Genomic DNA, 57,671 nt, shown 5'->3' with positions numbered 1-57,671 from the left:
GCATCATCATCCGTATAACCATCTGCCAGTGCATATTGGTATTTAGACCAGTTACCGTTGAAACGCAGTCCGGCGTTCATGTTCTTACGCAGTTTATTGTCGTAGTTGAAACGGGCATTATAACGTTTGTAATCATTATTGATCTGGAGCCCTCTTTCATCCATGACGCCGAGCGACATAAAGAAGTTGGAGTTTTCTGTTCCTCCGGAGGCGGACAGATTATAGTTCTGTATCACCCCTTCGCGGAGGATCACATCCCACCAGTCAGTATTCGGATAGCGTAAAGGATCGATCATCCCCATAGCCATCCACTGGTCGATGGTGCCATCTTTAAAGTTGTAGTTGGAGCGGAGCGTATTGACAGCTGCGGCACGCTGGTGCAGGGTCAATGCCCTTGCATAGTCCGCCATGAATTCATAGGAGCGCGTTGGTACTTCTACCCCATAACCACCTGAAAAATTGATTGTCGTCTTTTTTTGTCCTTTCCCCGATTTGGTGGTGATGAGAATAACGCCATTGGCCGCCCTGGAACCATATACGGAAGCCGAGGTAGCATCTTTCAGTACGGAGATGCTCTCGATATCGTTCATGTTGATACGGTTGATGTCTACGTCGGGCATACCGTCTACTACAACCAGCGGACTGCTATTATTCACGGTCCCGAGACCACGGATAATGAGGCTGGAGGAATTGTTGCCCGCCATACCGGAGTTCTGGGTAACAGATAGACCAGGCACCAGACCAGATAATGCGGAGGAGGTATTGGGCAGGGAGCGGCTGGTGATCTTTTCGTCTACTTTAATAGCAGATACGGCACCTACCATGTTTACTTTCTTTTGTGTACCGTAGCCGACTACCACGACTTCTCCCAGCGCTTTCTGATCTGATTCCAGTATGATAGTTAAACTGGCGGCGCCGGAGAAGGCTACTTCTTTTCCGACATAGCCCATGGAGGAAAATACGAGTGTTCCTTTTGTCGTATTCACCTTCAGGGTATAGTGTCCGCTGGCATTGGTGACGGTACCCGTGGAGGCCCCTTTCAGCGATACGCTGACACCTGGCAAAGGTTGACTGGTTGCGTCCGTAACCTGTCCGGTAATGGTTTGCTGCTGTTGTGTACCATTGTCCTGGAAGTACACATGAGCTGTTTCCGGCGCATTGTTCGCTGTGGCGCCTGTAATGGATCCTGCGGTGAGGATAAGGGCATGCAGGATACTTCTGGCATGCAGCCAGCGTACCCCCATTCCCTTTGGAGGAGGTAAATAATTAATCATCACATTGTGTGTTTAGGTGAAGGCAATAGAGGTCTGTGCCGGTTGTTTACCGGCATCCTGCAATGGCATTCCGTCCCGGGAATGCAGGTGTTTGCATATTAAGAGCTACTATTGATGTGTGTTGTGTTTGTCATGATGCGTGGAATAATTTAACCGGTGAAGACAATAAAAGGCCTGTGCCGGTGGTTTACCGGCATCGCGCAATGGCATTCCATTTCCGGAATGCAAACGTTTGCATATTATGAGCTGCTGTTAATGCCTGTTATGTTTGTTGAATTAGTCATGATGCGCGGAAATATTTAACGGATAAAGACAATAAAGGACCTGTGCCGGTAGTTTTACCGGCATCGTGCAACGGCATTCCATTTCGGAATGCAAACGTTTGCATATCAGGAGCTGCTATTGGTACTTGTTATGTTTACTGACTCTGTCATGATGCGTGGAATGATTTAATTGGATGTCGATTTTGGTCTCAGGGAATAGCTCTTCTACAGAATATATAATAGATCTTCAGTTACAAATGTAATAAAAAGGCAATCGATTGCAACTAAAATTATTAAATTGATTTCATAATTACATAATAGTTCCGGTTTATTTTTTTGATGGGTGGTAAATGGTTGTGGTATAGTGTGTTATTATTTATTCACTGTTCCTGTGTCCGCAGCTGCAAGAATCAGCGTTTGTCAGGAAAGCGGGTTACGGATATTACATTCACTGCCTGGCATAAACGATGTGCATACTCGACTTTATTTTACCTGAATTAATATAACTATTCATTGGACCTTCATTCAATGATATGTTTATTTGCCTTTGTGGTCATTTGCAGCTGATTCTCTTGTCTATCTGCTTACTGCCCCGGGGTTAATGTTAGTGTAGGTTTTAAATAGGTGTTTTTTTGAAGTGGGTTGGGCTTCGTGGCTGTGGATTCAGATGACCAGACGAACTGACGCCCGTTAAGTATATAGATAGAGCCTTGGGGGAAGGGCTATGCGATGGATCTACGATGGACTGTAGCTTTTTGCAGGGGACGGGCTAAGGTTCGTCTGGTCATCTGAATCCTCCGCCGGACGAATAATGGTCCATCCTCACTTTACTACCAATGCGTTTCTAGATTATTTATATTGTTATTTAAGGGTTAACTTATAACGTCTCATTCTGCAAGTGAATGGATGACTGAGGGTGCGGTTACCAGCAAATGAAAGAAACCGTTAATGAACTATTGAACAACAGTGTGTGAATAGTCCATCCTCACTTTACTACTAATGCGTTTCTAGACTATTTATATTGTTATTTAAGGGTTAACTTATAACGTCTCATTCTGCAAGTGAATGGATGACTGAGGATGCGGTTACCAGCAAATGAAAGAAACCATTAATGAACAATCGGATAACAGTCTTAAATGTTTAGCCCTATAACGAAGGAATAAACAGTCTTGGTCAGGCGAAGGATTCAGATAACCAGACGAACCTTAGCCCGTCCTCTGCAAAAAGCTACCGTTCACCAAAGTTCCCATCTCATAGCCCCTCCCCAAAGCCCAATCCATGTACTTAACGGGCGTCAGTTCGTCTGGCTATCTGAATCCGCAGCCAGGCCCTACACCCCGTCCTCTGCAAAAAGCTACCGTTCACCAAAGTTCCCATCCCATAGCCCCTCCCCAAAGCCCAATCCATGTACTTAACGGGCGTCAGTTCGTCTGGTTATCTGAATCCGCAGCCAGGCCCTTCACCCCGCCCCCTGCAAAAAGCTACTGTTCACCAAAGTTCCCATCCCATAGCCCCTCATCCAAAGCTCAATCATGTACTTAGCGGGTCAGTTCGTCTGGTTATCTGAATCCGCAGCCAGGCCTGCCAAACCAGTCAGGCCACTCAAAACCATCCCCCAAGATGTCTATCAACAAATTATAACAAAGCATATGACTCTAAAAGACATTCCCGGCCACACGCAATCGTCAATAATCATGTAATTGACAAAAAATATGACAATCCGGTTACGCAAGTATCATATACCGATCGTTATTTTTGCATCATGAAATTCACTCCGAGATCCGAAACAACCAGACAATTCATTATAGAATCGGTGGCGAACCTGATGAACAGACAGGGATATGCCGGCACTTCTATCACGGACCTGGAGAAGGCGACCGGACTGACGAAGGGTAGTATCTATGGTAACTTTGAAAATAAGGAGCAGATCGCTTATGCTGTGTTTGACTACAATCTGCTGAGGCTGAGACAGGCCATCAATAATGCGATGGAGAAGAGTGATACTTATAAAGATAAATTGCTGGCCAATATTGCTGTGTATTATGGCAGTATGGATAGCAGCGGTGGCGGCTGTCCCATGATGAATACAGCCGTAGAAGCAGATGACACGCATGAGGGACTGAGGAAGAGAGCAGCTGATGGTTTACTCAGATGGAAACAGGACCTCGTTACCGTCATTGAAAAAGGAATTGCTGCCAATGAATTTAAAAAAGATACTGACGCTCAGAAAACAGCACTCACCATTATCGCCCTGATAGAAGGCGCCATTCTGATAGGCAAAGCCACTCAGAATCCCGTCTTCCTCGATATAATACTCACCACTGCAAAAGAAACCGTCCAGGGCATTTCCCTACATTAAAATTTTTTGACCTTTCATATACCGATCGTTATATACAAATACTAGTAAACTCAAAAGATTAATTTATGAATTATAAGATCTTCGGAAAGAAGTCAGGCCTGCGTGTGTCAGAGCTTGTATTAGGAACAGGTAATTTCGGTACCCGCTGGGGACATGGCGCGACACCGGAAGAATCAAAGAAAGTATTCGACGCATACGTTGCCGCTGGCGGCAATTTTATTGATACGGCAGATGGTTATCAGGTAGGAGAATCAGAAGAACTCTTAGCTGGTTTTATTGCTGATAAAAGAGATGACCTTGTCCTGGCATCCAAATTCAGCATGGGTGGTTCTACCCTGCTGACAACCGGTAATAGCCGTAAGACCATGATCCGTGCGGTAGAAGCAAGTCTGAAACGACTGAAAACAGACAGACTGGATCTGTATTGGGCGCACCTGGACGACCAGCATACCCCGTTGGAAGAACTGGTCCGTGGATTTGATGATCTGGTAAGAGATGGAAAGATATTGTATGCCGGTCTCTCCAATTATCCCGCGTGGAAAATAGCGAATGCCTCTCTCCTTGCCGATCTGCGTGGCTGGTCTCCTATTGTGGGTATCCAGATTGAATATAACCTTATCGAACGTACGCCTGACAGAGAGCTGTTACCAATGGCGCAGTCACTGGGTCTGGGTGTCGCTTTCTGGTCACCATTGGCAGGTGGTACGCTCACCGGTAAATACCGTACCCCTTCCGCAGATAAAGATAATCGTCAGGTGGCCTGGGGCGGATTACTGGTAAAAGGCGAAAGCAGCAACCGCGAAACCCTGATCCTTGATACCCTGGCAGATATCGCCAGTACGCATCAGGCAAAGATGCTGCATGTTGCACTGGCATGGCTGCGTCAGCGTCATCAGCCTAAAGAACTGTCTACCGTAACCATCCTCGGTCCGCGTAATGTAGCGCAGTTACAGGACAATCTCGATTCCTTACAGGTAACGCTCAGTGATGAAGAAATCAGCAGATTGAACGAGGTGAGTGCTATCTCCCTGGGTTCACCGCATGAGATCATCAAAGAGTCACAAAAACTGATCTATGGCGATGGTTTTGGTCGTGTGTTAAGCTAGTATTCCCATATTGTCTCTTATACGCCGCTGTCAGCAATGATAGCGGTTTTTTTATTCCTATTTATTAAAACATGTCTTATTTTGAGCGATAATAACAGCCCGATATTATCATGAATTTTTCCCCGTTACGTACGCTCATTTCCTGTTTGTGCCTGCTACCGGCACTCACGCTTTCTGCTCAGTCCACTACTGTTGTCAAAACAAACCGCGGTTATGTACGCGGTGCTGCTGATAAAGACATCACCGTTTTTAAAGGCATTCCTTACGCCGCACCTCCTGTTGGCGCTCTTCGTTTTAAAGCGCCTGCTGAGATGCCTGTCTGGAAAGATACCCTGTCCTGTACCAGCTTTGGCGCCCCTGCGGCACAATACAACGGAGACAATAAGGGCGTAAGAGGCGATGAAAACTGTCTGACACTGAACCTCTACACCCCCACTGTTCAACCTGCCAAAAAGATGCCTGTAGTCGTATGGGTACATGGCGGCGGTATGACCGGTGGTAGTGGTATGGGCATGAATGGCCATGCATTCGCAGATAAAGACAGCATCATCTGTATTACCATCAATTATCGTTTAGGTGTATTCGGCTTCTTATATATGGGTGATATCCCCGGATATGAAACATCAGGCAATAACGGTTTACAGGATTGTATGATGGCTTTACAATGGATCAGAAAGAACATCCGGGCTTTTGGCGGCGATCCTTCGCGGGTAAGCGTGATGGGAGAATCAGCAGGTGCAAAACTGATCTCTGCGTTACTGGTGGCGCCTGCCGCGAAAGGCAGTTTCCGTCAGCTGATACTTGAAAGCGGGTCCGTAAACTGTATCCGTGATATTGCTACTGCAAAAGCGATCCGGCAGCGGCTGATGGATACCCTGGGTATCAGTGATCCGGCGGCGCTGCTGCAATTACCTGCCACTACCCTGATTCCGGCACAGGCGAAGATCTTAGGCGGACCGAAAGGCACTAATTATTTTGGTCCGGTGACAGACGGTCGTATCATCAAAGAAGATGCACTGGCTTATGTCAGGAAACATCCGAATAAAAAAGTACGGGTATTACTGGGTACCAATAAAGCCGAAGCGATCCTTTTTATGAATATGGACCGGCGCTTGTATACACCGGATTCCAGCTCACTGAGCGACTGGTTTGGCGATAATTACAGGTATAGTTATGCTGCCTGGAAACGCATCCAGGACCGTCCGGAAGATACGGCTGCGATTGTCACGTTAAGTCGTTATATGTACCAGTTGCATACATTCCGGCTGACTAAAGCACTGGCTGCCGGTAGTAAGAATGTCTGGCTGTATTCGTTTGAGCAGCCAAAGAATGGCGCACCCGCGACACATGCCGAGGAACTGGCCTATATCTGGTATATCCCTGGAGAAGGTCATCCACCGGCTAATCCGGCACTCGCCACGCTGATGCATCAGCGCTGGTGTGATTTCATCAAAGGACGTCAGCCATGGCCGCATTATGATGCTGCCAAAACAGGGATGATCTTTGATGAAAATAGCCGTGTCGCCACACCAGATGATTACGAAGATCCTGAACATCCTACTATGGGCTTTATCCTTCATGGTAAATAAGCTTATCAGAAGATGACCGGATCGACCAGTAATATTGGCTTATCCGGCCATCTTCTGCTATCATTTCAGGTGCTAAGTTTGCGTTATCTGAAAATCATGTTCACCATGTTGAGAACAATCATTCTCTTTACAATTCTCCTTACAATGACACCCTTAACGACGAACGCACAAACATCCCCCGCAGGTCATTATGCGGCTGTCAATGGCCTGAAACTGTATTATGAGATCCATGGTACCGGTATGCCGCTGGTCCTCCTTCATGGCGGAGGTTCTACCATCGAAACAACTTATGGCCGCGTCCTGCCCTCGCTGGCACAACATCATAAAGTGATCGCTATAGAGTTACAGGCGCACGGACACACCGCAGATATTGACCGCCCGATGACCTTCGAGCAGGATGCCGATGATGTGGCAGAACTGCTGCGACAATTAAAGATCAGCAAGACTGATATCATGGGTTTCAGTAATGGCGGCACAACCGCATTACAGATAGGTATCCGTCATCCTGAACTGGTCAATAAACTGGTGCTGGCCTCTCCCCTGTACAGAAGAGATGGAATGATGCCCGGATTCTTTGAAGGCATGGCACAGGCGACCTTAGCACAGATGCCGGCGCCACTCGCTGATGCCTACCGGAAGATCAATTCTGACCCGAAAGGCCTGGAAGCGATGTTCCTACGTGACTCCAGACGTATGATCGGATTTACAGACATTCCTGATACATTGATCAAAGGCATACAGGCGCCTGCATTGGTGATCAATGGTTATGGAGACGTGATCACCAGCGAACACGTACTACTGCTCACACGTACCCTCCCGCATGCACAACTCGCCATCCTGCCTGGTGGTCATGGTGATTATATCGGGGAGATCTGTGCGCCTGATAAAAACAGTAAAATTCCGCTTTTAGTGGTCAGCATGATCGACGAATTCCTGCTTAAGTAATACCAACCTCAAAACTGGCTTAAACGGCTTTTAAAAGGCCTGAAAAAGCCCTGATCAGCATCCTGTTTTTTAGACCGGGATTTGCTGATCAGGGCTTTTTTGTTCGATGTAAAGTTTCCGGTGAAATAATCTCCTATCGTAAAACCAATCCTGCATTCAATATGTCAACTATAAGGTTTTCTGTATCAAGACACCTGTAAAGCGCTCGCTGAAACAATCTCACACGTGTAAAACCAATCCTGCAATCAATATGTCAACTAGAAGGTTTTCTGTATCAAGACACCTGTAAAGCGCTCGCTGAAACAATCTCACACGTGTAAAACCAATCCTGCAATCAATATGTCAACTGTAAGGTTTTCTGTATCAGGACATGTCTTTATCAGGGCTGTATCAGGAATATTACCCGTAGATAAGCTGTAGATAACTCGTAGATAATCCATAGATAACCCGTATCTATAAGAACGGCTTGTATACGGGTTATCTATGGGTTATCTACGGCTTATCCAGGGAAAATCTTACTGATTCAGCCCTGATGAAACAGGTGCAGGGTATCATCCCGATATAGGTTTACACTATTGTTAAATAATCCTGTTTGAAGTTTACAAGTACTGCTTTTAATCCTAATGAAGGTTTACAGGAGTTTTTCTAATCCTGTGATTGGTTTACATACTTTTCTTTTCTGTGCTTCCATCTGGCAGGTATTTAACCTGGTATAGTCCTTTTATGGCTTTATATCAGCAGATTTTCCCCTGTAGAAAAACGGTCGGCAAATGCCCGGCTTATCCGTTTCCAGACCAGCGCAGGCAACACAAAAAAAGGCCGGAACAACTTGTTCCAGCCTGATATTAAGCAACTTATAATATTATTATTTTAGCTTTTAATTACCTGCTCTTCTATTTCCGCTTTCAACAGACCAACGAGTAAGTTCATCTGATCACTATTGCCTGATACCCTCGATACCAGGATGCCTCCTTCTATCATGGCGTAAGCTTTGGTTACGAAGACCTTTACGTCCCAGTCTTTCCTGAACGTGCCTGCTGCAATACCATGTTCTACGATATCCGTCATTGCCTGTTGCACTGTGCAGATCGTGTTGTATACCTTTTCCTTAATGACAGGATTGGTATCATCCGCTTCCATCCCGAAATTCATCATGGGACAACCTCCTTTTACCGGAGGATTCAGCGGGTCGCCGAGATAGTCCAGCAAAGCGAAAAACTGCTCCTTTGCACCGCTATATTTCTGAGCCTCCGCACCTGTCTTCTCCACGAATTGTTGCAGGTTATAGTCCACTGCACAGTAAGCCAGTTCTTCCTTGTTGGCAAAATGCACATAAAGACTCCCTTTAGCCAGATTCGTCACTTCCATGATATCCGTAATCGCAGTTGCCGCCACACCTTTTGTATTGAAAAGCGGTGCTGTCTGCTCTATAATAAACTGTCTTGTGTTTTTCCCCTTACTCATTGTCAAGAATTACTACGCAAATATACAATGAACGATCATTCATTTTTCAAGAAAATTTATTTCAACGCTATGACTTATAAAACATACAAATACATTTAATGATATTTTTAATATAATAGGTAACAGTGTAAAGAATTTGGATAATGAACAATCGTTCATTTACATTTGCATCATCAAAGGAGTCATAAAGATCAGACCCATTCACCGCTGCGCAGCGTCGTTTTTCTCATGGCAGAAAAGAGGGGGTCAGATGGTACATGATCCGGTAAAATATAAAATCAACAACAATGAGCACACACACGCATGTGACTGCACCGACACAATACATACAGGTCAAAGGAAATAAACTGGCTTATCGCCGTTATGGTAGTGGTAAAGGTCTGCCAATGGTATTTCTGCAACATTTCACCGGCACCATGGACAACTGGGATCCGGCAGTCATGGATGCACTGGCAAAAGACAGGGAGATTATCATTTTCAACACCACCGGCATTTCCAGTTCTGAAGGCGATCCTAGGAACAATACCGCTGATATTGCCAGCGATGCCGCTGCCTTTATCGATGCACTGGGTTTGCAACAGATAGACCTGCTGGGCTTTTCAATGGGAAGTTTTGCCGCGCAACAGCTGACACTAGACCGTCCGGACCTGATACGGAAACTGATACTGGTAGGTTCCGGACCAAGAGGTGGTGAAGGTTTGGATACATTTAGTCCGCTGGTATGGGACATTTTAAGCAGAACCTATGATCCGGCGGAGGAACTGTTACTGGATACTTTCTTTACGCCTTCAGCAACCAGTCAACAGGCAGGCCGTCGTTTCCTGGACAGGATCAGGGCCAGAGTAGAAGACCGGGATCCTGGGATCAGTGATAAAGTAGTACCGGCACAACTGGCGGCTATCACTGCCTGGGGAACTAAACATGAAGGGTCTTATGACTATCTGAAAGAAATCAAGGTGCCTGTACTGATCGTCAGTGGGCATGATGATATCATCTTCCCGACCGTGAACAATTATATCCTTCAGCAACACCTTCCGGATGCACAGCTGATTATCTATCCTGACTCAAATCATGGCTCCATTTATCAATATCCGGAGCTATTCGTGATACAGGTGAATCTCTTCCTGAAGGGTATCTGATAAAAACCATCACATAAAAATAAAGAACGCGTCCCCTGTTGGCGGACGCGTTCTATTATCATAGTTAGTCATGATAAACAGCTATCAGTGTTCAATTATTTCATTACTTCACATCATATCCCTCCTTTGATCGTTATATCCATCCGATTGATTCCACGCTGATACATAAGCGGCATAGGGAGCTATCGTACTTACAACGACACACTTACTACGATCCTTTCCATTGTTACTGTCTTCCACCTCATGGTATGTACGGAAACATACTTCAATATGCGAATAGTTTGATATATAATTCAGTACCCCACACAACTTAAATACAACTATTCTGCTCGCCAAACCCAAATAACCCTTGTATTATGGATAAACAATCCAGCTGTTGTATCCTTTCTATTATAATCAACCACATCAAAATCATTTTCCAAACTCCCTTCTCCCATCAGTGACTCTGCCAGCGAGTCTATGAACAGTGGGGCAGCGGAACACGACGGGGAGCACATGCGTGCAATACAATACAGCCTATAACAGCAATAAACCAATACTTATATTCTCACAACGTTGTAACACATTGATAGAGAATAATAGCGGACATCCCTCTACCGCGACATCGCACGTCCATGTCGCTCAACAAGGCAAATAATCTTCATATCCGTAAATTCAAATTCGACCTCCATATCTTCTCCATGACGGGCGACCACTTTCATGGATTCGGCCTCTTTTATGCGTTCAAGCGGCATACCATAATAACGGGTGTTGTGTATCGTTCCCAGATACGTTTCAAAGGGTCCGTTTGTTTTAAATATATGCGCCTGCGGTCCCTGTTCATAATCTGAGACCTGAACACTATACTTCTCTGTAAAATCCTTTTCACAGATAAAATTTAAGGAGAAGATATACCATAATAAAAGTGGTATCATAAAACTACCTAACAACATAAAGATTCCTGTCAGAAACATACAGATCCTGGCATATATTCTTACCCATTTCAGCTTTCTGAAACCAATAAATAATGCCAATGTTGCAAGAAACCATATATAAAAAATGATCACGTCCGGCCAATGTCCTCTTAATCCCACACCTGAGATCATACGTATTATTCTGCTAAGCAGGTACAATAACGTGATGCCAAGATATATCTTCGTAACCTTCTGCATATTATTCAGCATCTTCTCTATCCAGTGAATCCTTTGCACTCCCCCGCTTCAGCTTCACTACCGGATTTTTCTGTGTACCCGTCACATTGAACGGAATACCCAGGATACCGAACGGAGGTAATCCTACACGACCTTTCATATTCAAACGGCCATCAAAGCTGACCTGCCCTTCAAAACGTGGCCGGAAACCAGCAATACGCAATTTGGTACGTTCAATGGTGATAATATTATTCGCAATGGAAGAACGGATGTCAACCTCTGACAGACTCGGATCTTTGATGTCTTTGCGGTTGGTGGTATTACCTACAGCGTTTAGCATCTTAAACCCTTTGACCTTCACTTTCTTCAGCGACAGCACGCCCTCTCCCTTCAGCGAAGAATACACAATGTGCATATTCTCATCCAGCCGGCCGTTGACATGATAATCCAGTCCGACGATACCACTCGCAGAACCCGCGGAAGTCGCCATATCGTGGAACAGTCTTATCTCATTGTAAGCACGTTTAATATCAAACTGTCGTGCGTTGATCCGGTAATCAAAGGCAGCTGACTGTTCGCTGAGCGGCGTGTACACTGCGTCCATCGTAACCGGTGCGTCGATGATACTAAAACCGGTTCTGTTCAGTTGCAGCGTCCCATTATCCACCATTAACTGGCCATGGAATTTAGTGATATCTATACCGCTGAAACGCACCTTTTCGGCATTTGCGGTCAGTGATAGTGAAAGATTACCAGGTATCGTCACTACATGCGGTGGCTCAGGCATACCGTCTGATTCTTCCTGACCATATGATTTTAATTCATCTGCCTGCAGGTAATTACTCTTCAGACTAAATGCCCCCCTTAGCTGCTGGTTCTTCTGTGTGGCGTAACCGATCAGATTATACAAATGACCATTCAACCGGATATCCGACTGACCATAACGCAGGTCGAATTTATCGAACCACATCTTGTCTTCCTCAAAGCGGAATACACCATTTTCGATATGGAAAGGTAAAGGGAAACGGGCCGCGGTGATCGTAACATCTTTAACAGTCAGCGAACCCTTATTATTCAGATTAGCGTATTGTCCGCTCATCGCATCGGCCTGCGTACCCTGTAATGACAGGTCTGTTTTGATCATGCCCTCCACATCATATCCTTCCTTACCCAGTACTTTATAGATACGGCCCAGATCAATGATACCGCTGGCCAGGATATTATACCGTAAGTTGTCAAAATTATCCAGGGCAGCTTTCAGTGTAAATGTCTGTCCTTCAAAGAAAAAGGAAACCGGTTTGATATCCACTTTCAGGGACTGCAGACTACCGGAGGTATCTGTCAGTACCGCATTCACATTGATCTTTTCAATAGGATGTTTGTAGTATTTCGTTTGCAGGCTACCGTTACTCATACGCAGTGCGGCCGTGGTGACCGGGAACAGGCTTGCGGCAGGTTTATAAATACCTTTACTTAAGATATTGATATTCAGATCACCACCAAGATCAACCCCATCAAGCGGATAGAATTTTTCTACATCCGTCATGTGCAGTATCGCATTCAGGTTCGCATCTATCTCTGGTTGCTGACCATTCGCCAGCAAGACATATCCTTTAATATAGTTGTTAAGTACTTCCGCATTCAGCTTGCTGACATCGACCCGGATATTGGCATAATTGTTATCCGGACAGGCCGCTTTTACATCGAAGGCAATATTATGTACCGGTTCTTTGACTTTGTCAAACTTGATGTAGCCATTCGTCAGACTGGAACTGAAATCAAACGCAGGGATACTGCTGATCGCTACATCTGATTCATGACCGGGACCATTGTTGACTGCATATTGGATATAGCGGCCATCGGCTTTCAGGTGCGCGTGAAATTGTCCTTTCAGGTCAAACTTGTCCCAGCCCATTGCCTCACCCCACTGCTGCATATCAATATCTGCCTCCATACGGGCGTGGACGTCTGGTCTGTATAAACCCGTCATATTCATTGACGAACTGAAAAAGCCTTTATCCAAAGTAAAGTACAGAGAATCAAGGCTCACGTAGAACTTCTCCGTATTCATCTGTGGTAGTTTCGTCTGAAAATCAAGCCGTAAGTGCTGTACTTTGCTGGAAGCACCTGAATGTGCGATAACACCGTCCCTTACTTTGATATTAAAGCTGAAGTCAGGCATTTTGTTCGTCTTCGCGATATAGTTACCTGTCAATGAAGCACTTACTTCTGCAGCCCCTTTTATTTCAGTCTGCTCCATCCAGGATACATAATTTGCCGGCAGGGCGCTGAACAAAGCCTCCAGTGTGGAAGCACCTGAGCTCAGTCTGAAGTCCATTTTATACCCATTTCTGAGAAAGCTGAATGCACCATTCAATTTAACAGGCAACTGGTTAATTTTCAGATCATTTCTTTCAAAGCTGAAATTCAATGACTTCGTATTGATACGGGTGATCAGGTCACCATTCAGCTTTTTAGACTGTATATAAGGTACTTCTCCATAAGAAAGGTCGAGAGAGGCGATATTGATATGGGAGAACAGATCAAACTGCGAAGACTCCAGGTCTCCCTTGCCCAGGTAATTCACTTCACGGGCGCGGATATACAATCCGAGGGATTTATCATGATAAATAATACCGCAATGATCCAGCTGGATGCGTTCGATCTTTAAAGAAGCGCCGCTGCTGTCGGCAGACTCCTTAGTGGGAGCTGATGGTTGATAGACATTATAGTTAGGACGTCCATCCCCATCCACCAGGACGTGAATATTGCCTTTGGTCAGGTATATTTCATCGATCCTGACCGTTTTAGAGAAAACGCTGCCCAGATTTACCCCAAGGGAAACTGCGTCGGCGGTTACCAGGGTATCATGTTCAAAAGGTGCGGAGCCTTTCAGGCTGACATCATATAAAGTGAGCGTCAGAGAAGGGAAATGATTAAAGAAGGACAGTCTTGCCTTCGAAAAATTCAATTCAGTGCTGATGCTGTTATTGGCCCAGGTCTTTATTTTCTTTGAGACCGCTCCTGGAAATAATAATGGTAATAAAAAAAGCAGTATTAGTATTCCCAGAACTGACGCCGAAACAATTTTCGCCGTTTTCCACGCGATTCTCTTCATTCTTCCATTAAGCATAAGGTATAGGATAGCAGCATTTGTTGTCCACTGCACTTGCGGGCGCAAAGATAAAAAAAAATTTTGCTGGGTACCCAACCTTTGGGTAATTACTCACCGTTAACTATGATAGTAAAACGAACTCTATGAAAAAACTCGGCGTCTACACACTATTTGTAGGGGGATTGATTCTCGTACATACGGCGTGCACGAAAGAGGAAGTACTCAAATTCCAGGGTCGCAACTCCGTTGCTGACATCCGGGATTCGATTCCTACGGACAGCATTCCGCATGATACGATACCACATGACACGATCCCGTTCCCGCATGACACCATTCCGCACGATACGATACCGTTCCCACACGATACGGTACCATATCCTCCGGATACGATCGTTCACCCACCTTATCCGCCGTATCCGCCACAGGATACCCCGCGTCCGCACTATCCGCCTCACTACCCGGATACCCCGCGTCCGCACTATCCACCACATCATCCGGATACGCCGCGGCCAAATTATCCGCCACAGCATCCTGATACGCCACGTCCGCATTATCCACCAGTAGATTCTACCGGTTACAGGGTATACAAAAATGCGGGCAGCGATAATTCGCCTGTGAGCAGAGTGAGAGCCAGTGGTATCTCTCTGAGATAAACCGGTCAGCAAAAGGCATAATTATTTTGTAATTGTAACTAATAAGACAAAATATCGTTCCAGTATTACGTTTCCGTGCGTAGCAAGATACTATAGCCAGTTTGTTCTCACGCCTGGGCCACCTTTGGGGGGTCCAGGTATATTGCGTCAGAAACGGCGCTGTCATGAAATAAATTTTATAATACCTATTGGGAGTCCTTCAGTTGGAAGATATTAAGGAGCTGATAACATTATGTGCCGCTAATGACCGTCTTGGTCAGGAGAAACTTTACCGCAGGTTTTATCCTGCTTTGTTTCTATTGTGCCGGAAGTTTTTTCCGGTACAGGAGGACGCATTGGAAGCATTGAACGACGGTATGCTGAAGGTTTTTAAAAACATCGGTAGGTACAGTGACGATAAGGGAGAATTTTTCAACTGGGTCTATACCATTGTGCGCAATACGGCACTGGACAAACTCAAGATCAACGGCGGGCCCAGACATGTGGAAGTAGACGACATTGTCATTCCGGATAATGATAATCCGCTGACCGCATTAGAGGCATCGGACATTTACAAGCTACTGGACGTCCTGCCGCCTGCTACGAGAGCCATCTGCATTTTATTTTATCTGGAAGGCTGCCAGATACCGGAGATCGCAGAACAGCTGGAGCTGAGTGCGGGTACCGTCAAGTGGCATCTGAGCGAAGTAAGAAAGCGGTTGAAACCAGTTTTATTACAGTATTACAAAAAATAGGGTTAAAGTGTCTGAGCAAAATTTGAGCGATAAATTTTTTAACAGCGAGGAAAGCGGTGTTCCCGTTCCACCAGTGGAACAGGGATGGTCGGCTATGCAGCACATGCTGGATAAGGCAATGCCTGTCCATATGCCTTCCTCTCCCACTGCTCCGAAGCCAACACCAAAACCCGGTGTTTCTGCTGTAATAAAAGGACTCGTAAAAGGCGCGCTTATTTCCGGTACTGCCGTCACCGTGAGTGTCAGCAGCTGGTGGTTGTATAAGCAATATCAGCAGACAAAGGAGCCGCATCCGGCGCTCGTACAACCAGCTGTTGATCGTCCCGTGGCTGACTCCATCCAGTTAACACGTGACAGCAGCTATTCCGCGATACCGTCTTCCTTAGCGGATAGTAGTCATTTGACAGATGAGCTATTTACAGTAAATCCGGCGCAGGATAGTGAGCAACGCACGATGCCTGATCATAAAGCACAAAGTAGCAATATAACTGAAGGGCAATCCCAAATGGCAACAGGTGCAGGTAGACGCGCGCAGGTTGCCCAGGGAACACCTGACAGTAAAAACGATCAGGCGGCATCCACCCCTGGCAAACAGGACGCGCATATAGTTAAAGGACAATCCGGAACTGCAACAGGCGCAGGCAGACACGCGCAGCTTGCCCAGGGAACACCCGACAGTAAAGATGACCGGACGGCGTCTGATGGAACATTAAAGACAAACAAGACCACCGGTACAGAAGCAGCATTCGGAAGAAATGCTGCTTCACAACAGGCCAGTACTCATATAAAGAAACAATCGGCCGGCAATACCGGTCGTCTATCCAGACCAATTACACAGGTACCAGTAACTGCCAGCAATGGTAGCAGGCAGACACCTGCCGGTCTATCATCCCATCAACCACCAGCCAGCAATGATCCGGTTATTCCATCTACCGGTCAACGAACACCCCGGGCTGGTTCACCGCAACTGCCAGGAGCAGGCAAGCCTCCTGCAGCCAGCGGTGCAAATGGTGATGCTAAGCAGTCTGCCTTCGCTGGTAACGACTCCCGGAATAAACCAGCGAAGCCAAAAACCATGGGCTCTATCGATGATGGACAAACAACGGACATACCTGTACAAAAAGATACCAGGCAGTCTGCTTTTGCCGCTGATTATTCAAGGAAAAAAGCAGCGAAGCCGAAAGTAACAGCTACCAGCAATGATGCACTGACTACTGACAGACCTGCACAAAAAGACACCAGACAGCCTGCTTTTGCCGCTGAATATCCAAGGAAAAAAGCAGCGAAGCCGAAAGTAACAGCAAGCAGCGATGATGCGCCGGCTACTGATATTCCTGCACAAAAAGATCATCTTCTTCCGTCTGACAACAACAGGACAACCAGCGATCCGTCTGTACCGGCTACGGCCAACAGATGGCTCCTGGAGCCTGTAAAACAACCTGACCAAAGCCGGAATATCCGTCTGCTGCACAACAACAAAGACCGTAACACTATTCCTACGGCCGCTGTGACCCGTCATAAACGGGACATCCGCTCCGCCTGGAATATCTACGGACAATTACCGCTTGCAATTCCTTTAGAAGGAAGTACTTACTATTTCACCGGACCTGACGGAAAGAAACAATACTGGCGTCTGCTGATTCCTTCCCTTCGTATTGAAAGAGCCATCGGACAAGTCGCCTTATCGGTAGATGTCATGCCGTCAATCAACACGATATTGCCCTCCAACGAGCATCATTCCAGAAGAGCAGGCAGCAGCTTCCCACAGTATGACACGATCCGTTATGTCGTTAAACAATATGGGACCGGTCTCACCTTACAGGCGCATTATTTCCTCACATCGCACCTGAAAATAAGCGCCGGTGCACAACTATCCCTGCTGGGTAAGGCTACGGTATCGCAGACACTGGCAGATACCCTGAACAAAAGAGAGCCAATCCTGCTCCGCGCCGCTACTAAACCTGAAACGGACAGTCTGGTACGCAGCCGCATCAGCGGCCTCTTTGAAGTCTACTATGAGTTCGGTAAATGGCAGACAGGTGTGCGGACTATCATTCCGTTCACCAATACCGGCTTACAGAAAAACTGGCCGGTAAAAACACCGGTACAGGTAGAGCTGCTGTTCAGAAGAAGACTGTTCACCCGCTGACAGGTGATAAAAATGCTATCTTCATATCCAATCACGGTATACAATTTGAAGCAGTACCCATATGGATATTCAAAAGATCAGAAGAGAGACTACCGGCTGTGAACAGCTCATTCACCTGAACAATGCAGGCGCTGCACTGATGCCGGCTGTAGTAGCAGCTGCTATCAGAGATTACATTACCAAGGAAGAAACCGGCGGTGGTTATGAGACGGCTGATAAGTACAGTGCTGAACTGAGTGAATTCTATCCATGCATGGCACAACTACTGCATTGCCGGTCTGAAAACATTGCCTTTACCACCAATGCAACAGACAGTTTCAACCGTGCTTTATCCGCCATACCATTCAAACAGGGAGATGTTATCCTGACGACAGAAAATGACTATCCCTCCAATTTTATCGCCTTCATTTCTTTACAGAAAAGAATGGGTATAGAGATCGTCACGGTACGCAATACGTCCTCGGGTGAAACCGACCTGGATGACCTCGAACAAAAGATCAAAACGCATCAACCGCGTCTGGTAGCTGTCACACATGTACCCACCAGTTCCGGACTTGTACAACCGGCAGCAGCCATCGGCAATATCACTAAACGTTATGATACTTTATATCTGCTGGATGCGTGTCAGTCCGTCGGACAATTAGCCGTAGACGCTACCACAGGCGCTGATTTCATCAGCGGTACCTTCCGCAAATTCCTGCGTGGACCGAGAGGTGCCGGCTTTTTATATGTCTCTGACAAAGCGTTACAAAGCGGACTGGAACCATTGTTCCCTGATCTCAGGGGAGCAGAATGGACCGGTATCCATGCGTATAAACACCGGGAAGATGCAAAACGCTTTGAAGACTGGGAAACGGCTTATGCACTGATGGCAGGAAGTACTGCCGCCGTCAAATACCTGTTGGATATCGGTATACAGGAAGTGCAGTCCCGTAATGCACTCCTCGCCACTTACCTGCGTGACCAGCTACGCAATATGCCTGGCATACAGTTACAGGACAAAGGACAACACCCCTGTAGTATCATCACCTTCAGTATAGCCAACCAGGAACCGGAAAGTTTCAAACAGTATTTCAGCGCGCAGGAGGTGAATATTTACACCACTGCCAGATCCTCAGCTATTATCGATTTTACACAGAAAGGCATTGAATGGGTAGCAAGAGTATCACCGCATTATTACAACACGGAAGCAGAGATAGACCGGTTTATACAGCTACTGACTTCATCAGGCACCAATGTGTGAGCTGATATCTATGCATAAAGAAAAGCCGCAGCACATCAGTGCTGCGGCTTTCTGCTTTTCTATGTTCCTGTTCTGTACGATTAGTTCACGATCAGTTTCTGTGTTGCGTTAACTGCGGAATTCGCAATCTTCACGAGATAGATACCCGGATGTAATGACTTACCGTCTACGGTTAACTGTTCCGTAGTAGAGATCCTTTGTAAAACCACTTTACCGGATAAGGTATAGATCGTTACCAGGCTTCTCTCTCCTTTCGGATTTTTGAAACGTACCTGCACACTTTCGCTTGTTGCTGCCGGATTCGGGAACAACTGGAATTGTGGCTGTGTGGTGATCACTTTGTATTCCTCCTGTCTCGGCTGACCAGTGAATGGCTGGCTGCAATAGGTGGACCAGTCAATACCTGTCTGTATAGCGGCTGTATTAATTGCTTCGCTTGTTCTGGCTGTAGACAGCAATGCGGCGCTATACCATTTGGTATTTACGCTGGCAGCACCGGAAATGCCAGATACGAGTTGCAGTCTGTAGTCATATTTTGTCTTTCTGGTCGTTTCCCCCTGATAGAGGTAGTTCGTATTGGTGATAACGGCAATTACAACGTTATTAGCCGCCGGTGTGGTCAGGTTCAGTGTAACATTACCGGAAGATACATACTGGCTGTATACCGGCTGACCACTGGTTGTCCAGTATACCAGCTGACAGGTCATATTTGCGCCGATCGGCTGGAAGTTCACGGTAACAGTGCTACCGGTAACCGTCAGCGGAATCTGGTTCGCCCCGGACCATCCTGGTAAGGTAGTCGTGTCAGGCGTGAGAGTACCATTATTGTTAGTCGTCTTTGCATAAGGCGTTGCGATCCATGGTGCAGGATTCAGCCAGGAAGGCTGCCATTCAGCACCGATGGAGTTACCGAATACATTGTTAAGCAATGCCACGCAGGCACTCTTCCATTTACCAAAATCAACCAGTGCCTGTTTCGCCCTGTATTCAGTGATCAGGCGACGCGTCTGTGCCTCACCGATGCCACTGGCAATACCTTCCAGCACGCGGGAGGATGCATATCTCCAGATCCATGGCACTGCATTATCACCCAGGGTATTACCCAGGAAGGTGGGGAAAGAAGAGCTGTACTGGTGACCACCTAAATAGGTTTTCCAGGTACAGATCTGCTGACTGCCATTGAACATGTTTACGCCTTCTGCGGCAGGCCCACCAAAACTACCATCCTGTAACCAGCCGGAATAACATTCTATCGGCATAAAAGGCGCGATAAAATCTGTACCATTCAGGAAGCCCAGCGAACTGAAATTATTGGAACGTTTGGCGTCGGCGGTCTGCTGAAACCATACGTTACCACCCTCATGGAACCAGGCTGAATTCTTCACACCTGGCAGGTCAGCCAGCATTGCGTGAATACCTTCATGTGTCATGGCACTTTGCTGATAAGCCGCATCCGTACCGGTATATGCAGGATCAAATGCATATACAGGATAGTAAGAAGCCAGGATCATCGGCCAGTTCTGGCCATTGTAATATATAGCACTTTGCCAGCCACCTAAAGCAGTACTATCGGCATTATCTGTACAGAGACCGGAACCATAGAGGTAAACGGCACTCTTATAGCCATTTCTTGCCCTGATATCCGCAGGCCATCCCATCGTATCACGGAAATAACGGAAGTCTTTATTCAGACGTGCCAGCATAGGTGTGATGGCTGCAGCTGTAACGACAGATTTTTTCTTTGGTCCCCAGCGGAATGTCCACCAGTCGGAAGACTGTGTACCTACTACCTGCGGACAATCATTGAGGATCTGCGAAGGCGTAGGCAGGTTGGGATATTCGCTCCGGAAGTCGTAACTGATGGTCGGAGAATAGACAGGCCATGTGTAGGCACTGCCATTCCCGCCGGTAGAAACGGGCGTACCAGTTACACGCCATTCCAGCAGACCGGTGGACTGCGAAGTATTACGCATGGATACGCGTAATCTTGACGTGGTGGTAGCCGTAAAATTAAGCGTATTAAACGCGTCTTTCTGTAACGGGATATTACCGAGGTTCACCCAGGCAGTACCATTCCATGATTCAAGATAAGCGGTGGTAGGTGTGAGTACACCACCCGCGTCGTCAAACCAGTAGACCTGCACGGATGTCACAGAGAATGCCTGTGACCAGTCATACTGTACCCATTGAATGGAATTGGGATTGTTCCAGTTGCCATACGCGCCATGACTCTTGTCATTTGAGTTGGCCGGCGTATAGTTATCATTCAGCGCTGTAATCGTTTCCCAGGAGGAAACATAAGAGGTACCAGCGGTTGCCTGCGGCGCTATGTTCGTCTGCGCGAAAGCAGTAAACGCAGTGAACAGCGACAGGACGGATGTCCATGTAAACTTGAGCATACGGTTATGGGTTTGATTATCTGAGAGAATAAAAAAACTGATAGGGTAAAATTTAAACAGTATAGAAAAGCCGGTCTGAAAGTTCACAACATAGAATCAATACGGGTTTTATAGGTCTGATATGGGACAATAAATATATTTATAGTGTCAAATTAACACACAAAACTTTCGCTACGGTTGTAAATGTAGGATGTCCCTGCGGAAAGCACTGTCAGGATTTTAACCGTTTCGGATAGCATTTTATCTTAAACGCAATTTTGAAAAGCGGCGCGATATAATATTTTATTGTATGTTTTCGGATTCTTCTGCTGTTTGTATATTTTAGCAGCAGAAAGAGGGAAACTTTGAGAGGTAACAGCAATAATACTTATAGTGACCTGGAGCTGATAACGATGCTCAAGAGAGGTGATATGGATGCATTTAATATGCTATATACCCGGCACTGGTCAGCTATGTATCAGTCAGCTTATTACCTTTTACGCGATCAGAGTGCATGTATGGACATAGTACAGGACATTTTTGCCTGGTTATGGGAAAAGCGTGATCAACTGGATATACAGACGGTCCCTTCCTATCTGCGAACGGCAGTGAAGTTTAAGGTGGCCAATTATATCAAGTCAGGGAACATCAGGGAAGATTTTTACGAAGAATTATCCAAACTCACAATAGCCACGCTTCCTGGTCCTCAGGAATTGCTGGAACTAACTGATCTCAAAACGATCATCCAGCAGGCAGTCTACAGTTTACCTGAAAAGTGCCGGGAAATATTCCTGCTCAGCCGGGACGGCCAGTTAAGCAATCAGCAGATAGCTGAGGCATTAAATATTTCAGTTAAAACGGTCGAAGCACAGAAAACCATCGCGTTAAAGCGCATCCGCGCAGCGGTAGAGCCACATCTGCTGGCCCTGCTGATCATCCCCTTTGTGACCTGTTACCATTAAGAAACAGCTTTTTTTAAAAAATATTTTTCCCCGCTTTAGGGGTAAGGGCATTTTCAATTGCCTAGTTATGTGAATGCATTTGTCATGACCAGAGAGGAACTCTTATTACTGACGGAAAAGATCACATCAGGTACCGCTACTGACGAGGAACTGATGCAATACAACCGTCTGTTCAATGCCTTCCGGCCACCAGCGGAATGGGATGAGACCGTACTTGGTAACCGGCAGATGATCGGCGATACGATCCGGGAAAGAATTCAGGAGGTTATAGAAAAGCCTGCCGCCCGTGTTGTACCTGTCAGATGGCGCAGATGGATGATTGCTGCCAGCGTGGCTGTATTGTTAAGTGGCGGGTATTATTATTACCATACACAGCAGCATCCTGTACTGGCGCCTCAGGCGGAAAGATTTAAAAATGATATAGCGGCCCCTGCGGGCAATCATGCTGTACTGACGCTGAGCAATGGTACTAAAATACTGCTGGACAGCGCCGGCAAAGGTACCCTCGCGATGCAGGGGCATATCAATGTCAGCATGAATGCCAACGGACAGATCGTATATAATGGCGCAGACAATACAAATACCACCAATACCATCGAAGTACCAGCCGGCAGTCAGCCGGTAGCGATCGTCCTGGCAGATGACACGAAAGTATGGATAGATGCGGCATCCGCCCTGACTTATCCGACCGCATTCAGCGGCAACGATAGAACAGTGACCATTAGCGGTCAGGCTTATTTTGAAGTAGCAGCCAACAGCGGAAAACCGTTTAAAGTAAAGAATGGCATAGATCAATCGACCATAGAGGTACTGGGTACCAGTTTTAACATAAAAGCCTTCGGGCCGGATAAACAAACAGAAACAACCCTGTTCAGCGGAGCAGTTGCCATCTCCACCACCAATGCAAGGCAACTGCTTCATCCGGGTGAACGGGCAGTCGTGAACAATGAGCGCACTATACAAATTACGACTGGAGCAGACATGAAAGAAGTACTGGCATGGAAGGAAGGCCTTTTCTATTTCAATGGGAAAGATATTCCGACAATCATGGCTGAACTGCAACGCTATTATAACATAGAAGTTGAGTATCAGACAAACGTAAACGATGAATTCATTGCCAGTATTCCGAGAGACGTCCCGGTGTCTCAACTACTGAACCTGCTTGAGATGACTAATCTCGTGCACTTCAGGATCGAAGGCCGAAAGGTTATCGTGATCAGATAGGATCATGCACCACTGCGATATTTATCCTTATAAGATCTATGAGATCTTATGAGCAGGGAAAGATTTGTCTATTATCAACCACCCGGACGGTGGCTTTATTCATCAACAATCAACCAGAGTCTATGCCTGAAAAGAAGTCATGGAAACAGCTTTGTCTGCGCTCGTCAGCCGTCAGACGTGTTCGTAAAAAATGTTTACACCTTAGCATCCTCGTGGGATGCCTGTTACTCGTGGGACAATCCTATGCACAGAAAGTCAGTATGACTATTAAGTCCGGTACACTGGAACAAGCTTTCCGGCAGATCGAAAAACAGACCGGTCAAAGCTTTATCTACACGAAAAGTCAGCTGAAACAAGCGGCTCCCGTGAACATCAGTACACAAAACCAGGACCTCGACCAGGTTTTAAAACAACTATTCAATAACCAACCATTCACTTATTCCCGCTCGGGCAATTTCATTGCCGTGCGGGCCAAAGAAACACAGACGGAAGCCAATACCGTTAGCAGCGACATCACGGTAAATGGTGTTGTAAAAGACGCCGGCGGCAGACCGCTTCCTTCTGTGTCTGTCGTAGTGCCGGGTACGCCTTTTGGCGCTATGACCAATGAGAAAGGTGAATATACTATTCCCCGTGTACCGCAGAATGCTTATCTCGTCTTTTCTTACGTTTCCTATCAGCCACAGGAAATCGCTGTGAAAGGCAGAAACACCATCAATGCAGTGTTACTGGAGCAGGTAAGAGCACTGGATGAAGCAGTCATTATCGGTTATGGTACCACTACCAAAAGACTGAACACGGGTGCAGTAAGCAGTATTACGGCGAAAGAGATCGGTATCCAGCCGGTAGCTAACCCACTGGCCGCCCTGCCTGGCCGTGTGCCGGGTGTACAGATCACGCAACAGAACGGTTTACCGGGTAGCGCAGCGGTTGTACAGATCCGTGGCCAGGGTTCCCTGAGTTACGGTAACCTCCCTCTTTATGTGATAGATGGTGTACCCTTCACCAACTTCAGTGGTGGTCAGCCGGTAAATGACAACCTGAATGCCTGGGGTACCAGCGGCGCCAATGGTGGTATCAGTCCGTTCAGTATGATCAACCCGGATGATATCGAACGTATGGACATCCTGAAAGATGCAGATGCTACTGCTATCTATGGTGCACGTGGTGCGAATGGCGTTATCCTGATCACCACCAAAAAAGGAAAATCAGGAAAGACAAGATTCAATGCCAATGTCTACACAGGTACAGGAAAAGTAGGCCGTTTCATCCCGATGATGAATACGCAGGAATACCTTGATCTGCGTAAAGAAGCTTTCAAAAATGATGGTCTTACGCCTAATACAGCCAATGCGCCCGAGCTGACCGTATGGGACCAGCATGCCTATACCGACTGGCAGAAATTCCTGCTGGGTGGTACTGCACACAACACCAATGCAGAGGCTTCTGTTTCCGGTGGAGATGCGAAAACACATTTCCTGTTCAGCGGTGGTTACCACAGAGAGACCACTGTATATGACGGTGATTTCAACAACACACGTCTGACCGGCAGACTCTCTGCTGACCATACCTCTGCGGATAATAAATTCTATGCAGCGATCAAAGGTAACTACTCTTATGATAAGACGTTCTTACCGGGTTCAGACCTGACGTCCCTGTATAACCTGCCACCCAATATGCCCTTGTACGACAACCAGGGTAAACTGGCCTGGTCACAGGGTTTTAACAATCCGCTGGCATTGCTCAAAAGGGAATACAACGGTAATACCACCAATTTCATTGCCAATGCCAATCTGCGCTATACCGTTATCAAAGACCTGAATGTGAAAGTGAACCTCGGTTACACGACCACACAGCTCGAGCAGAATACCACGCTTCCAGCATCCAGTCAGAACCCAGCGAACAACCCGACCAGCTCTGCCAACTTTACGACCAATAAAACGCAGAACTATATCGTAGAACCGACTATAGATTATACCCGCGACCTGGGTCAGGGTAAGCTGAATGTAATGGTCGGCGGAACGATACAGCGAAGCCTGGCCAACGGTAACTACATAGCAGGTAGCAACTACAGCAGTGAGGCTCTCCTGCATACGTTGATCGGGGCAGGTCTTACGACTGTCAGCTATAACAATTACTTCGACTATAAATACGCTTCTCTCTTTGGCCGCATCAATTACGATTATCAGCAAAAATACCTGCTGAATGCCACTTTCCGCCGGGACGCTTCTTCCAGGTTCGGTCCTGAAAATGCGATCGCTAACTTCGGCGCTATTGGCGCAGGATGGTTGTTTACACAGGAAAACTTTGTAGCTGATAATATCGACTGGCTGAGTTTTGGTAAACTGAGAGTCAGCTATGGTACCACCGGTAACGACCAGATCGTTAACTATATCTATCTGCCGCTGCTTTCTTCCGCAGGCACCTACCAGGGACAAACAGCACTGGCCCGTGCTACCCTGCCGAATCCGGGCGTAAAATGGGAGACTACCCGCAAACTCGACCTCGCTTTGGAATTAGGTTTCCTGAAAGACAGGATCATGCTGGTAGCTGATTATTACCGTAACCGTTCCAGCGACCAGCTGTTGTCAGCCGCATTGCCCACACAGGCGGGTTATAACAGCTATACCGTAAACTTACCGGCTGTAGTACAGAACAGTGGTCTCGAACTTGAACTGAACACCACCAACTTCAAACGCAGACATTTCAGCTGGACGACCTCCTTCAATGTAACTTTCCCGAAGAATAAACTCATCTCATTCCCGGGTATTGAGAAATCATTCTATGCGACCAGCTATCTTATTGGTGAACCAATTGATCTGATCAGAAGATATGTTTATACCGGTTATGATCCGGCAACGGGTATCCCGCAGTATGCGGACCTGAATAAAGACGGTGCGATCGACTTTAACAACGACAGACAGGTCATCCATCCGGGTACACCGTTCTTTGGAGGATTGAACAACTCCTTTACCATTCACCAGTTTGATTTCTCGTTCTTCTTCCAGTTCAACCACCGGAACGGATCGACTAACAGTTTCAGCACACCGGTCGGCAGCAGCAGAAGTAATCAGAATTCGTCCCTGCTGGACAGATGGAGAAACCCTGGCGATGCAGCGACCTACCCTGCCGCTACATCCACTTCCGGTACGCCTATCTACATGGCATACACACAGTACAGCAGTTCTACCGCTATGTGGGGAGATGCCAGTTACCTGAAACTGCGTTCTGCCAGCCTGGCTTACAACCTGCCATCTGAGTGGCTGCGGAAGATAAAGGCCAGCAACTTCAAAGTGTATGCAGAAGCACAGAACCTGTTTACCTGGTCGAAGAACAAATACATCTTCGATCCGGAGACAAGTGTATCCGGCGGTGCTCCCGGTCTGGGAACCGGCGCTATTGCCCTGCCTCCGCTGAGAACGATCGTACTGGGTGTTAACTGTTCATTTTAAACCGAATTTTCATGCTACAGCTTTCTATACATAAGAAGATCATTGCCGGTCTATTACTGACCGGATGTACATTCACAGGTTGTCGTAAACTGGTGGAGATTGGTCCGCCGGTAAACCAGGTAGGTCTTGACCAGAGCTTTGAATCTGATGCTACCGCCAGCAGTGCCGTACTGGGTATCTACAATGCCAGTAATACACGTTCCTTTATTTTCCCGGCAACTATATTGCCCGGACTCTCCTCCAACGAGGTCCAGAATAACGTGTCTTCTCCCGGTTATGACGAGTTTAAACAAAATGCCATTACCATCACCAACAGCAATATTGCCAATGTGCTCTGGTATTATCCCTACTATACCCTCGCGCAGATCAACGCTATGATGGCGGGTATAGAAAGAAGCGGCTCCCTCTCCCCGGCTGTAAAAAACCAGCTGCTGGGAGAAACAAAGACCTGGAGAGCTTTTGTCCTGTTTCACCTGGTGAACTATTACGGGGCAGTTCCATTGCCACTGACTGATGATCCTATCGGGAACGCTACCCTGGCAAGAACACCTGCCACACAGGTATGGCAACGGATCATCACAGACCTGAAAGACGCAGTTGCGCTGCTCAGCGATACGTATCCAAGTGTACTGAGAGCCCGTATAAACCGTCAGACGGCCAACGCTTTGCTGGCCAGAGCCTACCTGTATACGAAAGACTGGCAGAATGCCGAAGCAACTGCCAGTACGGTGATAGGTTCAGGTATCTACAGTCTGAGCCCTGATGTGAACACCGCCTTTGTCAATACCAGCAATGAGATCATCTGGCAGATGGCAACACTTACCGGTGTTTCTATTTATACAAGCAATACGGATGCTGCCGGCGGAAGTTTTGCAGCTGCCAGTGGTACCGTACCGGCCTTCAGTCTGACAGACACCCTGTATAACAGTCTGGAGGAAGGCGACCTGCGTAAAGCCAATTGGGTAGCACCTACCGTGATCGGCGGTACCAGCTACAAAGTGATGACCAAGTATAAGCTACGTGTACTGCCTTCCGGCACGACCACCGGCAACGAATTCAATGTCGTACTCCGTCTTGCGGAACAATACCTGATCAGAGCAGAAGCCCGTGCACAGCTTAGTAACCTGAGCGGCGCTATTGCAGACGCAGATACGATCCGCAGAAGAGCGGGGCTGCCGATGCTGGATAATGCCCTCTCTCAGCAGCAGGTGCTGCTGGCCATCGAAAAGGAAAGAAAAGCGGAACTCTTCGGAGAATGGGGACACAGATGGTTTGACCTGAAACGTACGCCAAGTATTGTCAGTCCGGCGGATAAAACCCGTGCTGACGATGTGATCGGTGGTATGCGTCCGGCTACCTGGAACGTAACCGATATCCTCTACCCGATTCCGGATGCACAGCGTACGGCCAATCCTGCATTAACGCAAAATTTAGGATACTAAACCTGACCCTTAAAACAGATGTATATGAGAAAGACACTTCCCGTATTACTCAGTGCTGTACTGGCCACAGGCATACAAAGCGCCTATGCCCAGAAAAAACCCGCAGCAGACACACTCACAAAGCATTACCAGACCTTGCTGAAAGGCAGCGACGCTGACCGCTCCAGACTGGAAAGCGAAATGTATGCCCTCCTGAAGACTAAAAAGGAAGAAAACTGGATTACAGCCTCAAATTTCATCTATCAGCTGAAAAAGGCCAATGTATCCGACTCTATCCGTAAAGCGGCTGAAAAACGCTTCCCAGGGGGCATTATTGAGCGTAATAATGCCGTACAGACGATCTATGATGAAAAAGACCCGGTGAAAAAAGAACAGCTCCTATTTTCCTGGATCAAAAAATACCCGCCTAAGAAGTTCGGCCCGGAGAGAATTGTGTACGATTACGCCCGCAATGCGGTCGGTACAGCCTATACAGAAGCCGGCAATATTCCCAAAGCACTGGAATACGCCAACAGTATCGAATCTCCTTTCTGGAAAGGACAGGGATGGGCAGGTACCGCCGAAAGACTGATCAAACAGGGTCACTATGCAGAAGCAAAACCCCTGCTGAGAAAAGCGGTAGATGATGCCTGGGAATTTAAAACCAACCGTAAAGATGAAAACGGGGCCGGATTTGCCGCTATGGGATATCCGGGTTACCTGAGCTCTTATGTCGCCTGCCTGTATGAAGAGAAGCAATTCGATTCTGCCCTGATCTATATCAAACGTGCCGAAACAGCTGAAGATCCGGTAAGACCTTCCGTAACGGAAATGTACGCAAAGATCCTGCTGAGCAAAGGTGACTATGACACGGCCTATACCAAGCTGAGTAAGCTGGCAGGTCGTGGTTTACTCAACCCGACTACCAGGAAGCAACTGGAAGAAGCCTTTACCAAAGTAAGAGGCGGCAATGGTTTCCAGACCTACCTCGACTCCCTGAAAGGGCATCTGAACAGCAACGTGGAAGAAGAAATGGCGAAACAGATCATCAAACTGCCAGCCCCTGCTTTCACGCTGAAAGATGTAGATGGTAATACTGTTTCCCTGGCCGACCTGAAAGGCAAAACAATTGTCCTGGATTTCTGGGCCACCTGGTGTGGCCCGTGTAAAGCCTCCTTCCCTTCCATGAAAAAAGCCATGGAAAAATACAAGGATGATCCGAATGTGAAATTCCTCTTTGTACATACCTGGGAGAAGGAAGAAAATGCGGCTGCCAGCGCGAAGAAATTCATCACACAGAATAACTATCCGTTTCAGGTACTGATGGACCTGAAAGATCCGAATACCGGTGAGAATAAAGTGGTGAGCAGTTACGAGGTGAAGGGGATTCCTACCAAATTTGTGATTGACAAGAATGGAGATATCCGTTTCCGCTTTACTGGGTTTACTGCCGGAGAAGATGCGGCGGTGAGTGAAGTATCAGCGATGATCAATCTGGCGAATAAGTAGTGGCCGGAACTTGTGCAGCATAAAGAAGGCGTCCGCTGGTAGCGGACGCCTTCTTTATGCGTATACATTTGTTACGATGCTCTCGGTGTACCCTGTTCTTTCAGCGCATTCAATGTCGTATCCTTCAGGTCTCTGATCTCTATCAGTACCCAGGGACGGCCATCTATTACCTGGATATCTCTTAGTGTATCCTGCCGGAGATCGATGTACTCTTCATTCTCATCCAGGAAATGAACAGGCGCATGTTCGACGTATCCAGCTCCGGATAGCGCAGTCTTTATTTTTGAGAAGATTTCGTCACCGATGCCTTCAAATTTTCCGGTAACTGCGCCAACGGCTTTCTTAAATGCACTTTTATTATCTTCATTCAGGTTCTTTCCAATCGCAACGACGAGATCATCCAGGTGAATTCTTGTCCAGATAGACAGCCGGTCTTTAATGCTGCTATGCGCACTATGGAAATTATTCGGGATCTCTGAAAGTTTGCCGGCTGCTTTCTTTTCATTATACGCCAGCTCCTCTTCGTCATACTTTTCAAGAAGATCGGCATCTGTAATTTTGCCAGGTTCCGGAGCAGCTTCTTCGACGTCACCGCCTTCAGGAGCCGGTGCTGCAACTTCATCCTCTACTTCGGCCGGAGGATTAAACTTAGTAGCCTGATAGTGCGCCTGGAATTTAACCGCATTAGATGCCTCCAGTACCAGCGACAAGCGCTGGCCAAACAAGTATATAAGATCGATTACGCCCTCTTTGCCTGCGATGCCATGGAGCTCTGCCATAAGCCCTCTTATCAAATCTCCGGCAGCGCCTTTAATATCGGTACCAGGCGCCTGTACTTTCGGTGCGGCAGCTTTACCACCTTTCTTTCCCGGAGCCACGGGAGCTGCGGCCTGCTGTTCTTTATCACGGGTACTATCCATCGATACTCTTATCATTTTTGCCACCACGTCAAGCGGCAACAATACGGTTGTCTGCATGGCAGATCCCGGCACCGTCTCATTATTCAGCTCTTTGTGTTTAGGATTCTTGGCGAGCATATCAAAGCCGAGTTGAATCCCTTTTATGTCTGCCAATGTATTTCCGAAACCTTTCAGTCTCTCCACATTGGTATTTTCGTCGATTTCCCGGAAAGAAATATCCAGCTTTTGCATTATCTGCCAGGCGGTGAATTGCATCGGGGCCGAACCAAGTAGTGCTTCGAAGTTGCTAAAGCCTCCTTTGTGTACGTCTTTTTTGAAGTCTGCGAGCTTCTTCTTAACCTGTGCAATGTAATCTACAGCCTGTGTGGTGGTATTTTTGTTTGCTTTCTCCAGTGGCAACATAAATACAGGACTTACATATTCTATCACATTATCAGAGTCGGTCACCAATACCTCTTTTACCCCTGCTTTAACCGGCATTCCAACGCCCTCTGCTAATTTAATATGGGCGGTATTGGCGATCGCATTAGTTCCTTTATAAGGAATCATCTCATATTCAGTTCCAAAGGTGGTAAAGTCATATGGATCTGCAGCAGTATGCGCCAGGTTAGCGGCAACCCCCTGAAAAGCCAGCTGCCCTCTATGAAAATCAGGCCATTTTACCTGGGGCTTGAATAAATTATTCAGCGTATCATACGCAGGCTTTTTCATGCGCTGTACGGGACCTGCCTGACTGGCAGGCAAGGTCCTGCTCATGAGCTGTACACCATTGCCTCCCTGATGTTGGGCACCAAATGCCGGTACCGCTGCATGGTAACCTTTTTCCATGGCTACACGTTGCAACAAAGGTTCTTCATCAGGTAAGCTTTCTGATGACATTTTCTGTAGCGGAGAAACGGCTGGTCTTGCAATACCTCCCGCATTTGACTGGCCTGCAGCCGATCTGAGGGGCGTATTGGTATGTTGAGGATGTTTGGATTGCAGTGACATGCTTAAGGGTTTTCTGGCGGATCCTAAGATAGCACTTATCCTACACTGAAGGGGCTAAAATTTCATTGGTTAAGTAACAACTCACAGAAAACCATATTGCCCAGCCAACTTAATAGCCGCTGCCACACTATTCACCTCAAACTTATCCATCAGGTTCTTCCGGTGACTTTCCACCGTATACGGACTAATAAACAGCTGCTCCGCTATCTGCGCAATGGTCAGCCCTTCTGCTGCCAGTTTCAGGATCTCCTTTTCCCTGCGTGTCATTTTAGGGAGTTGTGTGAGTCCGCCTTTACCACTCTGTCTGCGTAAGATCTCTCTGGACTGTTCACAAACATAACTCCCTCCTTTCAGCACATCCCGGATCGCGGCTACAATGATATCGCTGAGCGCGTTTTTCTGGATATACCCGCTGGCGCCCTGTCTGAGCATACTATTGATGATAGGCGCTTCATTATGCACGCTCAACGCGATCACATACACGTCGGGGTGCTTCTTCTTTACTTCTGCGCATAACTCCACACCATTGATATCTGGCAGATTAATATCCAGCAGTAAAATATCAGGTTCTTTTTCCTGAAAGGCTTCCAGGGTCTCTTTTCCGGTGGAGCAGGTGCCTGTTACCGCAAATCCCTCTGTAGCATTCAATACGTTCTTCAGTCCTTCCAGCACGATCGGATGATCGTCAGTAATAAATATCCTTACCATATGTTTAGTTAATCGGAAAATTAATCTCTACAGCCGTTCCCTCACCCGGCGCAGCATGAAACTGTATATCTCCCTTCAGGTAAGCCACCCGGGAGCGTATATTGAGCAATCCGGCGGAACGTGCGTTTCCCACCTTTTTCATATCGAATCCTTTTCCATCATCTTCCACGGTCAGGAACAGCCGATTCCTGTTCTGCTGCAACTGTACCAGTACGGCAGATGCAGCGGCATGTTTAATGACGTTATTGACCAGTTCCTGTACGATGCGGTATACCACAATCTCTTTTACAGGGTCCATTTTAGCGTGTACCCCTACGATCTGGGTGGTGATCTCCAGTTTGTCGTTACTAAGGTTTTCACAATAGTTACGCAATGCATCCGCCAGGCCCTGTCTGGCCAGCAGTTCCGGGGTCAGATTATGTGCTACCAGACGGAGTTCAGCAACGGCAGCATCTATCCTGCCCAGGGTCTTTCGGAGCAGACCTTTCTGACTGTCCTGTGCGAGCATCGGCAGCATACCAGACAGCTCTATTTTAGTACCTGATAACAATCCGCCGAGACCATCATGTAGATCCCTCGCCAGCCTGGCCCGTTCATTTTCCTGTCCGTCCAGCATGGCGGATAAGGTAGTGATCTCATTATCTTTATTGATCCGCTGGATCTCCAGGTGATGCATCCTGTTTTGCTGCCGCATGCTTTTAGCGCGTTCGCGGTAGGCGTAGATCATCAGTCCGAGTGCTGCCAGACTGGCTAAGATCAGCAAAGCATATACCGTATTAAGACGACGGTTGTACAGCATCTTCTGCCGGATGGCTTTAAGCTCCTGGTCACGTTGCCGGGCCCTCAGATGTGCCATTGACAGTTCCTGTTCTTTCTGCTGTGTACGTAGCTGTGCCAGTGATAACTGCTGACGGTCCTTCTCTCCTTCCAGTTCCATAAAGGCGAGTTGCTGTGCCCTTTGTTCATCCTGGAAATGCAGTCTGTCTATTTCACCTGCTTTCCGTGCTGCATCCAGTTGCATAAAAGCGAGTACCTTTTCCTTCTTTTCAGCTTCGTACTGTGCTTCCAGGCGTTTACCGGTTGACATCTTCTCTGCATCGTACACCTCCTGGTAGACCTTCAGGTATTCCCTGTAATAATGCAGGGCGTCTATGTAGTTATTATCCCGTTCCGCCAGACCGGATAGCCGCCGGAATATGGTGAATAGTGTCCGGTTATCATACAGGGTTTCCTGCTGAATATAAGAGAGTGCCTGTACCATGAATTGCTGCGCACTTTTATAATCTTTATCCAGTTCTGCGAACTGTGATAAAATTGTGTAAGCATCTGCCGCAAAAGTGTATTGCTTATTCTTCAGCGCATCTTCCAACCCTTTCCGCGTATACAGCAATGCACTATCCCGCTGCTGATAGTCGACGAACTGTGTGAAGATATTCGCCAGATTCATGGCGATAAAGGCATAGTCAGAAGCAGACTCCATATTGGGTCTGTTCTTCTCATAAACGTGCAGGGCCTTCGTATAATAGTGATAAGCAGAATCCAGTGGTCCTGTAGAAGTGGTATCCAGCCGGTACTGGGATTCAAAGGTCGTTCCCATCATCCGGTAGGCGTTAAAGATCGTATTGGGGTTACGGGTCTTAGCCGCCAGTATCAGGTTCAAACGTGCATATTTCTCCTGTGTCTGATAATCATTCCATTCCGCATAGATGCTATACAGTTCATTATAAATAGCCCCTTTATAGTCATCTGTCTCCGCAGCTTCCAGCAGTCTGAGTCCGCTGATAAAACTCTTCACCGCCTCTGCCGCCTGGTTATCGCGGTTCTGCATCCATCCCCTGCAATACTCCACATACCCTTTCATCCGCAGATCTTTTGTATGTGCGACATACATGGTAGCGCTATCCAGGTCTTTGTGGGCGGCATTGATCTGATCATCTATACGACGGCTCATCGCACGGATGCCATAGGTATAGGCCGCATATCGGCCATCCGGCATACCACGCGCCTGTAACAGCTGCTCCTGAAAAACGCGGAAGGCGGCTGCTTTCTCGTCTCTGAAGAACAGGACAGAACCATATTTTGTCATTAAAAAGATACGTTCGCCTTTTTCCAGTCCGGGACGTTTCAGGGCTGCTTCCAGTGTATCAGCACCCCGTTGTGCGAATGTGGGACCAAAGAGAAAGATATGGCATAACGTCAGGATGATATATATACGAATCAATGCTGCGCTTTTATTCTCCAATAGATGGCGTAAATATAGTACAAAACGTTTTTACGAAAATTAGTTGAATTTAGGGAGAAAAGGCATCCACGTCCGCCCCTACCTTTGACCTATCAACGAAAACAAAACCCTTTAGTATGTTTGGATTCTTTAAGACGAAACCTGTACGTGACGAGTTCTATCAGCAGCATAAGCTGTCTGCCGAATGGGAACCCTTCCTGAATATAGGTGCTTTACTGACAGAAGGTAACCTTCGCCGTGATTCGCTGACACTGCAGTCAAGACTGGCATCCAAACAACTGATCCCGTTGTTGCAGAGCGCCTGGGGTATCCATAACAGTGCTGATACCAACACCCTGATCGCCGACCTGCTTACCTTACCGGTTATGCAGAAACAGGCCTTTATTTCAGCAGAACAACTGACGGATGACGCGATTTATCAGCGTATTAAGGACAACTGTGCGCAATCATTTGCCCAACACAATCTTTATTTCAGTAAGGACTACTTTGATGGCGTCCGTGATCTGGCAGCCTGGGATATTGAACGTGCAGGCCTGATCACCCGTTATGCCTTCAATGCAGGCTGGTTAACCCGGGAAGAAGCCCTGGGCTATCTGAAAACGCTGCATAAACTGGCAAAACAGCATTATACCAACTGGCTGGATTATTACCTGGGCTATCTCAAAGGCAGGACGATCATCTTTGATCCTTCCATAGACCATGCGCTGGATTACATCTTTGCGCTGGGGTCCTTCTATAAAGACGATTTCTTTGTGATCTCTCATCCGTTGTAACATTATTCCTTTGATCCTTTGTTTTGCCCCGATACACCGGTATAGAGCCCTTCCGGCTTTATACCGGATTTTCACCTGATTAACCTGTTCCTGGCAGCGCGTCGAAAATACCGGTATCCCGGTATTCTTATTTCCTCCCGTCTGTCTTAATTTTGCCAGATGTTTAGTAAACAACCCTTGATTGTATGTCTTTTTTTATTGGCTGTCTTCTTTAGCTCCTGTTTTGAAGTGATTGAAGATGTGACGGTGAAGAAGGACGGCTCCGGAAACATGAAACTAACCCTGAATTTCAGCCAGAGTAAGACAAAGATCGCCACCCTCCTGATGATGGACAGTATCCGCGGACATAAAGTACCCGGACGTCCGGAGATCGAAGAGAAGATGCAGGAAGCTGCCGCGAAGCTGAAAACCATGAAAGGAATCAGTAATGTGACCCAGCAGACGGATTTTAATAACTATATTGCCACCATCAGCTTTTCTTTCAGAAATACTTCCGATATTAACAACCTGACGAAAAAGCTGCTGGACGAATATGAAGTTAACACCAATATAGCCGCCACCTATTCCTACAATCAGGAAAAGGCGCAATTTACCAGGGACTATAAATACTCCAGCGAAGTCAGAGAGCAATTCAGTAAAATGAAGGAGAAGGACAAAGAAGTGCTCAAAGCAGCCTCCTATATCAGCATCTTCCGGTTCGAGAACGTCATCAGCAGTTACAGTAACCAGGCCGCCAGACTGGCTAAAAACCAGCAGGCAGTGATGCAGCGCCTTCCGCTGTATGACCTGGTGAGTGGTAAGGCGGACATTTCCAATCAAATACAATTATCAAAATAGCATGAAACGAGTTTTGCAATTGATAGCGCTTGCTACCTGCACCGGATTAACAGCTTCCGCACAGGACTTAGCCTATAAAATCCCCGAAAAAGCATTTACAGTCGCTTCTATAAAAAGCGAACAACTATTCCGTCTCACTACCGTGAAGGACGTCAACAACTCCCTGCTCGGGAAAAAACTACTGGAATCCATCTCCCAAAGCACCAAAAAGGATTATAAAAGCATCGATGACCTGGGTTTCAGTCTTTCTGCGAATAGTTACTACTATTACCAACTGACGGACAGTATCGATTACACCTGTGTACTGATCCCGATCGCGGATCTCAGTAAAGTGGATGCCCTGCTCCGTAGCAGCCAGCAACCTGTGTTTGAACAGAATGGCATTAATGTGTCCGTGCGTCCGGACGCTAAAAGCGTGGTAGCCTGGAATAAGCAGTTCCTGTTCCTCACCTATGGCCGTGCGAAAGACAATTTCTTCGCCGACTCCACCAGAGCTGCCAGATATGGCATCGAACTGGCTGGTGATCCTTACGTAGATACTGTCGAACCTATCGAGATCACAGACTCTGCGGCAACAGCGACTTACGATGAACCAGTTATCGTAGAAGCCCCATCACCCATGCCGGATACCATCCCAACAACAGTACCCGATGACGCTCCGCCGCCACCGGTAGCTGACTTCAATTACAACGACACTTATAACGAAGGTCAAAGCTATGAAGAGCGTCAACGTATCAAAGACAGCGTGAGTCTGTTATGGCTGACTAACAACGCCTTACAGGTATTTGATAAAAAGGAAAATACGCCTTCTATCCTCAACAGTCCGGGGTACAGACGTACCGCAGATCCGGAAGCCGTAGCTACTTTCTGGATGACTGACATGCAGAGCATCTACTCTTCTTTTCTGCCTTATACCCTGATGAAATATGGCTATCTGATGCGCGGCTATGGCTCTTACAATGCCAGACTGTACCTGGGTAAAGACCAGATGCGCCTGACCAGTGAAATCGGTCTGGACCCGCAGAAAGCAGCCAGCTATAGAAAGATCTGCGACCAGCAACTGAACAAAAAGTTCCTGAAATATGTTAATAGCGATAGTCTGATAGGTTTTATGAGCATCGCTTTTAATACCGAAGCCTACGTGAATGAAATACCTTCACTGTTTCAGGGTATCTATGGAAAGTATGATGAGGAAATGAATATTTTCGGCGAATTCTTATCCATTGCGCTTGACGAAAAGGCCATTGCTAAAGTAGTAAAAGGGGATGCCCTGTTCCTGTTATCCGGACTCAGTCAGAAACAGGTCAGCTACAGTTCTTATAACTATGACCCGGAAACCTTCGAATACAGGGATACCGTTAAAACCAGAACGGAAACCCTGCCTGATTTCCTGTACATGTTCTCTTCCGATGATCCACGTATCATAGAGCGCCTGTTACAATATGGCATCAAAAAAGAAAAAATATTGCAGGATAACGGTGTTTATTCCCTTGGACAATCAGGGAAAATGCCTTTCAACCTGCACTTCCTGATCAAAGACGGTATCGTATTTATCGGTACTTCCATAAAGGATATCCGTCAGATCCAGAGCGGTTCTTTCAAAGGCAATATCAGCAAAGAACAAAAAGCCCTGCTGAGCAAAAACAATTTCTCGCTGTTCTTCAACCCGAAAACATTGAGCGCCGGTCTTCCTGCGAGCGAACTGGGTGATGGTGCCGAAAAAATGCGTAAACTCCTCGGCGGCGCAGGTAACCTCTATATGACCTCTACAGGTATCAAAGATGGTTATGTGGGTGTTGATATGGTGGCTGATGTGCCAAAAGAGAAAGAAAACGCACTACAATATTTCCTTGATCTGATTGAAGAGATGGGAAACCTTAAATAGTTGTGTCTTTTAATGGTTTTATAGTATCCCCCCGCGGCCATTCCTGGTGCGGGGGTTTTCTATTAACAAAAAAGACACCCTCTCAGGTGTCTTTTCATTGTTCAATGTTCGCTTTGTGCTTTATTTGATATTTACTATCCTTCGTTCATCCTTCGTTGTGTGAATGAAGGATGAATGAAGGATGGTAAATACATAAGCCTTATCAAATCGATAACAGACCGCCAACTATCCTTACAGTGCCTCAGGATGTAAGACATCCAGTATCGGATGATCGATACCTGACAGCGTCTCCATTTCAGGTTTAATCAGTTCCATAACAGCGATCTCATTCGTACCTTTTTTCAGCCATTCTGCTGGCACATAAATAGTCTGTTGCGGACCCACCTGCCAGTATCTGCCCAGGTGATGACCATTGATCCAGACAGCCCCCTTACCCCAGCTACTCATATCCAGCCAGGTATCGCCGGTTTTATTCAGCATAAAAGTACCCTGTCTGTAGGCAGGTACATTTGTCCCCGCTTTGATCCCTTTGGTTATTACTGCAGGTAGTTGATCGAATGGCAAGCCATATTGCTGCCAGCCTTTCAGCTCCTGTTTATCAAACAGAACTTTCTCTGTGATACCTTTGCGGTTGGATAACAGATAGGGACCAAAATTGATACGGCCAAGATTCTCTACCAGCAAATCGAGTTTTACTTTTCCGGCAGGCAATTCCAGCACAATACTATCTCTCTTTGATCTTCTGTCCAATACACCTGCTCTTTTTCCATTCACCATCACCACACAATAATCACGGAGTTCTTTTAACTGTAAAAGCCCCTTTCGTCCCCCTTTCAGGGTTGTACTGTACATCACCCAGCCATACGCCTGACCCAGATCCTCAAACGTACGCGGAGTCGTACTGCTGACAGGTTTTGGTAAGAGATCAAAAATACGGGTTGCCTTTGGAAGATGGATCTCAGGGATACTGATAACAGGTCTTTTAGCAGGCACCTCCGGTAAGGTAGTGCCCGCAGGCAGGTGTTTGGCGATCACCTGACGGAACTGCATAAACTTCTCTGTGGCATTCCCTGCTTCGTCCAGCGGTGCATCATAGTCATAACTGCTGATCTGTGGTTCATATGGATCGGCGTCATTGGCATTGGCGCCGTTCATAAAACCACGCGTCGTACCGCCATGGAACATGTACATATTAATGGATATTCCTGCAGCCAGTACGCTATCCAGTTTACCCAGGTATTGCTGATACGGAATGGTATGATGTTTCGTACCCCACCAGTCGAACCAGGCAGGATACCACTCAGCGATGTAATAAGGTCCTTTTCCGCCGTGATTTTCGTTGATCAGCTGTTTTACCTGTATAGGATCATCCACTCCGTTAATAGCCGGTAATAAGCCCGGTAAATGGCCATTTTTGATAGCCGGCTTCGGGTCACAGGTATATAGGAGTCCGTTGAAGCCTGCCTCGATAAACATCTTACGATTGATATCGAGATAGTCTTTGTCGTCGGAATAGGAACCGTATTCATTTTCTATCTGTACCATCAGGATATTGCCGCCGTGGGTCACCAGTAAAGGAGCTAACTGTTTGCCCACCGCCATGATATAATTCCTGTAGGCTTCGAGGTATTGCGGCTCTTTACTGCGTACTTTCAGGCCTTTGATCTCCTGCAGCCAGTAAGGATAACCACCGAACTCCCATTCTGCGCAAACGTAGGGACTGGGCCTTAATACGACCCATAAACCCTCTTCTTTCGCCATTTTCACAAACGCCGCGATGTCATTATTACCGGAGAAATCATATTGTCCCTTTTCAGGCTCGTGTACATTCCAGAATACGTAAGTGCCGATGGTATTCAATCCCATGGCTTTTGCCATCTTCATCCTGTCCCGCCAGCATTCTCTGGGTACACGGGGATAATGAATCTCACCGGATATCATCTGTAACGGTTTTCCATCCAGCAGAAAAGCCGTATCCCCCAGTGTAAAGGAATGCTCTTGTTGTGCGATGGAAAACAGGTAGGAAAAAACAATGAGTAATGTAATAAAGCCAGTCTTTTTCATGCCGGTTCTTTTATAGTTTGATACTGCCTGTCACTGTTACTACAGCACGTGCAGGAATGATGATCTTGTTCTGTACCGGTACGGGTTGCAGATTACCGGCATCGGAAGTGACATAGGTACGCAGACGGCTGATCTTTCCTTTTTTAGCAACTGCGTCCAGCGTTATTTCCTGTTGTGAAGGGTTGACTATAACGAGACAAACGCTTTTATCCGTATTCTTATAAGCAGACACCAGCAGGGTACTATCTCCCTCCAGACCAGCTTTAATACGCTGTGCCCCCGGACGGATAAAACGGCTGAAATTGCCCATTGCCCACAACATTTTACTGTCGTGATAATCTCCGTCTGTTTTGCTCTTATCGATGTATATCAGACCATCTTTGTAATCATAGGGCGAGATGGCCAGCCAATATTGCCATGCTTTTGCATTCGCAATAGCCAGATCGCGGTGAATGACGGTAGCCAGGTATAACGCAGCATCCATCCCGTAGTCTCTTTTGCTTCCATTGATCTCACCGGCATTGTCACCCAGGATGCAATACTCCGATTGCCAGAAACCTAATCCGGGTACTGCGCCTACTACCTTCGCCAATGCTTCTCTTGTACTCACTGCTACCTGCGCGGGAGAAGTTGTGAAATAACTGTGTCCTGCAATGTTGCGGCTGATGTTGGAAAGGTTACCTACATAATGTGGCGAAGTGGGATCAAAGAATGCTGAGACCTGTTTACCTTTGGCGGGTTTATCCGCAGCGCTGAACAGATAGTCCAGTTTACCGGCTTCCCCGATTAATATTTTTGCATTGATCTTTCTCGCCGTCAGTGTTCTGCTGAGGCTTTTTGCCACACCACTGATCTGCTCATTATCGTAAGGACAACCTTCCTGGTTACCATCACTCCAGTCCCATTGCGGCTCATTGATCGGACTGATAAAATCGAAACGTATACCTGTGGTTTTATAAATACCGTTGATCGCGTCCGCGACATAGGTTGCCATTGCATCATATTTGTCAGCAGTGATATTGCTGACGCCTTTATAAGCAAATGCCTTCCCATTGGCGGTCAGCTGTACCGGCGGACTATTCAGGAAGCCCAGAAACTGCGGTACCTTTCTTTTGCGGGCTGCTTCCAGAAACCATAACTGGCCGGACTGGTTGTGCCATTCACCGGCACGTCTCCATTCATCTCTGATACCACTGCTGTCTCCCTGTTCGGCACTGCCTGCGCCAATATTATAACGCCACATGGACAGTCCGATACCGCGCGGAGTGCCGGATGAAGTGGTGTCTGTACTGAAAAGCCAGTCCGCCATGGCGTTTTTCTTTTGCTCAGGCCAGTGGCCGACAAACTGTACCGCCCATGCATCAGATGCGCTGAAATTGTCGATCGTCTGGTATGTCGTACCCGGGTCGATGCTGACATGAACTGCGGTGGTCTGAGCCACCGCAGTTTTCATGAAAGTAATGACCATCAACACCGGCATAAAAATTCTGCTCATGCTAATATCCGGTAGTTTGTTCCAGCTTGTTGTTGGTAGCCAGGATCTCTGTTCTTGGAATAGGTAACCAGTAATTCTTCTCGGCGAACAAACGTCCGCTCAGGGCTTCTTTTCTCGTATATACTGTCTTACCGTTTGCAATAGTAACATCTACACCATACGCTGGTACGTTCTCTGTCTGCATAGCGATCTTCCAGCGGCGTACGTCATAGAAACGATGTTCTTCAAAAGCCAGTTCTACCTGACGTTCCCTTCTGATCACATCACGCATCTGTGATTGGGAAAGACCTGCTGCAAGTGCTGGTTGTTTTACGCTTTCACGCTGTCTGATCTGATTGATAGCATCATAAACAGTTGCATCCGGGCCCGCTGCTTCGTTCTGTGCTTCTGCATAGTTCAGCAGCACTTCCGCATAGCGGAGATAGATCCAGGGTTGCAGACCAGCCACTTCCCATGGGTTGTCGATCGGGTTGTTATCATCCATGAATTTACGCAGATAGTAACCTGTTTTGGTAGAATTCCAGTTGGAAGGACCATCTTTACTATCCTTTCCGCCAGGTGTGTACCCCTGAATAGTAGAGCCTCTGTAACTGGCGCCATTGTAAAGAATACTGGCGTAGAAACGGGCATCCCTGTTCGCATACGGATTAGCTGCATCGTATCCGGAAGTCGCATCAGTGATCGGTTTACCACTTTTCATTTCATAGGCATCCACCAGGTTTTGCAGCGGTGAATTACCTGCCCAGCCATTATAGCCATTAGGACCGTTTGCTATTTCCATACATACGTGACGCGCACCGATCGCATACTGGCGACAGAAAATGATCTCATTGTTATTAACATTGAGGAACAATTTAGTGTAATCCGGTGCGATAGAATATTGTGTCAGGTCCATCACTGCTTTGGCAGCAGCTGCTGCCGCTTCCCAGGTGCCGGTATTATATAACGGACTTGCCGCATACAATAACAAACGTGCTTTCAAAGCCAGTGCAGCGCCTCTTGTAGCACGACCCAGCTGCCATTTATCATCGTTGGCAGCAGGCAGGTATTGTACCGCAGAATCCAGTTCGGCTACAGCGTAGTCAATTCCTTCTTTTATGGAGGATCTGGTATAATTGGCTTCCGCCATATTATCGCTCAGATTATATACCTTATCGCCCATCAGCACCACCTTACCATAGTTCCTGATCAGATCATGATAACGGAAAGCGCGTATAAAATGCAGTTCGCCTCTCAGTTTGTTTCTCAGTCCATCACTCATCTGCACCTGCATGATGTTATTCAGTCCGTAGTTACATTCCCTGATACTGCGGTAACTTCTTCCCCAGATGGTACCGGCAATACCTGTATTCTCCGGCGCTAATAAACCACGCTGCATCAGCCAGGTATTATCATCATTGTTATAGATCGCCTCATCACTGGCAGAACACCACATGGCGTATTCAAAACCTCTGCCGAATCCCGGGTTCGTACCCTCTCCTTCCTTGTCCTGGAGCTTGATACTCATATACCGGTTGATCACATAATCATTAAAAAGCGAGGAGTCAGATAAGATAGTTACATCAGCCACCCTGTCCGTCGGAACCACATCCAGATAGTCTTTCTTACAGGAGGCGAAGGTTGCGCCCGCAAGCGCTATAATGGAATAAAAAATGTGTTTAGTTTTCATCGATGGAATTTTTACGGATTAAAATTTAACGTTCACGCCTGCATTCACGATACGCTGCTGCGGATAGAATTGTCCGCTGCCGCTGCTACCTTCCGGATCATAGTCTTTCACTTTGGTAATGGTGAACAGGTTAAATGCATTCGCATAGATCCGCACGCCAGCCAGTTTCAGTCTGGAGAGCAAATTAGCATTCAGTGTATAGCCCAGTTCCACGTTTTTCAAACGGAGGAAAGAAGCATTATTCAGCCAGAAATTATTCTGGTATAAACCACCATTCACAGAAGAAGAAGCTCTTTCATCTACTCTCGGATAAGAACCGTTTGGATTGGAAGGGCTCCAGCGATTGTCAGCCCAGCTGCTATAGAAGTTACCGATGGTACCGGATTCCGGTAATACATACTGACTTACATGTGTTTGTCCGGAGAATACGATAGACAGGTCAATGCCTTTATAATCAGCCCCCATTACGATACCATAAGTGATCTCAGGGATGTTGCCATATTTTGTCCTGGTTGCATCATCTGCATTGATCTTACCATCCTGGTTGTAATCTTCATAGATCAGGTCACCCAGTTTAGCACCGGTCAGATGAGGATGTTTATTCAGGTCATCTTCTGTTCTGAAAATACCGGTAGCATTGTACAGCAGATAGGTATTCAGTGGTCTGCCGGTAATACGCTGATAATCCAGGGTACCAGGTGCTTCATCCAGGAAGATGATCTCACTCTTTGCGTACGTAATGTTACCACCGATATTATAATGGATGCCATTATTGGTTTTGTTGCTGTAACCCAGGGTGGCTTCGATACCCTTGCTGTTTACTTTACCAATATTCTCGGAAGGTACCAGCGGCTGACCGCCATTCGGGTTCACAATACCAGACAGCTGCGGGATAGAAGCATTTCTCAGGGCGAGGATATCAGAACGTTTCTGCTGGAAGTAGATAAACTCCAGGTTAAAATGGTTCAGGACCTGCGCATTGAAACCAACATCCAGCTTTTTCGCTGTTTCCCAGGTAATATTCGGGTTGCCCAGTTTTATCAGGTCAATACCCGGCTGAATAGCGTTACCGATCACATACTGGTTATTGAAGGAGTAGTTATCATAGTACTGGAAGAGACCTACATTATCATTACCCAGGGTACCATAGGAACCTCTCAGTTTCAGGTCATTGATAAAACTTACTGACTTAAACCATTCCTCCTGTGATACGCGCCATCCCGCAGAAACAGATGGGAAGAAGCCATACTGATTGCCTTTAGGGAAAGTGGAAGAGCCATCGATACGGGCCTGTGCTTCCAGCAGGTATTTCTCTTCGTAGTTATAAGCGATACGACCGAAGTAACTTTTCCTGGTAAAGTTATAGCTGTTACCGGAGTTGTTTTTATCACTAGCAGCTGCACCACCCTGCGAAAGCTCTGGTGTTGCGGAAGTCGGGAAGTTCATTCTGTATGCGCCCATACTATCCTGCGCAGTTTTGCTCTGCTCATAAGCGATGAAAGCATTCACATCATGTTTACCGAATTTCCTGGCGTAGTTCAGTTTGATATTGGATACGATCAGGGAGCGGTTCAGCTGTCCCTGTGACAAAGTAGCTGCACCGGCGGCGCCGCCAACGATCGTTTTATTATAGGTATTGGCGGTTTTATCATACAGGTATACGGAGTAAGGTTTGCTGAATGATTTGGCAAAGCTCCAGGATTTATCCACGGAGAAGAATCCATCCAGGGAAAGACCATCCACACCTGGTATGGTGTAACTACCTTTCAGGATACCATTGAATACCTGTGTCGGATTACGATTGGTACCCCCGATGTCTGTTACCTGTAATACCGGGTTATTATTTTCGATACCGGAAGTAGGCAGACCGTTTGGATAACGGGCAGCTACGGTCGGGTAAGCACGGTAGATAGAGCGGAAAATGTCTCCGGCGCCGGTTTGCGGATAGAGACGGTCTTCCTGACGACCGGAGAGATAGATACCTACTTTCAGTCGTTGGGTCACATCCGCATCGATATTGGAGCGGAAGTTATACTGATGGTAATCGGTCACTCCTTCTCTGTAGATACCATCCTGTTTGATCATACCGAGCGAAGCGTAATATCTTACATTGTCGGTACCACCGCTTACGGACAGGTTATGCTGGTTCTGGAGCGCTACGCTTTTCAGCGCCTCTTTCTGCCAGTCTGTATTGGGATAATTCAGGGGATCGGAACCATCTCTGAATTTCTGGATCTCTGCTTCTGAATAAAGCTGGTTCATACCACCCGCCGGACTACCATAATAACGGATCTCATTGGTGATCTGTGCGTAGGTGGCTGCATCTGCCATTTTAGGCAGTCTGGTCGGAGAAGAGAAACCCTGGTTAAAGCTGTAGCTGATAGCAGGTTTGCCTGTTTTACCCCGTTTGGTGGTCACGAGGATCACCCCGTTTGCCGCACGGCTACCATATACTGCTGCGGAAGCGTCTTTCAGTACGCTGATGCTTTCGATATCATTCGGATCCAGACGATCGAGTCCGCCGATCTGTCCCGGTACACCATCTACCACGATCAGTACGTCGTTGCTACCCGGAGTAGCCAGACCACGTATGGTGATATTGGAACCGTCATAACCCGGTTCACCGGAACGGTTGTTGGTGATCACACCGGAGAAACGACCGGCCAGTGCGTTGGATACGTTTGGCTGCGGACTTTTAATAATGTCGGAACCCTTTACCACAGAAATGGAACCGGTCAGGGTTGCTTTCTTCTGGGTACCGTAACCGACTACCACCACCTCATTTACATTCTGAGAACTGGTAACGAGGGAGACATTAATAGCTGTTCCGCCGCTTTTTACAATAATTTCCTGTGGAGAATAGCCCATGTGATTGAAGACCAGGGTATCGCCTGGTGCTGCCGACAGGGTAAAACGGCCCTGTTCATTGGTCAGCGCCCCCTGGTTGGTACCCTTCACCCGCACACTTACGCCGGGTAAAGCATCCTTCCCTTCGGTCACCCGTCCTGCCACACTGGTTTTCTGTGCCTGCAATACAGGGATCTGGGACAGGGAAAAAAGGAGGATAAGGAGCCATTGCCGTAGTGACACAGACGTCACTACCCTAGATAAGCATTTTTTCATAACGTACTTTCCTTTAAAATTGACAGATAGTTGGTTATACTATGTTTACGTGGTATTTGTAAGCCTAAATTAGGGGGATAAAAGTGACTCATCGAGGGGGTAAATCACTTAAAAAAGGGGGTATATTCATATTTTACCCCCTATTAACTGTCCGTTCTGACAATGTTCAGGTCCTCATTAAAAGAGTGCCTGTATTTCTTTACATATTCGGACGGATTCATGCCGAAAAGTTTAAAAAACTGCTCCCGGAAATACTTGATATCGCCAATTCCGACCTGAAAAGCGGCCTGATTGACGGTATAATTCTCCCGGAGCATCAAAACGGCGGCTTTCCGGAGGCGAATAGAACGGATAAAGGCGTTAATGGTTTGTCCGGAGATGGATTTTACCTTCTTATACAGGCTGGAATGACTCATACCGATGGCCTGTGTGAAGGTTTTGATGGTGAAATCTTCATTTCCAAGGTTGGCTTCTACGATCTCAATGCATTTTTTCAGAAAATCCTGGTATTCGGCAGGTACTTTCAGATCGGTCCGCTTCAGGGTGATACGGTCCAGGAAATATTCCCTGAGCAGATTCCGGTTTTTGATGATGGTCTGCACTTTCACCAGTAACAGCTCATTATCAAATGGTTTGGTAATATAATCGTCCGCCCCGCCTTCAATACCTTCCAGTCTGGCCGTCGGAGAAGACGCCGCCGTCAGGAGAATGACGGGGATATGGCAGAATGCTTCGGTTTCCTTTATTTTCCGGCAGAGGGTCAGTCCGTCCATGCCTTCCATCTGTACATCACTGATGACCAGGTCAGGCATATATTTTTCAATAGCCGCAAATCCGTCGGTCCCGTTTTCGGCTTCATACACGATGTACTTATCTGCGAAAAGCTGGCGGAGGTAGCTCCTTATTTCCTCATTATCGTCTATCAGCAACATCGTTCTCTTCTCTGTGATCAGTTCTTCAGAAACCCCGGGTTTAGCCGGCTTGCTATATACTTCTTCGATCAGTTCATCCAGGATCGCCGATTTCTTAGCCGGTTCTTCTATTAGCTGGGAAGGCTCAAAATGAGCGGCGCCTTTTTGCAGGTAGATAGAAAAGGTGGTTCCCTGGTTAAGGGTGCTTTTAAAAGTGACGCTCCCCCGGTGGTTTTCGATGAACTGTCTGACAAGGTACAGACCAATACCAAATCCAGACTGCTTACTATCTCCCTGTTGGAATTTATCAAAGATCCTGTGCTGCATATGTTCGGGTATACCGGTTCCGGAATCGGTCACCGTGATGGTCACTTCCAGATCGGTACAGGTTACGGCACAGCTTATTTTTCCGTTATCCGGCGTGAACTTGAAGGCATTGGACAGCAGGTTGAACAAAGCGATCTCTATTTGTTCATAGTTGGCGTAAACGTCAGCGGTCTCATTCGCAGTAATAAATTCATAAGTAATATGGCGCGTTTCTGCCTGCTGGGTGAAACAGAGGAAGACCTCATTACAGAGTGCGATGATATCCAGACGGGCGACTTTCAGTTCGTCGTCATTACCTGCTTTACGGAACAGCAGCAGCTGATCGACAAGGCTCAGTAAACGTCTGGCATTTCTATATACTACCCCCAGTTTTTCATTGTCTTTCAGTTCTTTGAGCGGATTGATGATCAGCGTCAGCGGCGTTCTGAATTCATGGGAGACATTGGTAAAGAAAGAGAGTTTCTTTTCATTGATCTCTTTTTCCTTTTCGCTCTCCAGGTGTGCCAGTTTGATCTCATATTTGAGTCTTTCCTGGCGGGATTTATATTGAATATAGCCATAGATCAGCATGGAGATCAATATCAGGTAAGCCATATAGGCCCAGGGCGTTCTATACCAGGGGGGTAATACGGTCACTTTCAGCAACTGCAGTTCCTGGCCCCATTTACCATCTGCATTAGTCACCCGTACCTTGAAGATATAACGCCCTTCCTGCAAACGGGTATAATTCGCTGTCCTGGCTTCTCCACCATCATTCCAGTTTTTATCCCAGCCTTCCAGCAGGTAGGCGTAACTGATCTTATCAGGAGAAGTATATTCCAGGGAAACGAAATCCAGGGAGATAGCAGCTTTATTATAAGGGATCGTGACTTCTTCAATATTATCCTGTGAACGGCCGGAGATGAGGTCCGTTTGTTGTTCCACAGGATTGTTATTAATACGGATACCAGTCAGGAACACCGGGGCAAAACTGCTGCGTTCATAGATACTGTCCGGATGGAAGATATTGAAGCCTTTGATGCCACCGAAGAGGAATTCACCTGATTGTAACTTCAGGGCTGCATTGTAGGCAAACTGGTTGCTTTGTAATCCGTCGGAACGGGAAAAGTTACGCGAGGTGTGTTGTACCGGGTCAAATTTCGCCAGTCCGTTGAAGGTACTTAACCAGAGGAAGCCTTTATCATCTTCCAGGAGGCGCAGGATAGTGTTACTGGGCAATCCATTGGTTTCTGTAAAGCGGGTGAATTTGCCGGTAGTTCCGTCTACGAGCAGCAATCCGCCACCTTCTGTACCTACCCATAGCTGGCCTCTTTTATCTTCATGAATGGCGCGTACTGTATTACCGATGGGGAATACCTGATGCTGCCGGTGATCACGGTCAATTTTTATCAGGGAAGAATAGTTCCCGCCCCACATATTGCCATGATGATCTTCTGCAAGACATTGGATATTAACGAGTGTTTTATCAAAGAGTTCGAAGTTATTTTTCTCCCGGTTGAAGAGATACAGCGTACCATTGTTGGTGGTGCTGGCCCAAAGTTGTTTGCTGGCATCCTGGTAGATCCCCCAGACATTATTTTCTTCGGATTTTGTGAAGGGATTGAAGCAGGAGAAATGTTCAAAGGCATCCTTCCGGCGATTGTATCTGTTGAGTCCTCCGAACCAGGTAGCGATCCAGAGATCGCCCTGTGCATCCTGCACCATGCTGGTGATAAAATTACTGCTGATGGCGCCCGGAGTGGAAGGATTGTATTTATAGATCTTAAAGGTATTGTTTTCGCGGTCCCAGTGTTTCAGTCCGCCGCCATCTGTACCTACCCATACGCCTTTCTGTCCATCTTCGCAGAAAGACAGGATGAAATTTTCTACGGTACCTGTAAATGCGTATTGCTCAAACAGGCGTTTGCGTCCATCGATGATATTAATCCCCCCTCTTAGAGTTCCGATCCATTTACGTCCTTCTCTGTCTTCACAGATGGAGTAGACGGCATTACTGGTCAGGGCCTGGCTGCTGTGCTCCGCTTTACCATCTCTGGCAATAAAGATACCATGGCCATCAGAACCGGCCCATATAGCGCCCTGCTGATCCGCACAGAGATTGACTATTTTACTGTTCTCTTCAAGATAATTAGCAGATAATGTACCATTATTATAGCTGAATAGACCCTGATCTGTACCCAGCCAGAGCATCCCTTTCTTATCAAATTTAAGGCAGTTCGCCTGTGTCATGATACGACTGATCACCGTCATTTTAGCGGTACGGCAATCATAGCGGCAAAGCCCTACGTGTTGTACAAATACGTAGGCAGCGCTTTTATCAGGCGTGAAGTCGATAGCGGTGACTTCATAGCTGGTATTGTTTTCCAGCGGAATCTTTTTACCTGTATTGGGCTGGTGGGCGAATTGCAGGAGTCCATCATTTTCAGAACCCACGAGTACAAGTCCATCGTTACCGGCTTTGATGATATGGATATTTCCCTGTACGGGTTTACCGTTGGCAAATGTTGCCGGGTAAAAATGTTCATTCACCGGATTGAGCACACTAATGCCTTTCCTGCCACCGGTCCATAAGCGGTGCTCAGTATCTCCATCAATTGTATAAATCCCGTTATCTATGAGAGACGTGGAATCTCCTATCCTGTTTCTGTAGATCTTGAATTTGTATCCATCATAACGATTCAGGCCATCGTAGGTGCCAATCCACATGAACCCTTTGGAATCCTGATAAACGTTTAATACAGCGTTGTTGGATAGGCCATTCTCTATACTGAGATTCTTCAGTGGCTCACCGGCAGCGAACAGGGCGTTCATTGCAAGGCATAGCCATAACATCATTGTCCACCGCATTATTCCGTATTATTTGTCTGTCAAAATAAGATTTTTTTCTTTAGTCGCATGACTTTCCTTTATATAAATGAAAATTAACGTATTCATTGACAGATAAGTATCAGGAACAATATAAGTGTCCTATTTACATTTATGATTCAAAACTTTATTACAGAACGGGTGGCGATTACTTATCTTTAAGACAAACCCATATTTACATGAACAACGGAGCAATTAAAAAAGAGGAGATCAAACAGGAAGTATTTGACCTGTATGACGACTATGCCCATAACAGGGTGAGCAGGCGTGAATTCATGGAAAAGCTGTCTGTCTATGCAGTTGGCAGCATCACCTTACCGGCGCTGATGAGTTTTCTGATGCCCGATTACGTCCATGCCATACAGGTGAAGGCGGATGATCCGCGGTTAAAGTCGGAATATATACATTACAATTCCGACAAAGGCGGCGGAGATATCAAGGCGTTATTATCCAAACCCGCTGATACCAAAGGCAAACTGGGGGGTATTATAGTCGTGCATGAGAACCGGGGTCTGAACCCGCATATAGAAGACGTTGCCAGACGAGCGGCACTGGCAGGATTTATCTCCGTTGCACCAGATGCATTGACGCCGCTGGGCGGTTATCCCGGTACGGATGATCAGGGAAGAGAACTGCAGAGTAAGCGGAACAGGGATGAAATGCTGGAGGACTTTATCGCTGCCTACACCTATCTTAAAAACCACAAGGACTGTAATGGAAAGATCGGTGTGGTTGGATTTTGTTTCGGGGGATGGATCGCCAATATGATGGCCGTACGCATACCCGAACTGGCGGCGGCTGTACCTTTCTACGGCGGACAGCCACCCACCGAACTGGTACCGCAGATCAAAGCACCACTCCTGCTGCATTATGGAGAGTTGGACACCCGTGTCAATGAGGGATGGCCGGCATATGAAAAGGCGCTGAAGGAAAACCATAAGGAATATAGCGCCTATATCTATCCGGGTGTGAACCATGGTTTTCATAATGATACCACGCCCCGTTATGAGAAGGCGGCAGCAGAACTGGCCTGGAAACGGACGATTGACTTTTTTAAGGAAAAACTGAGCTAAGCATATTATTGGAGAAGCAAAGGGCTGTCCGCCATATAGCGGGACAGCCCTTTGTCGTTTTAGAATGGCAATACGTACAGTATCAGAAAGGATGATGGCGCATACCACCGTCTACGACAGCGACAGTACCAGTGATATACTTCGCACGGGGAGAGACCAGGAATGCCGCCATATTGGCCATATCCTGGGGTTCGCCAAAATCACCCAAAGGGATTTCCTCTGATGCAAATTGCTGCCGGGCATCCCCCTGGAAGAAAGGGCGGATATTCTCTGTATCGATCAATCCGGGCTGCAGGCAGTTTACCCGGATACCATATGCTCCCAGTTGTGCTGCCAGCTGTTTCGACCATACCACCAGGGCAGCTTTGGCCACGGCAGAGGCATTGATACTACGCAGTTCATAGCTGCTGGCGATATTCAGGATAGCCCCTTGTCTGCGTTCGATAAATTGAGGCAATAGTGCCTGTGTCAGTTGCCGATGATGGCCGAAGTCGAGCGTCAGGGAAGCATTCCAGGCATCCTCTTCCCCTATTACCTCCAGCGGACGGCTACGTCCCGCATTATTGATCAGGATATCTACATGCCCCAGGGCAGCCAGGGCGGCATCGGCAATGGCCTGAGGTCCCTCAGGCGCGACAAAATCCTGTACAAAAGTGATGGGAGGAATACCGCCAGCGGCAGCTATTTCTTCTTTCAGACTATCCAGTAACGATGCATTTCTAGCGGTGGCAAATACCCTCACTCCTTCGATAGACAATTCCTTCACGATAGCGCGGCCAATACCCTGACTGGCCCCGGTCACCACTGCTGTTTTTCCTTTTAAATACAGATCCATGATTCCGTTGTTTTGATTTGACGGATCAAATGTAAAATGGCGCGGCAGAATAATGATGCACAGCAATCAATTGTAGGAAACACACAAAAATGTCAGGCGGACATGATAAGCAACAAAAAAGCGAAGGCATTTGCCTTCGCTCTCAGAGATTCCGTTGCTATCGTAAACAATCTACAGTGATTTGATACCACCGTCGATCGTAAGTTCAGCCCCAATCATAAAAGAAGCATCGTCGGAAGCCAGGAAAAGTGCACCTGCGGCAATTTCTTCCGGTTGACCGATCCTTTTTACAGCTGTCATGGCAGCCATAGCGGATTTCATCATGTCGATGTCTGCCTGGGAAGATGACACCTGTTCAAATACCGGGGTATCGATAGGGCCAGGAGTGAGGACATTGACACGGATGCCCCTGTCTACCAGTTCAGCGGCAAAGCTTCTGCCCAGTGAGCGGATAGCCGCTTTTGTCGCAGAATAAGATGAGTGGTTAGGCACACCTATTTCATTGGCAATGGAGGACAATAAGATAACGGAAGCGCCGTCATTCAGGTAATTCAGCGATTTCTGAACAGTAAAAAATGTTCCTTTGAAGTTGATATTGCTTTGTTTGTCAAACATTTCTTCTGTAAAAGCCGCCAGTGGCGCGAGTACATATACAGCTGCATTGGCAACAAGGATATCTATTTTACCCACTTTCTCACCGATGGTCTTATACAGACGGTCCAGGTCTGACAGACTGGAAGAATCAGCCTGTATACCCAGTGCGCCGTTACCGATCGCTGTAACTGCGTCATTCAGCACAGATTCGCGGCGGCCGGTGATGATCACTTTTGCTCCTTCTGCCGCAAATAATTTCGCTATTGCCAGTCCTATACCTGCGCTACCACCGGTTACCAGTGCCACTTTGTTGTTTAATTTCTTAGCCATGTTTTTTGTTTTTATTTACATGACAAAGGTGGCATACCGGCGACTGCCAAAAAACAAACCAGTTTACAAAATCAACGTAAACCAGTTTCCCTTTTTGCGTGTTTATTCCTGATCCGGGACAGGAACTGCCGGGTCATTCCCAGGTAGGATGCCAGCGCATACAAGGGTACCCTGGCGGCAATAGATGGATAAGCCTCTAAATATTGCAGGTATCTTTCCTCTGCGGAAAGCGTAAGGTTTGTAATAATACGTCGCTGGAGAAAAGCCAGGCTCCGTTCATATTGAATTCTGAAAAAGGACTCATAGACCGGATGGAGTCGTCTCATTTCCGCCTCTTTTTCGTGGGAAATCTGTAACAGCCGGCTGTCCTCCAGCGCCACTACGTACATAGTAGCGGGTTGCTGGTAGACGAAACTATTTACATCCGTGATCCACCATTCCTCAATAGCCAGTGAGATGGTATGATCATTTCCTTCCTTGTCAAGCACAAAAGCACGCACAGTTCCTTCCAGGACAAAGATCTTATAACGGGCTGTAAATCCGGGTTGTACAATGTACTGGCCTTTTTTCACCCGCACTTCCTCAAAATAGCTGGCGAAAATCGCGGCGTCCTCTTCAGCCGTTTCTACCCGTTTCAGGAAATAAGCCTTGAGAGTGTCCGTTGCGCTGATATTTTTCATGTACCTTATTTAACGACTGTCTCCAAAGGTAATCACTAACCATTTAACAATGTTAGAGGCCATTGCCGGCAATTTGCTTGCATATGTAATCCGGGATAACTATCTTCCACGCTTTACCCTTAGAAAGCATATGACCGAAACAGCTACTACGACCGCGCCAAAGGGACAGGCCGCGTTATTACAGACGAGACAACATTTTGAGATACTCGACGGACTGAGAGGCGTTGCCGCCGTGTTCGTAGTGTTCTTCCACTTTATGGAGGTGATCTTTACAGACGCCACAAAGAATTTTGCCGGACACGGGTTCCTGGCGGTTGACTTTTTCTTTTGTCTGAGCGGATTTGTGATCGCCTACGCCTATGACAACCGTATTGAAAAGATGGGGACTGTGGAGTTCTTCAAATCAAGGATCATCCGTCTGCATCCATTGGTGATATTGGGCACCGTATTAGGTTTGCTGGCCTTCCTCTTTAACCCGTTCGCACCGGTACCGGAGACTTATACCTTTGGCAGAATTGCGCTGATCGTGCTGACTTCCATGCTGATGATCCCTTTCCCTGTGATGGGGGAAACGTACTTCAATTTATTCGGACTGAACGCACCTTCCTGGTCACTTTTCTGGGAGTATATCGCCAATATTATTTACGGCACCATACTATGGAGATTTTCCAAAAAAGTCCTTCTTGGTCTGCTTGTCATTGCAGCAATATGGCTGATCTATACAGCAAAAAAGGCCGGCAATCTTTTAGGTGGATGGTCTGGTGGCACCTTCCTGGATGGAGGCGCCCGTCTCAGTTATTCCTTCCTGGCAGGACTGCTGGTATACCGTTACAATTTCATTATCAAAAATAAACTGGGTTTTCCGGGTATGGCGGTGTTGCTGTTACTCGCCTTGCTGACACCTGTTACAAAAGAACCCTGGCTGATCGAACTGGCCCTCGTGATGGTTTATTTCCCTTTACTGGTGGCACTGGGCGCCGGTGCACAGGTGAGTAATAAGGCAGTACACAGCGTGTGTGATTTCGCCGGAAAGATCTCCTACCCGCTTTATATGACCCATTATATGGTGATCTGGATATTCGCCGCCTATTTCAACCAATATAAACCTGGTCCGTCACAGCTGTCATGGGTAGTTGGTATGGGTGTTGTTTCACTGATCGGATTTGCATACCTGGCAATGGTACTATATGATATTCCGGTACGTAAGTATCTGACAGAGAGAAGGAAGTTAAACAGGCAGGGCTAATTAAATAATTAGCCCTATCTTCATATTTCAAATATTCTTTACTTGAAATGAACCGTAAGATTAACATCCTGCCCCTGATGACATTGTTGTGCAGCCTGCCTTTTGCAAAAGTGAATGCACAGCAGAAGGCCCAGACATCAGCAGCCGCTCAGGCTGACATTAACTCTATCAGAAGCGAATTTAAGCGCATTAACGGGCTTACATTACGCAATGAAAAGTTTACCTATGAAGCAGCTGGTTGTACCGACGATGGCGCCGTACAATATTTCTTCAATGGAAAAGAGATCGTAAAGATCATTGAAACCGGTGCTATCGGAGATGGTAGCTGGACCAAGGAATACTATTACCAGTCAGGTAAGTTTATTTTCAGCTATGAAGTAGCGATAGGTAGTTCTGCCGACGGACAGGACTCTAAGATCGAGCATCGTCTTTATGTGAAAGATGGTAAGATCCTCCGTTATATGGAAGATCAGAAAGAGATCAAACCTGACAGTGAAGCAACGCGTGGCGTGGGTGTAGCGGATAAGATCCTCAAGGCTTACACCACGAAAGAGTTTGCAAAAGCACTGTGCGAATAGGCTACCGGATCCAGGAAGCGATGGCTTCCATGAAAAGCGTCTGCTGATCGATAAAAGCGGCATGCGAACAATCATCCAGGTACCACACATGATCATTACCCAACTGGGATTTTAAACGTTCCAGCTGCGCCGGAGAAAAGAGACCATCGTCCTTGCCGTAAAAAGCGAAGATATTGATATGCTTATTTTTGAGGAGCTCGAATTTAGACGAGATATCGAGGGTGGTATACTTTTCATTATACAGAAATCCTCTGGCAGCAGTGTCACGACCATATTGACTAAGGAGGGTTAATGTAGTATCTAAAGCTAATTTATTATTTAATGCGACAGACAGTTCATTTGGATGCGGCGTTTTAAAAAAACCATTTTGAGTGGCAAATGCAAAGCAATGCAACCTGAACCCAAATGAACTGTTGTCCATTTCCTTTACAATAGCAATATCTCTTAAACCAGTTGTATCATTTCTGACTTTAAAGATGCTGTCTGATTTTGATATAATAGTAGCATAGGTATCCTGTAAGGAGAGCAAAGAACTCAGCAGCACAAGAGAAGATACTTTTTCACTATATTTTTCAGCATACAGGGTTCCCACCAGACCTCCAAAACTATACCCGATCAGGGTAGCTTTTTTAATATCATATTTCCTGTATATAGCATTCAGGTCTCTGAAGGTCTGCCGAAATGTATATTTCGCATCATGATCAACAGAGCGCCCTTCCCCTCTTCTGTCATATACAACAACAAAATATCCCATGGCAGATACCTGCTCTGCGGTGGTGACCTCAAAAGAACCCGCATTACTGCCTGGTCCTCCGTGCAAAAAGATCAGTGGTTTATCCTTTGGATCGCCAAAGGTTTTGATATAGGAAGGCTGTGCATGTGTATAATTGACAAAAAACAGTACCAGAAAGGACAGCGCCACTAAAAAACGTTTCATCTAAGCTCTATTGTGCGGGCTAAGTTATTTCAAAATGTCCTTTTCTCCTTACTATTTTTTTGTATGGTCAACATCGGGCAAAGGGATCCCTAATAAGCCAGTTTTATAGGTGATATGGACGGTATCGGCTTCCTTCAATTGGGTATTGTAGACATAATCCTGCAGCACTTTATCATGAGAAAGTTCTTTTGAGGCAATATCAGAAAGAAACAGCGCCTCCTTTGTCCTCGCAGTATCCATTAGAAACCGCACCACATAGGCCCTTTCTGTGGGTCCGTGCGTAGACAAACCATTGATGAACAGGGCAAACACAACAAAGACATCCCTGAGCAGGAAAAACAGCATAGTAAATCCGATTGATTTAGGTAAAAAGCCGCCCAGTACAATACGCACCCACCGGTGTCCGATAATATTAATATGATTCCTGTATTTCCTCCATAAAGCGACGCACTGATACAGGAAACTGCCGGCAAATACTAC

38 protein-coding genes (2 of these 38 running past the window's edge) are annotated in these 57,671 nt (G+C 46.8%); 20 read left to right on the top strand and 18 right to left on the bottom strand.

From position 1 onward, the window contains the following. A protein-coding gene (locus BMZ72_RS04400; RefSeq protein ID WP_089805615.1) for a SusC/RagA family TonB-linked outer membrane protein crosses the window boundary here: on the bottom strand, positions 1-1,274 show its 5' end (the start). 1,888 nt of this gene lie to the left of the window's left edge; the window shows 1,274 of its 3,162 coding nt (coding positions 1-1,274); it begins with the start codon at positions 1,272-1,274; the stop codon falls past the left edge of the window. A 2,025-nt stretch (positions 1,275-3,299) separates the two neighbouring features. Here BMZ72_RS04400 and BMZ72_RS04395 point away from each other — a divergent pair. The 4 genes from BMZ72_RS04395 to BMZ72_RS04380 all read left to right on the top strand — a co-directional run bounded on the left by BMZ72_RS04395 (position 3,300) and on the right by BMZ72_RS04380 (position 7,536). After that, complete coding sequence (locus BMZ72_RS04395) at positions 3,300-3,896, top strand: TetR/AcrR family transcriptional regulator (RefSeq protein WP_089805613.1); 597 nt, start codon at positions 3,300-3,302, stop codon at positions 3,894-3,896. Positions 3,897-3,961: 65 nt separating this feature from the next. Further along, positions 3,962-5,002, top strand: a complete 1,041-nt coding sequence (locus BMZ72_RS04390; RefSeq protein ID WP_089805611.1) for an aldo/keto reductase — start codon at positions 3,962-3,964, stop codon at positions 5,000-5,002. A gap of 110 nt (positions 5,003-5,112) precedes the next feature. After that, positions 5,113-6,591 carry a carboxylesterase/lipase family protein gene (locus tag BMZ72_RS04385; protein ID WP_089805609.1) on the top strand — a complete coding sequence of 493 codons (1,479 nt, stop codon included), beginning with the start codon at positions 5,113-5,115 and terminating at the stop codon, positions 6,589-6,591. A gap of 105 nt (positions 6,592-6,696) precedes the next feature. Further along, complete coding sequence (locus BMZ72_RS04380) at positions 6,697-7,536, top strand: alpha/beta fold hydrolase (protein WP_089807220.1); 840 nt, start codon at positions 6,697-6,699, stop codon at positions 7,534-7,536. An 870-nt stretch (positions 7,537-8,406) separates the two neighbouring features. Here BMZ72_RS04380 and BMZ72_RS04375 read toward each other — a convergent pair. Continuing rightward, on the bottom strand, positions 8,407-9,000 hold the full coding sequence (locus BMZ72_RS04375; protein ID WP_089805607.1) for a TetR/AcrR family transcriptional regulator: 594 nt from the start codon (positions 8,998-9,000) through the stop codon (positions 8,407-8,409). Between the two features lie 287 nt (positions 9,001-9,287). Between BMZ72_RS04375 and BMZ72_RS04370 the strand changes: the two genes are divergently transcribed. After that, on the top strand, positions 9,288-10,139 hold the full coding sequence (locus tag BMZ72_RS04370) for an alpha/beta fold hydrolase (RefSeq protein WP_089805605.1): 852 nt from the start codon (positions 9,288-9,290) through the stop codon (positions 10,137-10,139). A 593-nt stretch (positions 10,140-10,732) separates the two neighbouring features. Here the strand turns inward: BMZ72_RS04370 and BMZ72_RS04365 are convergent. After that, positions 10,733-11,290 carry a hypothetical protein gene (locus tag BMZ72_RS04365; RefSeq protein WP_143087596.1) on the bottom strand — a complete coding sequence of 186 codons (558 nt, stop codon included), beginning with the start codon at positions 11,288-11,290 and terminating at the stop codon, positions 10,733-10,735. Position 11,291: 1 nt separating this feature from the next. Further along, complete coding sequence (locus tag BMZ72_RS04360; protein ID WP_177222672.1) at positions 11,292-14,387, bottom strand: AsmA family protein; 3,096 nt, start codon at positions 14,385-14,387, stop codon at positions 11,292-11,294. Between the two features lie 140 nt (positions 14,388-14,527). On the opposite strand from BMZ72_RS04360, the gene BMZ72_RS04355 reads away from it, so the two are divergent. From BMZ72_RS04355 to BMZ72_RS04340, 4 genes are all read left to right on the top strand, one after another. After that, complete coding sequence (locus tag BMZ72_RS04355) at positions 14,528-15,037, top strand: hypothetical protein (RefSeq protein WP_089805599.1); 510 nt, start codon at positions 14,528-14,530, stop codon at positions 15,035-15,037. 203 nt (positions 15,038-15,240) lie between these two features. After that, positions 15,241-15,771 (top strand): RNA polymerase sigma factor, encoded by a 531-nt coding sequence (locus BMZ72_RS04350; protein ID WP_255373103.1) that lies wholly within the window; start codon positions 15,241-15,243, stop codon positions 15,769-15,771. 7 nt (positions 15,772-15,778) lie between these two features. Continuing rightward, positions 15,779-17,920: a hypothetical protein gene (locus BMZ72_RS04345; RefSeq protein WP_218155200.1), complete on the top strand. Its 2,142-nt coding sequence runs from the start codon at positions 15,779-15,781 to the stop codon at positions 17,918-17,920. A gap of 61 nt (positions 17,921-17,981) precedes the next feature. After that, the gene (locus BMZ72_RS04340) at positions 17,982-19,163 is read left to right on the top strand and encodes an aminotransferase class V-fold PLP-dependent enzyme (protein WP_089805593.1); all 1,182 of its coding nucleotides are present in this window, start codon (positions 17,982-17,984) and stop codon (positions 19,161-19,163) included. A gap of 80 nt (positions 19,164-19,243) precedes the next feature. Here the strand turns inward: BMZ72_RS04340 and BMZ72_RS04335 are convergent, their stop codons facing one another. Next, positions 19,244-21,562 (bottom strand): T9SS type A sorting domain-containing protein, encoded by a 2,319-nt coding sequence (locus tag BMZ72_RS04335; protein ID WP_143087595.1) that lies wholly within the window; start codon positions 21,560-21,562, stop codon positions 19,244-19,246. A 344-nt stretch (positions 21,563-21,906) separates the two neighbouring features. On the opposite strand from BMZ72_RS04335, the gene BMZ72_RS04330 reads away from it, so the two are divergent. The 5 genes from BMZ72_RS04330 to BMZ72_RS04310 all read left to right on the top strand — a co-directional run bounded on the left by BMZ72_RS04330 (position 21,907) and on the right by BMZ72_RS04310 (position 30,109). Continuing rightward, positions 21,907-22,503 carry an RNA polymerase sigma-70 factor gene (locus BMZ72_RS04330; RefSeq protein WP_089805589.1) on the top strand — a complete coding sequence of 199 codons (597 nt, stop codon included), beginning with the start codon at positions 21,907-21,909 and terminating at the stop codon, positions 22,501-22,503. 84 nt (positions 22,504-22,587) lie between these two features. Beyond that, positions 22,588-23,727: a FecR family protein gene (locus BMZ72_RS04325; protein ID WP_089805587.1), complete on the top strand. Its 1,140-nt coding sequence runs from the start codon at positions 22,588-22,590 to the stop codon at positions 23,725-23,727. A gap of 38 nt (positions 23,728-23,765) precedes the next feature. Beyond that, the gene (locus tag BMZ72_RS04320) at positions 23,766-27,179 is read left to right on the top strand and encodes a TonB-dependent receptor (RefSeq protein WP_255373102.1); all 3,414 of its coding nucleotides are present in this window, start codon (positions 23,766-23,768) and stop codon (positions 27,177-27,179) included. An 11-nt stretch (positions 27,180-27,190) separates the two neighbouring features. Further along, positions 27,191-28,621, top strand: coding sequence for a RagB/SusD family nutrient uptake outer membrane protein (locus tag BMZ72_RS04315; protein ID WP_089805583.1), 1,431 nt, complete (start codon positions 27,191-27,193; stop codon positions 28,619-28,621). Positions 28,622-28,645: 24 nt separating this feature from the next. Continuing rightward, complete coding sequence (locus tag BMZ72_RS04310) at positions 28,646-30,109, top strand: redoxin domain-containing protein (protein WP_177222671.1); 1,464 nt, start codon at positions 28,646-28,648, stop codon at positions 30,107-30,109. A gap of 71 nt (positions 30,110-30,180) precedes the next feature. On the opposite strand, the gene BMZ72_RS04305 is transcribed toward BMZ72_RS04310, so the two are convergent. From BMZ72_RS04305 to BMZ72_RS04295, 3 genes are all read right to left on the bottom strand, one after another. Next, positions 30,181-32,019, bottom strand: coding sequence for a hypothetical protein (locus tag BMZ72_RS04305; protein ID WP_089805580.1), 1,839 nt, complete (start codon positions 32,017-32,019; stop codon positions 30,181-30,183). A gap of 81 nt (positions 32,020-32,100) precedes the next feature. Next, the gene (locus BMZ72_RS04300) at positions 32,101-32,727 is read right to left on the bottom strand and encodes a response regulator (RefSeq protein WP_089805579.1); all 627 of its coding nucleotides are present in this window, start codon (positions 32,725-32,727) and stop codon (positions 32,101-32,103) included. A 4-nt stretch (positions 32,728-32,731) separates the two neighbouring features. Next, positions 32,732-34,948, bottom strand: a complete 2,217-nt coding sequence (locus tag BMZ72_RS04295) for an ATP-binding protein (protein ID WP_143087594.1) — start codon at positions 34,946-34,948, stop codon at positions 32,732-32,734. Positions 34,949-35,085: 137 nt separating this feature from the next. Here BMZ72_RS04295 and BMZ72_RS04290 point away from each other — a divergent pair, with 137 nt between their 5' ends. The 3 genes from BMZ72_RS04290 to BMZ72_RS04280 all read left to right on the top strand — a co-directional run bounded on the left by BMZ72_RS04290 (position 35,086) and on the right by BMZ72_RS04280 (position 38,464). Then, entirely contained in the window at positions 35,086-35,742 is a 657-nt protein-coding gene (locus BMZ72_RS04290; protein ID WP_089805574.1) for a DUF1266 domain-containing protein, read from the top strand. Positions 35,743-35,901: 159 nt separating this feature from the next. After that, the gene (locus BMZ72_RS04285) at positions 35,902-36,579 is read left to right on the top strand and encodes a hypothetical protein (protein ID WP_143087593.1); all 678 of its coding nucleotides are present in this window, start codon (positions 35,902-35,904) and stop codon (positions 36,577-36,579) included. A 1-nt stretch (position 36,580) separates the two neighbouring features. Next, entirely contained in the window at positions 36,581-38,464 is a 1,884-nt protein-coding gene (locus BMZ72_RS04280; RefSeq protein ID WP_089805570.1) for a hypothetical protein, read from the top strand. A 231-nt stretch (positions 38,465-38,695) separates the two neighbouring features. On the opposite strand, the gene BMZ72_RS04275 is transcribed toward BMZ72_RS04280, so the two are convergent. The 5 genes from BMZ72_RS04275 to BMZ72_RS04255 form a co-directional block, all read right to left on the bottom strand. Next, the gene (locus tag BMZ72_RS04275; protein ID WP_089805568.1) at positions 38,696-40,528 is read right to left on the bottom strand and encodes a glycoside hydrolase family 35 protein; all 1,833 of its coding nucleotides are present in this window, start codon (positions 40,526-40,528) and stop codon (positions 38,696-38,698) included. Positions 40,529-40,538: 10 nt separating this feature from the next. Beyond that, positions 40,539-42,023, bottom strand: coding sequence for a glycoside hydrolase (locus BMZ72_RS04270; protein ID WP_089805565.1), 1,485 nt, complete (start codon positions 42,021-42,023; stop codon positions 40,539-40,541). A gap of 1 nt (position 42,024) precedes the next feature. Beyond that, a complete protein-coding gene (locus BMZ72_RS04265; RefSeq protein ID WP_089805564.1) occupies positions 42,025-43,692 on the bottom strand; it encodes a RagB/SusD family nutrient uptake outer membrane protein in 1,668 nt (555 codons plus the stop codon). Between the two features lie 18 nt (positions 43,693-43,710). Continuing rightward, positions 43,711-46,815 carry a SusC/RagA family TonB-linked outer membrane protein gene (locus tag BMZ72_RS04260; RefSeq protein WP_089805562.1) on the bottom strand — a complete coding sequence of 1,035 codons (3,105 nt, stop codon included), beginning with the start codon at positions 46,813-46,815 and terminating at the stop codon, positions 43,711-43,713. Positions 46,816-46,958: 143 nt separating this feature from the next. Next, complete coding sequence (locus tag BMZ72_RS04255; RefSeq protein ID WP_255373101.1) at positions 46,959-50,888, bottom strand: hybrid sensor histidine kinase/response regulator transcription factor; 3,930 nt, start codon at positions 50,886-50,888, stop codon at positions 46,959-46,961. Positions 50,889-51,097: 209 nt separating this feature from the next. Between BMZ72_RS04255 and BMZ72_RS04250 the strand changes: the two genes are divergently transcribed. Continuing rightward, complete coding sequence (locus BMZ72_RS04250; RefSeq protein WP_089805558.1) at positions 51,098-51,991, top strand: dienelactone hydrolase family protein; 894 nt, start codon at positions 51,098-51,100, stop codon at positions 51,989-51,991. 82 nt (positions 51,992-52,073) lie between these two features. On the opposite strand, the gene BMZ72_RS04245 is transcribed toward BMZ72_RS04250, so the two are convergent. The 3 genes from BMZ72_RS04245 to BMZ72_RS04235 all read right to left on the bottom strand — a co-directional run bounded on the left by BMZ72_RS04245 (position 52,074) and on the right by BMZ72_RS04235 (position 54,430). Continuing rightward, positions 52,074-52,826: an SDR family NAD(P)-dependent oxidoreductase gene (locus BMZ72_RS04245; protein ID WP_089805556.1), complete on the bottom strand. Its 753-nt coding sequence runs from the start codon at positions 52,824-52,826 to the stop codon at positions 52,074-52,076. A 171-nt stretch (positions 52,827-52,997) separates the two neighbouring features. Beyond that, positions 52,998-53,750: an SDR family oxidoreductase gene (locus BMZ72_RS04240; RefSeq protein ID WP_089805554.1), complete on the bottom strand. Its 753-nt coding sequence runs from the start codon at positions 53,748-53,750 to the stop codon at positions 52,998-53,000. Positions 53,751-53,821: 71 nt separating this feature from the next. Then, a complete protein-coding gene (locus tag BMZ72_RS04235) occupies positions 53,822-54,430 on the bottom strand; it encodes a Crp/Fnr family transcriptional regulator (RefSeq protein ID WP_089805552.1) in 609 nt (202 codons plus the stop codon). Between the two features lie 49 nt (positions 54,431-54,479). Here BMZ72_RS04235 and BMZ72_RS04230 point away from each other — a divergent pair, with 49 nt between their 5' ends. Beyond that, positions 54,480-55,676, top strand: coding sequence for an acyltransferase family protein (locus BMZ72_RS04230; RefSeq protein ID WP_089805550.1), 1,197 nt, complete (start codon positions 54,480-54,482; stop codon positions 55,674-55,676). 47 nt (positions 55,677-55,723) lie between these two features. After that, positions 55,724-56,254 (top strand): hypothetical protein, encoded by a 531-nt coding sequence (locus BMZ72_RS04225; protein WP_089805548.1) that lies wholly within the window; start codon positions 55,724-55,726, stop codon positions 56,252-56,254. Position 56,255: 1 nt separating this feature from the next. Here BMZ72_RS04225 and BMZ72_RS04220 read toward each other — a convergent pair whose 3' ends face one another. Continuing rightward, a complete protein-coding gene (locus tag BMZ72_RS04220) occupies positions 56,256-57,191 on the bottom strand; it encodes an alpha/beta fold hydrolase (RefSeq protein WP_089805546.1) in 936 nt (311 codons plus the stop codon). 51 nt (positions 57,192-57,242) lie between these two features. Then, positions 57,243-57,671: the 3' portion of a hypothetical protein gene (locus BMZ72_RS04215; protein WP_089805544.1), read on the bottom strand. It continues 162 nt past the right edge of the window; 429 of the gene's 591 nt are visible here — the last part of the coding sequence; its start codon lies off the right edge, out of view; its stop codon occupies positions 57,243-57,245.

The sequence above is a fragment of the Chitinophaga sp. YR627 genome, assembly GCF_900114995.1.
GTDB lineage: Bacteria > Bacteroidota > Bacteroidia > Chitinophagales > Chitinophagaceae > Chitinophaga.
The sequence above is the reverse complement of the archived record's forward strand: the minus strand, read 5'-3'. Positions and strand labels throughout refer to the sequence as shown.

Coding starts and splice junctions, on each gene's coding strand:
- BMZ72_RS04395 (WP_089805613.1), top strand. CDS start 3,300: ATGAAATTCACTCCGAGATCCGAAACAACCAGACAATTCATTATAGAA.
- BMZ72_RS04390 (WP_089805611.1), top strand. CDS start 3,962: ATGAATTATAAGATCTTCGGAAAGAAGTCAGGCCTGCGTGTGTCAGAG.
- BMZ72_RS04385 (WP_089805609.1), top strand. CDS start 5,113: ATGAATTTTTCCCCGTTACGTACGCTCATTTCCTGTTTGTGCCTGCTA.
- BMZ72_RS04380 (WP_089807220.1), top strand. CDS start 6,697: ATGTTGAGAACAATCATTCTCTTTACAATTCTCCTTACAATGACACCC.
- BMZ72_RS04375 (WP_089805607.1), bottom strand. CDS start 9,000: ATGAGTAAGGGGAAAAACACAAGACAGTTTATTATAGAGCAGACAGCA.
- BMZ72_RS04370 (WP_089805605.1), top strand. CDS start 9,288: ATGAGCACACACACGCATGTGACTGCACCGACACAATACATACAGGTC.
- BMZ72_RS04365 (WP_143087596.1), bottom strand. CDS start 11,290: ATGCAGAAGGTTACGAAGATATATCTTGGCATCACGTTATTGTACCTG.
- BMZ72_RS04360 (WP_177222672.1), bottom strand. CDS start 14,387: ATGAAGAGAATCGCGTGGAAAACGGCGAAAATTGTTTCGGCGTCAGTT.
- BMZ72_RS04355 (WP_089805599.1), top strand. CDS start 14,528: ATGAAAAAACTCGGCGTCTACACACTATTTGTAGGGGGATTGATTCTC.
- BMZ72_RS04340 (WP_089805593.1), top strand. CDS start 17,982: ATGGATATTCAAAAGATCAGAAGAGAGACTACCGGCTGTGAACAGCTC.
- BMZ72_RS04335 (WP_143087595.1), bottom strand. CDS start 21,562: ATGCTCAAGTTTACATGGACATCCGTCCTGTCGCTGTTCACTGCGTTT.
- BMZ72_RS04325 (WP_089805587.1), top strand. CDS start 22,588: ATGACCAGAGAGGAACTCTTATTACTGACGGAAAAGATCACATCAGGT.
- BMZ72_RS04320 (WP_255373102.1), top strand. CDS start 23,766: ATGAGATCTTATGAGCAGGGAAAGATTTGTCTATTATCAACCACCCGG.
- BMZ72_RS04315 (WP_089805583.1), top strand. CDS start 27,191: ATGCTACAGCTTTCTATACATAAGAAGATCATTGCCGGTCTATTACTG.
- BMZ72_RS04310 (WP_177222671.1), top strand. CDS start 28,646: ATGAGAAAGACACTTCCCGTATTACTCAGTGCTGTACTGGCCACAGGC.
- BMZ72_RS04305 (WP_089805580.1), bottom strand. CDS start 32,019: ATGTCACTGCAATCCAAACATCCTCAACATACCAATACGCCCCTCAGA.
- BMZ72_RS04300 (WP_089805579.1), bottom strand. CDS start 32,727: ATGGTAAGGATATTTATTACTGACGATCATCCGATCGTGCTGGAAGGA.
- BMZ72_RS04290 (WP_089805574.1), top strand. CDS start 35,086: ATGTTTGGATTCTTTAAGACGAAACCTGTACGTGACGAGTTCTATCAG.
- BMZ72_RS04285 (WP_143087593.1), top strand. CDS start 35,902: ATGTTTAGTAAACAACCCTTGATTGTATGTCTTTTTTTATTGGCTGTC.
- BMZ72_RS04280 (WP_089805570.1), top strand. CDS start 36,581: ATGAAACGAGTTTTGCAATTGATAGCGCTTGCTACCTGCACCGGATTA.
- BMZ72_RS04275 (WP_089805568.1), bottom strand. CDS start 40,528: ATGAAAAAGACTGGCTTTATTACATTACTCATTGTTTTTTCCTACCTG.
- BMZ72_RS04270 (WP_089805565.1), bottom strand. CDS start 42,023: ATGAGCAGAATTTTTATGCCGGTGTTGATGGTCATTACTTTCATGAAA.
- BMZ72_RS04265 (WP_089805564.1), bottom strand. CDS start 43,692: ATGAAAACTAAACACATTTTTTATTCCATTATAGCGCTTGCGGGCGCA.
- BMZ72_RS04260 (WP_089805562.1), bottom strand. CDS start 46,815: ATGAAAAAATGCTTATCTAGGGTAGTGACGTCTGTGTCACTACGGCAA.
- BMZ72_RS04255 (WP_255373101.1), bottom strand. CDS start 50,888: ATGATGTTATGGCTATGCCTTGCAATGAACGCCCTGTTCGCTGCCGGT.
- BMZ72_RS04250 (WP_089805558.1), top strand. CDS start 51,098: ATGAACAACGGAGCAATTAAAAAAGAGGAGATCAAACAGGAAGTATTT.
- BMZ72_RS04245 (WP_089805556.1), bottom strand. CDS start 52,826: ATGGATCTGTATTTAAAAGGAAAAACAGCAGTGGTGACCGGGGCCAGT.
- BMZ72_RS04240 (WP_089805554.1), bottom strand. CDS start 53,750: ATGGCTAAGAAATTAAACAACAAAGTGGCACTGGTAACCGGTGGTAGC.
- BMZ72_RS04235 (WP_089805552.1), bottom strand. CDS start 54,430: ATGAAAAATATCAGCGCAACGGACACTCTCAAGGCTTATTTCCTGAAA.
- BMZ72_RS04230 (WP_089805550.1), top strand. CDS start 54,480: ATGTTAGAGGCCATTGCCGGCAATTTGCTTGCATATGTAATCCGGGAT.
- BMZ72_RS04225 (WP_089805548.1), top strand. CDS start 55,724: ATGAACCGTAAGATTAACATCCTGCCCCTGATGACATTGTTGTGCAGC.
- BMZ72_RS04220 (WP_089805546.1), bottom strand. CDS start 57,191: ATGAAACGTTTTTTAGTGGCGCTGTCCTTTCTGGTACTGTTTTTTGTC.